Source organism: Mesorhizobium sp. WSM4837 (assembly GCF_055811435.1).
This window is the reverse complement of record NZ_JBVVQE010000037.1, coordinates 1-55,645: the sequence shown is the minus strand read 5'-3', so window position 1 is coordinate 55,645 and position 55,645 is coordinate 1. Positions and strand designations below refer to the sequence as shown.

General features: G+C 62.3%; 58 protein-coding genes and 1 pseudogene (1 of these 59 cut by a window edge). 50 read left to right on the top strand and 9 right to left on the bottom strand.

All coding sequences use genetic code 11. The features are described from left to right. Both rpoB and rpoC read left to right on the top strand, forming a co-directional pair. Positions 1-1,187 carry the 3' end of a DNA-directed RNA polymerase subunit beta gene (gene rpoB / locus AC0L3D_RS21515; RefSeq protein ID WP_091591204.1) on the top strand. The gene continues 2,950 nt to the left of window position 1, outside the view, so the window shows 1,187 of its 4,137 coding nt (coding positions 2,951-4,137); its start codon lies beyond the left edge, outside the window; its stop codon occupies positions 1,185-1,187. 187 nt (positions 1,188-1,374) lie between these two features. Further along, positions 1,375-5,565, top strand: a pseudogene (gene rpoC, locus AC0L3D_RS21510) (DNA-directed RNA polymerase subunit beta'); the annotation flags it as partial. Positions 5,566-5,924: 359 nt separating this feature from the next. On the opposite strand, the gene AC0L3D_RS21505 reads toward rpoC, so the two are convergent. Next, entirely contained in the window at positions 5,925-6,860 is a 936-nt protein-coding gene (locus tag AC0L3D_RS21505; protein WP_473630344.1) for a Gfo/Idh/MocA family protein, read from the bottom strand. Positions 6,861-6,970: 110 nt separating this feature from the next. Then, positions 6,971-7,252: a hypothetical protein gene (locus tag AC0L3D_RS21500; protein ID WP_023798115.1), complete on the bottom strand. Its 282-nt coding sequence runs from the start codon at positions 7,250-7,252 to the stop codon at positions 6,971-6,973. A gap of 462 nt (positions 7,253-7,714) precedes the next feature. On the opposite strand from AC0L3D_RS21500, the gene rpsL reads away from it, so the two are divergent. From rpsL to AC0L3D_RS21310, 38 genes are all read left to right on the top strand, one after another. Continuing rightward, complete coding sequence (gene rpsL / locus AC0L3D_RS21495; protein ID WP_006333356.1) at positions 7,715-8,086, top strand: 30S ribosomal protein S12; 372 nt, start codon at positions 7,715-7,717, stop codon at positions 8,084-8,086. A 78-nt stretch (positions 8,087-8,164) separates the two neighbouring features. Further along, positions 8,165-8,635: a 30S ribosomal protein S7 gene (gene rpsG, locus AC0L3D_RS21490; RefSeq protein WP_008875664.1), complete on the top strand. Its 471-nt coding sequence runs from the start codon at positions 8,165-8,167 to the stop codon at positions 8,633-8,635. Positions 8,636-8,665: 30 nt separating this feature from the next. After that, a complete protein-coding gene (gene fusA, locus AC0L3D_RS21485) occupies positions 8,666-10,756 on the top strand; it encodes an elongation factor G (RefSeq protein ID WP_473645750.1) in 2,091 nt (696 codons plus the stop codon). A gap of 66 nt (positions 10,757-10,822) precedes the next feature. Further along, positions 10,823-11,998, top strand: coding sequence for an elongation factor Tu (gene tuf / locus AC0L3D_RS21480; RefSeq protein ID WP_091591201.1), 1,176 nt, complete (start codon positions 10,823-10,825; stop codon positions 11,996-11,998). Positions 11,999-12,061: 63 nt separating this feature from the next. Further along, a complete protein-coding gene (gene rpsJ, locus AC0L3D_RS21475) occupies positions 12,062-12,370 on the top strand; it encodes a 30S ribosomal protein S10 (RefSeq protein WP_006205468.1) in 309 nt (102 codons plus the stop codon). 141 nt (positions 12,371-12,511) lie between these two features. Next, the gene (gene rplC / locus AC0L3D_RS21470) at positions 12,512-13,258 is read left to right on the top strand and encodes a 50S ribosomal protein L3 (RefSeq protein ID WP_091591200.1); all 747 of its coding nucleotides are present in this window, start codon (positions 12,512-12,514) and stop codon (positions 13,256-13,258) included. Continuing rightward, entirely contained in the window at positions 13,258-13,878 is a 621-nt protein-coding gene (gene rplD / locus AC0L3D_RS21465; protein WP_027154042.1) for a 50S ribosomal protein L4, read from the top strand. The genes rplC and rplD overlap by 1 nt, the downstream gene beginning before the upstream one ends. Continuing rightward, the gene (locus AC0L3D_RS21460; protein ID WP_010909275.1) at positions 13,875-14,168 is read left to right on the top strand and encodes a 50S ribosomal protein L23; all 294 of its coding nucleotides are present in this window, start codon (positions 13,875-13,877) and stop codon (positions 14,166-14,168) included. Before rplD ends, AC0L3D_RS21460 begins: the two co-directional genes overlap by 4 nt. A gap of 23 nt (positions 14,169-14,191) precedes the next feature. Next, on the top strand, positions 14,192-15,025 hold the full coding sequence (rplB, locus tag AC0L3D_RS21455; RefSeq protein ID WP_027154041.1) for a 50S ribosomal protein L2: 834 nt from the start codon (positions 14,192-14,194) through the stop codon (positions 15,023-15,025). A 16-nt stretch (positions 15,026-15,041) separates the two neighbouring features. Beyond that, positions 15,042-15,320 (top strand): 30S ribosomal protein S19, encoded by a 279-nt coding sequence (gene rpsS / locus AC0L3D_RS21450; RefSeq protein WP_006205463.1) that lies wholly within the window; start codon positions 15,042-15,044, stop codon positions 15,318-15,320. Positions 15,321-15,322: 2 nt separating this feature from the next. Next, positions 15,323-15,712, top strand: coding sequence for a 50S ribosomal protein L22 (rplV, locus tag AC0L3D_RS21445; RefSeq protein ID WP_023799292.1), 390 nt, complete (start codon positions 15,323-15,325; stop codon positions 15,710-15,712). Next, a complete protein-coding gene (rpsC, locus tag AC0L3D_RS21440) occupies positions 15,712-16,437 on the top strand; it encodes a 30S ribosomal protein S3 (protein ID WP_091591196.1) in 726 nt (241 codons plus the stop codon). The genes rplV and rpsC overlap by 1 nt, the downstream gene beginning before the upstream one ends. A 27-nt stretch (positions 16,438-16,464) precedes the next feature. Further along, positions 16,465-16,878 (top strand): 50S ribosomal protein L16, encoded by a 414-nt coding sequence (gene rplP / locus AC0L3D_RS21435; RefSeq protein ID WP_023799290.1) that lies wholly within the window; start codon positions 16,465-16,467, stop codon positions 16,876-16,878. A gap of 12 nt (positions 16,879-16,890) precedes the next feature. Further along, positions 16,891-17,091, top strand: coding sequence for a 50S ribosomal protein L29 (gene rpmC, locus AC0L3D_RS21430; RefSeq protein ID WP_023799289.1), 201 nt, complete (start codon positions 16,891-16,893; stop codon positions 17,089-17,091). Positions 17,092-17,102: 11 nt separating this feature from the next. Beyond that, on the top strand, positions 17,103-17,342 hold the full coding sequence (gene rpsQ, locus AC0L3D_RS21425; protein WP_023799288.1) for a 30S ribosomal protein S17: 240 nt from the start codon (positions 17,103-17,105) through the stop codon (positions 17,340-17,342). A gap of 72 nt (positions 17,343-17,414) precedes the next feature. Continuing rightward, positions 17,415-17,783 (top strand): 50S ribosomal protein L14, encoded by a 369-nt coding sequence (gene rplN / locus AC0L3D_RS21420; protein ID WP_006205457.1) that lies wholly within the window; start codon positions 17,415-17,417, stop codon positions 17,781-17,783. 12 nt (positions 17,784-17,795) lie between these two features. After that, positions 17,796-18,110, top strand: coding sequence for a 50S ribosomal protein L24 (gene rplX, locus AC0L3D_RS21415; protein WP_013531428.1), 315 nt, complete (start codon positions 17,796-17,798; stop codon positions 18,108-18,110). Further along, positions 18,103-18,681 carry a 50S ribosomal protein L5 gene (rplE, locus tag AC0L3D_RS21410; protein ID WP_023799287.1) on the top strand — a complete coding sequence of 193 codons (579 nt, stop codon included), beginning with the start codon at positions 18,103-18,105 and terminating at the stop codon, positions 18,679-18,681. The genes rplX and rplE overlap by 8 nt, the downstream gene beginning before the upstream one ends. Before the next feature lie 27 nt (positions 18,682-18,708). Beyond that, positions 18,709-19,014 carry a 30S ribosomal protein S14 gene (rpsN, locus tag AC0L3D_RS21405; protein WP_023799286.1) on the top strand — a complete coding sequence of 102 codons (306 nt, stop codon included), beginning with the start codon at positions 18,709-18,711 and terminating at the stop codon, positions 19,012-19,014. A gap of 12 nt (positions 19,015-19,026) precedes the next feature. Further along, positions 19,027-19,425, top strand: a complete 399-nt coding sequence (gene rpsH, locus AC0L3D_RS21400) for a 30S ribosomal protein S8 (protein WP_006205453.1) — start codon at positions 19,027-19,029, stop codon at positions 19,423-19,425. 110 nt (positions 19,426-19,535) lie between these two features. After that, entirely contained in the window at positions 19,536-20,069 is a 534-nt protein-coding gene (rplF, locus tag AC0L3D_RS21395) for a 50S ribosomal protein L6 (RefSeq protein WP_023799285.1), read from the top strand. A gap of 192 nt (positions 20,070-20,261) precedes the next feature. Beyond that, complete coding sequence (rplR, locus tag AC0L3D_RS21390; protein WP_023799284.1) at positions 20,262-20,621, top strand: 50S ribosomal protein L18; 360 nt, start codon at positions 20,262-20,264, stop codon at positions 20,619-20,621. A 156-nt stretch (positions 20,622-20,777) separates the two neighbouring features. Next, on the top strand, positions 20,778-21,341 hold the full coding sequence (gene rpsE / locus AC0L3D_RS21385; protein ID WP_006333394.1) for a 30S ribosomal protein S5: 564 nt from the start codon (positions 20,778-20,780) through the stop codon (positions 21,339-21,341). 25 nt (positions 21,342-21,366) lie between these two features. Continuing rightward, positions 21,367-21,564 (top strand): 50S ribosomal protein L30, encoded by a 198-nt coding sequence (gene rpmD, locus AC0L3D_RS21380; protein ID WP_006205449.1) that lies wholly within the window; start codon positions 21,367-21,369, stop codon positions 21,562-21,564. A 22-nt stretch (positions 21,565-21,586) separates the two neighbouring features. Then, positions 21,587-22,060, top strand: a complete 474-nt coding sequence (gene rplO, locus AC0L3D_RS21375) for a 50S ribosomal protein L15 (RefSeq protein ID WP_027154037.1) — start codon at positions 21,587-21,589, stop codon at positions 22,058-22,060. 190 nt (positions 22,061-22,250) lie between these two features. Then, on the top strand, positions 22,251-23,591 hold the full coding sequence (secY, locus tag AC0L3D_RS21370; RefSeq protein WP_023799282.1) for a preprotein translocase subunit SecY: 1,341 nt from the start codon (positions 22,251-22,253) through the stop codon (positions 23,589-23,591). Beyond that, complete coding sequence (locus tag AC0L3D_RS21365) at positions 23,588-24,208, top strand: adenylate kinase (RefSeq protein WP_287176086.1); 621 nt, start codon at positions 23,588-23,590, stop codon at positions 24,206-24,208. Before secY ends, AC0L3D_RS21365 begins: the two co-directional genes overlap by 4 nt. Positions 24,209-24,399: 191 nt before the next feature. Continuing rightward, a complete protein-coding gene (gene rpsM, locus AC0L3D_RS21360; RefSeq protein ID WP_023799280.1) occupies positions 24,400-24,768 on the top strand; it encodes a 30S ribosomal protein S13 in 369 nt (122 codons plus the stop codon). Positions 24,769-24,899: 131 nt separating this feature from the next. After that, on the top strand, positions 24,900-25,289 hold the full coding sequence (rpsK, locus tag AC0L3D_RS21355) for a 30S ribosomal protein S11 (RefSeq protein WP_023799279.1): 390 nt from the start codon (positions 24,900-24,902) through the stop codon (positions 25,287-25,289). Positions 25,290-25,494: 205 nt separating this feature from the next. Then, positions 25,495-26,505, top strand: coding sequence for a DNA-directed RNA polymerase subunit alpha (locus AC0L3D_RS21350; RefSeq protein ID WP_023799278.1), 1,011 nt, complete (start codon positions 25,495-25,497; stop codon positions 26,503-26,505). 144 nt (positions 26,506-26,649) lie between these two features. Next, positions 26,650-27,081 (top strand): 50S ribosomal protein L17, encoded by a 432-nt coding sequence (rplQ, locus tag AC0L3D_RS21345; RefSeq protein WP_023799277.1) that lies wholly within the window; start codon positions 26,650-26,652, stop codon positions 27,079-27,081. Positions 27,082-27,276: 195 nt separating this feature from the next. Beyond that, on the top strand, positions 27,277-28,764 hold the full coding sequence (locus tag AC0L3D_RS21340; RefSeq protein WP_473629265.1) for a DegQ family serine endoprotease: 1,488 nt from the start codon (positions 27,277-27,279) through the stop codon (positions 28,762-28,764). Between the two features lie 51 nt (positions 28,765-28,815). Then, a complete protein-coding gene (locus AC0L3D_RS21335; protein ID WP_473629266.1) occupies positions 28,816-30,126 on the top strand; it encodes a replication-associated recombination protein A in 1,311 nt (436 codons plus the stop codon). Between the two features lie 67 nt (positions 30,127-30,193). Further along, on the top strand, positions 30,194-30,571 hold the full coding sequence (gene crcB, locus AC0L3D_RS21330; protein WP_029352249.1) for a fluoride efflux transporter CrcB: 378 nt from the start codon (positions 30,194-30,196) through the stop codon (positions 30,569-30,571). A 133-nt stretch (positions 30,572-30,704) separates the two neighbouring features. Next, on the top strand, positions 30,705-31,685 hold the full coding sequence (locus AC0L3D_RS21325; protein WP_091591186.1) for an RluA family pseudouridine synthase: 981 nt from the start codon (positions 30,705-30,707) through the stop codon (positions 31,683-31,685). Positions 31,686-31,696: 11 nt separating this feature from the next. After that, on the top strand, positions 31,697-32,611 hold the full coding sequence (locus AC0L3D_RS21320) for a DMT family transporter (protein WP_473629267.1): 915 nt from the start codon (positions 31,697-31,699) through the stop codon (positions 32,609-32,611). Positions 32,612-32,622: 11 nt separating this feature from the next. Continuing rightward, positions 32,623-33,414 (top strand): ATP12 family chaperone protein, encoded by a 792-nt coding sequence (locus AC0L3D_RS21315; RefSeq protein WP_473629268.1) that lies wholly within the window; start codon positions 32,623-32,625, stop codon positions 33,412-33,414. Positions 33,415-33,675: 261 nt separating this feature from the next. Continuing rightward, a complete protein-coding gene (locus tag AC0L3D_RS21310; protein WP_473629269.1) occupies positions 33,676-35,565 on the top strand; it encodes an MFS transporter in 1,890 nt (629 codons plus the stop codon). 92 nt (positions 35,566-35,657) lie between these two features. Here the strand turns inward: AC0L3D_RS21310 and AC0L3D_RS21305 are convergent, their stop codons facing one another. After that, the gene (locus AC0L3D_RS21305) at positions 35,658-35,852 is read right to left on the bottom strand and encodes a DUF2735 domain-containing protein (RefSeq protein ID WP_473629270.1); all 195 of its coding nucleotides are present in this window, start codon (positions 35,850-35,852) and stop codon (positions 35,658-35,660) included. Positions 35,853-36,169: 317 nt separating this feature from the next. Here AC0L3D_RS21305 and AC0L3D_RS21300 point away from each other — a divergent pair, with 317 nt between their 5' ends. Then, the gene (locus AC0L3D_RS21300; RefSeq protein WP_473629271.1) at positions 36,170-37,210 is read left to right on the top strand and encodes a glutamine synthetase beta-grasp domain-containing protein; all 1,041 of its coding nucleotides are present in this window, start codon (positions 36,170-36,172) and stop codon (positions 37,208-37,210) included. 168 nt (positions 37,211-37,378) lie between these two features. Here AC0L3D_RS21300 and glnA read toward each other — a convergent pair whose 3' ends face one another. Next, positions 37,379-38,788, bottom strand: coding sequence for a type I glutamate--ammonia ligase (gene glnA / locus AC0L3D_RS21295; RefSeq protein ID WP_023799265.1), 1,410 nt, complete (start codon positions 38,786-38,788; stop codon positions 37,379-37,381). Positions 38,789-38,842: 54 nt separating this feature from the next. Continuing rightward, the gene (locus tag AC0L3D_RS21290) at positions 38,843-39,181 is read right to left on the bottom strand and encodes a P-II family nitrogen regulator (RefSeq protein ID WP_006205430.1); all 339 of its coding nucleotides are present in this window, start codon (positions 39,179-39,181) and stop codon (positions 38,843-38,845) included. Between the two features lie 437 nt (positions 39,182-39,618). Between AC0L3D_RS21290 and AC0L3D_RS21285 the strand changes: the two genes are divergently transcribed. Next, positions 39,619-41,151, top strand: a complete 1,533-nt coding sequence (locus tag AC0L3D_RS21285; protein ID WP_473645748.1) for an NAD(P)H-hydrate dehydratase — start codon at positions 39,619-39,621, stop codon at positions 41,149-41,151. After that, positions 41,148-43,151, top strand: a complete 2,004-nt coding sequence (locus AC0L3D_RS21280; RefSeq protein ID WP_473629273.1) for a hypothetical protein — start codon at positions 41,148-41,150, stop codon at positions 43,149-43,151. Before AC0L3D_RS21285 ends, AC0L3D_RS21280 begins: the two co-directional genes overlap by 4 nt. Before the next feature lie 35 nt (positions 43,152-43,186). Here the strand turns inward: AC0L3D_RS21280 and AC0L3D_RS21275 are convergent, their stop codons facing one another. Continuing rightward, a complete protein-coding gene (locus AC0L3D_RS21275; protein ID WP_473629274.1) occupies positions 43,187-44,719 on the bottom strand; it encodes an acyl-CoA carboxylase subunit beta in 1,533 nt (510 codons plus the stop codon). Positions 44,720-45,466: 747 nt separating this feature from the next. Between AC0L3D_RS21275 and AC0L3D_RS21270 the strand changes: the two genes are divergently transcribed. Further along, positions 45,467-46,888, top strand: a complete 1,422-nt coding sequence (locus tag AC0L3D_RS21270) for a DEAD/DEAH box helicase (protein WP_091591164.1) — start codon at positions 45,467-45,469, stop codon at positions 46,886-46,888. 96 nt (positions 46,889-46,984) lie between these two features. Here the strand turns inward: AC0L3D_RS21270 and AC0L3D_RS21265 are convergent, their stop codons facing one another. Together AC0L3D_RS21265 and AC0L3D_RS21260 are read right to left on the bottom strand one after the other, a co-directional pair. Further along, positions 46,985-47,959: an alpha/beta hydrolase gene (locus tag AC0L3D_RS21265; protein ID WP_473629275.1), complete on the bottom strand. Its 975-nt coding sequence runs from the start codon at positions 47,957-47,959 to the stop codon at positions 46,985-46,987. Positions 47,960-48,055: 96 nt separating this feature from the next. Continuing rightward, on the bottom strand, positions 48,056-48,877 hold the full coding sequence (locus AC0L3D_RS21260; RefSeq protein WP_473645746.1) for an SDR family oxidoreductase: 822 nt from the start codon (positions 48,875-48,877) through the stop codon (positions 48,056-48,058). Between the two features lie 214 nt (positions 48,878-49,091). Here AC0L3D_RS21260 and AC0L3D_RS21255 point away from each other — a divergent pair, with 214 nt between their 5' ends. The 6 genes from AC0L3D_RS21255 to AC0L3D_RS21230 all read left to right on the top strand — a co-directional run bounded on the left by AC0L3D_RS21255 (position 49,092) and on the right by AC0L3D_RS21230 (position 53,802). Next, a complete protein-coding gene (locus tag AC0L3D_RS21255) occupies positions 49,092-50,126 on the top strand; it encodes a cysteine synthase A (RefSeq protein WP_287067797.1) in 1,035 nt (344 codons plus the stop codon). Then, positions 50,126-50,866 (top strand): alanyl-tRNA editing protein, encoded by a 741-nt coding sequence (locus tag AC0L3D_RS21250; protein WP_473645744.1) that lies wholly within the window; start codon positions 50,126-50,128, stop codon positions 50,864-50,866. The genes AC0L3D_RS21255 and AC0L3D_RS21250 overlap by 1 nt, the downstream gene beginning before the upstream one ends. Positions 50,867-50,917: 51 nt before the next feature. Further along, on the top strand, positions 50,918-51,769 hold the full coding sequence (gene sseA, locus AC0L3D_RS21245; RefSeq protein ID WP_473629278.1) for a 3-mercaptopyruvate sulfurtransferase: 852 nt from the start codon (positions 50,918-50,920) through the stop codon (positions 51,767-51,769). 5 nt (positions 51,770-51,774) lie between these two features. Next, positions 51,775-52,338 carry a GNAT family N-acetyltransferase gene (locus AC0L3D_RS21240; RefSeq protein ID WP_473629279.1) on the top strand — a complete coding sequence of 188 codons (564 nt, stop codon included), beginning with the start codon at positions 51,775-51,777 and terminating at the stop codon, positions 52,336-52,338. A 112-nt stretch (positions 52,339-52,450) separates the two neighbouring features. Further along, the gene (gene dapB, locus AC0L3D_RS21235) at positions 52,451-53,257 is read left to right on the top strand and encodes a 4-hydroxy-tetrahydrodipicolinate reductase (RefSeq protein WP_473629280.1); all 807 of its coding nucleotides are present in this window, start codon (positions 52,451-52,453) and stop codon (positions 53,255-53,257) included. A 77-nt stretch (positions 53,258-53,334) separates the two neighbouring features. Further along, positions 53,335-53,802: a DUF1203 domain-containing protein gene (locus tag AC0L3D_RS21230; RefSeq protein ID WP_473629281.1), complete on the top strand. Its 468-nt coding sequence runs from the start codon at positions 53,335-53,337 to the stop codon at positions 53,800-53,802. Between the two features lie 229 nt (positions 53,803-54,031). On the opposite strand, the gene AC0L3D_RS21225 is transcribed toward AC0L3D_RS21230, so the two are convergent. Then, positions 54,032-55,333 carry an outer membrane protein gene (locus tag AC0L3D_RS21225; protein ID WP_473629282.1) on the bottom strand — a complete coding sequence of 434 codons (1,302 nt, stop codon included), beginning with the start codon at positions 55,331-55,333 and terminating at the stop codon, positions 54,032-54,034. Positions 55,334-55,645 lie beyond the last annotated feature (312 nt).

The window sequence follows — 55,645 nt, the reverse complement described above, 5'->3', positions numbered from 1 at the left end:
TGTCCGACGTTCTCGTCGGCAAGGATGCGATTGCCGGGCCGAAGGGTTTCAAGAAGGGCTCGAAGCTGTCGAAGGATACGCTCGACGAGTATCCGCGTTCGCAGTGGTGGCAGTTTGCGGTGGAGAACGAAAAGCTCCAGAGCGAACTGGAAGCCCTGCGCGGCCAGTACGACGATTCCAAGAAGGCGCTCGAACAGCGCTTCATGGACAAGGTCGAGAAGGTGCAGCGCGGCGACGAGATGCCTCCCGGCGTCATGAAGATGGTCAAGGTCTTCGTGGCCGTGAAGCGCAAGATGCAGCCCGGCGACAAGATGGCCGGCCGGCACGGCAACAAGGGTGTCGTGTCGCGGATCGTTCCGGTCGAGGACATGCCGTTCCTCGAGGACGGCACGCATGCCGATATCGTGCTCAACCCGCTGGGTGTGCCGAGCCGCATGAATGTCGGCCAGATCCTGGAGACGCATCTGGGCTGGGCTTGCGCCGGAATGGGCAGGAAGATCGGCGAGCTGATCGACGCGTACAAGACAGGCGGCGACATCAAGCCGCTGCGCAAGACGCTCGAGAGCTTCATGCCGGCCAACGACCGCAACGAGCCGGTCCGCGACTATGACGACGAGAGCGTCGTTCGCCTCAGCGAGCAGATGCGCCGCGGCGTCTCTATCGCGACACCGGTGTTCGACGGCGCGCACGAGGCCGACATCAACATCATGCTGGAGCAGGCGGGCCTGCACACCAGCGGTCAGTCGCAGCTCTATGACGGACGCACCGGCGAGCCGTTCGATCGCAAAGTGACGATGGGCTACATATATATGCTCAAGCTTCACCATCTTGTGGACGACAAGATCCACGCGCGTTCGATCGGGCCGTACTCGCTCGTTACCCAGCAGCCACTGGGCGGCAAGGCGCAGTTCGGTGGCCAGCGCTTCGGCGAGATGGAGGTCTGGGCGCTCGAGGCGTACGGCGCCGCCTACACGCTGCAGGAGATGCTGACGGTGAAGTCGGACGACGTCGCCGGCCGCACCAAGGTCTACGAGGCGATCGTCAGAGGCGACGACACCTTCGAGGCCGGCATCCCCGAGAGCTTCAACGTTCTCGTCAAGGAAATGCGGTCTCTGGGCCTCAATGTCGAGCTGGAGAACACCAAGCTCGACGACAATCCGATCCGGCTGCCCGACGCGGCCGAATAAGCAAGACGTCCGGTCGCGGTTCCCCGCGGCCGGACGCCGAGCATGATCCCGAAAAGTGGTTACCGGTTTTCGGCCAAGATCATGCTCAAACAAGAAAGTTTCTTCGGCCGATGGCCGATCAAGTCGGCGGGCGTTTGGCCCGCGCTAGATGCAAGGGGTTTTCGATGACCCCGAAAAGGAGAACGGCATGAACCAAGAGGTCATGAATCTCTTCAATCCCCAGGCGCCTGCACAGGTGTTCGATTCCATCCGGATTTCGCTCGCCAGCCCTGAGAAGATTCTGTCCTGGTCGTTCGGCGAGATCAAGAAGCCGGAGACCATCAACTACCGCACCTTCAAGCCGGAGCGCGACGGCCTGTTCTGCGCGCGTATTTTCGGTCCGATCAAGGACTACGAATGCCTGTGCGGCAAGTACAAGCGCATGAAGTACAAGGGCGTCATCTGCGAGAAGTGCGGCGTCGAAGTCACGCTGTCGCGCGTCCGTCGCGAGCGCATGGGCCATATCGAGCTGGCCGCGCCGGTCGCCCATATCTGGTTCCTGAAGTCGCTGCCGTCGCGTATCGGCACGCTGCTCGACATGACGCTGAAGGACATCGAGCGCGTTCTCTATTTCGAGAACTACATCGTCACCGAGCCCGGCCTGACCGCGCTGAAGGAGCACCAGCTTCTCAGCGAGGAAGAGTACATGATGGCCGTCGACGAATATGGCGAGGATTCGTTCACCGCCATGATCGGCGCCGAGGCCATCCACGACCTTCTGGCCGGCATGGACCTGGAGAAGATCGCCGGCGACCTGCGTTCGGAGCTGGCTTCGACCACGTCCGAGCTCAAGCAGAAGAAGTATCTGAAGCGGCTCAAGGTCGTCGAGAACTTCATGGAGTCCGGCAACCGTCCGGAATGGATGATCATGAAGGTGGTGCCGGTGATCCCGCCGGACCTGCGCCCGCTGGTTCCCTTGGACGGCGGCCGCTTCGCCACGTCCGATCTCAACGATCTCTATCGCCGCGTCATCAACCGCAACAACCGCCTGAAGCGGCTGATCGAGCTGCGCGCGCCCGGCATCATCGTGCGCAATGAAAAGCGCATGCTGCAGGAAGCCGTCGACGCGCTGTTCGACAACGGCCGTCGCGGCCGCGTCATCACCGGCGCCAACAAGCGTCCGCTGAAGTCGCTGTCCGACATGCTGAAGGGCAAGCAGGGCCGGTTCCGCCAGAACCTGCTCGGCAAGCGCGTCGACTATTCCGGCCGCTCGGTCATCGTGACCGGTCCGGAGCTCAAGCTGCACCAGTGCGGCCTGCCGAAGAAGATGGCGCTCGAACTGTTCAAGCCCTTCATCTATGCCCGTCTCGACGCCAAGGGTTATTCCTCGACCGTCAAGCAGGCGAAGAAGCTGGTCGAGAAGGAGCGTCCGGAAGTCTGGGATATCCTCGACGAGGTCATCCGCGAGCATCCGGTGCTGTTGAACCGTGCGCCGACGCTGCACCGCCTCGGCATCCAGGCATTCGAGCCGATCCTGATCGAAGGCAAGGCGATCCAGCTTCACCCGCTGGTCTGCACGGCCTTCAACGCTGACTTCGACGGCGACCAGATGGCGGTTCACGTGCCGCTGTCGCTGGAAGCACAGCTTGAAGCCCGCGTGCTGATGATGTCGACCAACAACATCCTGCACCCGGCTTCCGGCGCGCCGATCATCGTGCCGTCGCAGGACATGGTTCTGGGTCTCTACTATCTGTCGATCGTCAACCAGAACGAGCCGGGCGAGGGCATGGTGTTTGCCGACATGGGCGAACTGCAGCACGCGCTCGAGTCCAAGGCGGTGACGCTGCACTCCAAGATCAAGGGCCGCTTCCGCACGGTCGATGCGGACGGCAAGGTCGCGTCGAAGATCTACGACACCACGCCCGGCCGCATGATCATCGGCGAGCTTCTGCCGAAGAACGTCAACGTGCCGTACGAGACCGCCAACCAGGAGATGACCAAGAAGAACATCTCCAAGATGATCGACACCGTCTACCGCCATTGCGGTCAGAAGGAGACGGTCATTTTCTGCGATCGCATCATGGCCCTCGGCTTCAGCCACGCCTGCCGCGCCGGCATTTCGTTCGGCAAGGACGACATGCTGATCCCGGATGCCAAGATCAAGCTGGTTTCCGACACCGAGGCCTTGGCCAAGGAATACGAGCAGCAGTACAATGACGGCCTGATCACCCAGGGCGAGAAGTACAACAAGGTCGTCGACGCTTGGGCCAAGTGCTCGGAAAAGGTCGCCGACGAGATGATGGCTCGCATCAAGGCGGTCGAGTTCGAGGACAATGGCCGTCAAAAGCCGATGAACTCGATCTACATGATGTCGCACTCCGGTGCGCGCGGCTCGCCCACCCAGATGCGCCAGCTTGCCGGTATGCGCGGCCTGATGGCCAAGCCGAGCGGCGAGATCATCGAAACGCCGATCATCTCGAACTTCAAGGAAGGCCTGACCGTGCTCGAGTACTTCAACTCGACCCACGGCGCCCGCAAGGGTCTGGCCGACACCGCCTTGAAGACGGCGAACTCGGGTTACCTCACCCGTCGTCTGGTCGACGTGGCGCAGGACTGCATCGTCAACTCCGTCGACTGCGGCACCGACAAGGGCCTCACCATGCAGCCGATCGTCGATGCCGGCCAGGTCGTCGCTTCCGTCGGCCAGCGGGTTCTCGGCCGCACGGCGCTCGACGACATCACGCATCCGGTCACCGGTGAGGTTCTGGTCAAGGCCGGAACGCTGATGGACGAACGCGACGTCGAGCAGATCGAAAAGGCCGGCGTCCAGTCGGTCCGCATCCGCTCGGCGCTGACCTGCGACGTCAGGGTCGGTGTCTGCGCGGTCTGCTACGGACGCGATCTGGCCCGCGGCACCCCGGTCAACCAGGGCGAAGCTGTCGGCGTCATCGCGGCGCAGTCGATCGGCGAGCCGGGCACCCAGCTCACCATGCGTACCTTCCACATGGGCGGTACGGCGCAGGTGGTGGACTCGTCGTTCCTTGAAGCCTCGTATGAGGGCAAGGTCGAGATCCGCAACCGCAACGTGGTGCGCAACTCCGACGGCCAGCAGATGGTCATGGGCCGCAACATGGCCGTGCTGATCCTCGACGAGGCCGGCAAGGAGCGCGCCACGCACCGCCTCACCTATGGTTCGCGCATCTTCGTGGACGATGGCGACAAGGTGAAGCGCGGCCAGCGCATCGCCGAGTGGGATCCCTACACCCGCCCGGTCCTCACCGAAATCGAGGGCAAGGTGGCGTTCGAGGATCTGGTCGACGGCATTTCCGTCCAGGAAACGGCCGACGAATCGACCGGCATCACCAAGCGCGAGGTCATCGACTGGCGTTCGACGCCACGCGGCAACGACCTCAAGCCGGCGATCGTCGTCCAGGACGCCAAGGGCAAGGTCGGCAAACTGTCGAAGGGCGGCGACGCTCGTTTCCTGCTCTCGGTCGAGGCCATTCTTTCGGTCGAGCCGGGTGCACAGGTTCGCCCCGGCGACGTGCTGGCGCGTATCCCGATGGAAAGCGCCAAGACCAAGGACATCACTGGCGGTCTGCCGCGTGTTGCCGAATTGTTCGAGGCACGCCGTCCGAAGGATCACGCCATCATCGCCGAGATCGATGGCACGATCCGCTTCGGCCGCGACTACAAGAACAAGCGCCGCATCATCATCGAGCCACATGACTCGACGCTTGAGCCGGTCGAATACCTGATCCCGAAGGGCAAGCCGTTCCATCTCCAGGACGGCGACGTCATCGAGAAGGGCGACTACATCCTCGACGGCAATCCGGCGCCGCACGACATCCTGGCGATCAAGGGCGTGGAGGCGCTTGCCTCCTACCTCGTCAACGAGATCCAGGAGGTCTACCGTCTGCAGGGCGTGTCGATCAACGACAAGCACATCGAGGTGATCGTTCGCCAGATGCTGCAGAAGGTCGAGATCACCGCGCAGGGCGATTCGACCTACATTCCGGGCGACCACGTCGACGTGATCGAGCTGGAAGAGGTCAACGAGCGCCTGGTCGAAGACGGCAAGAAGCCGGCCGAAGGCCAGCCGGTGCTGTTGGGCATCACCAAGGCCTCGCTGCAGACGCCGTCCTTCATCTCGGCCGCCTCCTTCCAGGAGACGACCAGGGTGCTGACCGAAGCGGCGGTTGCCGGCAAGACCGACATGCTGCAGGGGCTGAAGGAAAACGTCATCGTCGGCCGTCTGATCCCGGCCGGCACCGGCGGCACGATGAGCCAGATCCGGCGCATCGCCACCTCGCGCGACGAACTGATCATCGACGAGCGCCGCAAGGCGTCGGGCGTCGAGGTCGCCGATCCGATGCTGACCGACATGGCTTCCGCCGCGCAGTACGCGCGGCGGGTACAGATCTCAGGCAACAAAGCCGTCGGGGCAACCCGGCGGCTTTTTTGCATGTTGAGTTGGCGACGGACTGGAGGAGGCGTCGTCGAGTGTTGCGACTTGTTTCGATCGTCCGGCGCCGCCCCTCATTGCCCTGCCGGGCATTTCTCCCCGTAAACGGGGAGAAAGAAGCTGGCCGCAACCTTGGCGCTCTTTCTGCGACGGTGGAGATTGGCGAAATCTTTGATGACGGCGTCCTTCTCCCCGTTCACGGGGAGAAGATGGCGGCAGCCAGATGAGGGGCGGCGCGGCGATTGCAGAATGTCAGGACCGGAGCGAAGGCCACTCCTTGCAGCGCCGCGGCGTCAATCGAAAAACGCTTCCACCACATTGCGCTTGCCGAGCATAAAAGCGTCCGCGACATGCTGCAACGGAGCGAGATCGACATCGGAAACGCCGGCGCGCACGATCTCGGCGAAGCGCTTGTAGAGCATCGGATATTCGGCTTCCGGCTCGTCGTGAACGACGCGGCCGTCGACCGCGAGTTTTGCGCCGCCGCCAGAAAGCACCATCGCGCCCTTGTCGGTCTCGGCCAGAATGTCCCAGCTTTGCGGGCCGGTCTGGCGCCAGTCGAGTTCCATCGCCACCGGCAAGCCGTTCGAGGTGCGGAAGGCGATGTGCGCGGCGATCGGGGCGGCGCGGTTTTCGGGAAAATCGAGGATTGCCGAGGTGATGAACATCGCCGGCAGTATGTGGGTCGCGATCGACAGCGCGTTGATGCCGGGATCGAACACGCCGAAACCGCCCGGCGCCCAGATCCAGTCCTGGTTGGGGTGCCAGCGGCGCACGTCCTCCTTCCAGTTGATGGCAGCCGACCTGATCGTGGTCGAGCCTAAAAATGCACGTGCGGCTTCCACCGCCGGCGCATAGCGCGAATGCCAGCTGGCGAACAGCGAGACGCCATTTGCCGCCGCCAGCGCTTTCAGGTCTTCGACCTCGCTGACCGTGGCGCCGGGTGGCTTTTCCAGAAAAACATGCTTCTTCGCCGCCAGCGCCGTCCGCGCGGCGTCGTAGCGGAACTGCGGCGGCATGCAGAGCGATACGGCCTCGAGTTCCGGCACCGCGTCGAGCATCGTCTCGATATCAGGAAAATTCGCGATGCCGTCCACCTTGCCGTGCCGGCTGGCGGCGGCGGTGAGCAGGTAGTCGCGATCCTTGGCCAGGGCCGGCAGGTGCTGGTCGCGAACAATCTTTCCCACGCCGACGATGCCGAGCTTGATGGGACCGCTATTCAGGGACATGGGAACTCCGCAGGTTGATATTGCGCTTGGTTCTTAGCAGAGAACCGATGCCGGGCAAGCAGTGCCAGACCGCGACGGCCCCAAACCGCGACGGCCAGGGACATGGCTGGTCACAGCGGCACGTCGAAGGTCACGATCGACACTTCGCCTTCGAGCGCGCCCTGATAGGCCGACAAATGCGGCTCTTCGTCGGGCACGCCGTCGAGGTCGCCGATCTGGTCGAGCTCAGCCTCGGCGTAGCCTTCGGCCGCGAGTGATTCGAGCGCCCGGCGCACCGCCGAATCGTCGTCGGGCGCGACCAGCATGAGGTGGACGCCTTCCGGCTTGCCGCCCTTTCTTTTCCACGCCCGGCCGGTGATGATGGTGACCGGGCGCTCATCATTGTCGTTCACGGGCCGATTCCTCCGGGCGAGGGGATTTGCGCTGTTCATGTCGCTTTTTCGCATGAAGCGTGGCTATGCAACAGCCGACGGCCGGTCACTTTCTTCCTTGCTCTTGCAAAATGGCGAAAGAAAATTACATGCGCTTTTCGCATGGCTGCCAAGCCTCGGTTTCAGCGTAATATTTGGTGCTCCGGGGTTGACGGGCAACAGGCTTGCGAGTAGAAGCCGCCCAGTCAGAACCGATGTGAGGCTCTCCCTTCCGAAGCGACACGCTTTGGAGTTTGCCTCAAACAGGGTTCGTTTTACGAGCGAAAAGACATTTCCGGCGTGCATGAAGCGGTTTCCGCTTCCTCTGCCATTTGTTCGGGCAAGACCGCGAGGCGCGGTTTGTGGCCCGACTTTGCGTATGGAAATGACGCTTTGAGCGGCCCTGACCGGGCGAGACACGGAATTGAGAGACAAGAGGGTTTAATGCCTACCGTCAACCAGCTGATCCGCAAGCCGCGCATTGCGCCGGTGAAGCGCAACAAGGTCCCGGCCATGCAGCAGAACCCGCAGAAGCGGGGCGTCTGCACGCGCGTCTATACAACGACGCCGAAGAAGCCGAACTCGGCGCTGCGCAAGGTGGCCAAGATCCGCCTTACCAATGGTTTTGAAGTGATCGGCTACATCCCCGGCGAAGGCCACAACCTTCAGGAACACTCGGTGGTGATGATCCGCGGCGGCCGCGTCAAGGATCTTCCGGGCGTCCGCTACCATATCATCCGCGGCGTGCTCGACACGCAGGGTGTGAAGAACCGCAAGCAGCGCCGTTCGAAATACGGCGCCAAGCGTCCGAAGTGACCGAAGCGTAGCCACCCGGACGGCCCCAGGCGACGATCCGGGATCCAGGCCACCACGCAGAATTGAGGCAGAGAAAAAATGTCCCGTCGTCACAGTGCAGAAAAGCGTGAGATCAACCCGGACCCGAAGTTCGGCGATCTGATCGTCACCAAATTCATGAACGCCGTCATGTATGACGGCAAGAAGTCGGTTGCCGAGACCATCGTCTACGGCGCGCTCGACCAGGTCCAGTCCAAGACCAAGCAGGAGCCGGTCACCGTCTTCCATCAGGCGCTCGACAATGTCGCGCCGCATGTGGAAGTGCGTTCGCGCCGCGTCGGCGGCGCCACCTACCAGGTTCCGGTCGACGTGCGCCCCGAGCGCCGTCAGGCGCTGGCCATCCGCTGGTTGATCGCCGCCGCCCGCAACCGCAACGAGACCACGATGGTCGACCGCCTCTCCGGCGAGCTGATGGACGCGGCCAACAACCGCGGCACCGCCGTCAAGAAGCGTGAAGACACCCACAAGATGGCAGAAGCCAACCGCGCCTTCGCGCACTACCGCTGGTAAAGCGCGAACGAGACTGAAGAGGCACCTCCCATGGCCCGTGAATATAAAATCGAAGACTACCGCAATTTCGGTATCATGGCGCATATCGACGCCGGCAAGACGACGACCACCGAGCGCGTCCTCTACTACACGGGCAAGTCGCACAAGATCGGCGAAGTCCATGACGGCGCTGCGACCATGGACTGGATGGAGCAGGAGCAGGAACGCGGCATCACCATCACGTCCGCCGCGACCACGACCTTCTGGAAGGCTCGTGACGGCAAGATGCACCGCTTCAACATCATCGACACTCCCGGCCACGTCGATTTCACCATCGAGGTCGAGCGTTCGCTGCGCGTACTCGACGGCGCCATTGCGCTGCTCGACGCCAACGCCGGTGTCGAGCCGCAGACGGAGACCGTCTGGCGCCAGGCCGACAAGTACCGCGTGCCGCGCATGATCTTCTGCAACAAGATGGACAAGATCGGCGCGGATTTCTATCGCTCGGTCGAAATGATCGGCTCGCGCCTCGGTGCGCAGGCTGTCGTCATGCAGCTGCCGATCGGCGCCGAGACCGAGTTCAAGGGTGTCGTCGATCTCGTCGAGATGAACGCGCTGGTCTGGCGCGACGAGACGCTGGGCGCCGCCTGGGACGTCGTCGAGATCCCGGACGACCTCAAGGCTCGCGCCGAAGAATATCGCGAGAAGATGATCGAGGCCGCCGTCGAAATGGACGAGGCGGCGCTCGAGAATTACCTCGAAGGCAAGATGCCCAGCAATGACGAGATTCGCGCTCTGATCCGCAAGGGCACCATCGCGGTGAAGTTCTACCCGATGTTCTGCGGCTCGGCCTTCAAGAACAAGGGCGTGCAGCCGCTGCTCGACGCAGTCGTCGAATATCTGCCGTCGCCGGCCGACGTTCCGGCCATCAAGGGCGTCGATGCCAAGACCGACGCCGAGATCGAGCGTCACGCCGACGACAGCGAGCCGCTGTCGATGCTCGCCTTCAAGATCATGAACGACCCGTTCGTCGGCTCGCTCACCTTTGCCCGCATCTATTCGGGCAAGCTCACCAAGGGCATCTCGGTCGACAATACGGTGAAGGGCAAGAAGGAGCGCATCGGCCGCATGCTGCAGATGCATGCGAATTCGCGCGCTGACGTCGAAGAGGCTTTCGCCGGCGACATCGTCGCTTTGGCCGGCCTCAAGGACACGACGACTGGCGACACGCTCTGCGATCCGCTGCATCCGGTCATCCTCGAGCGCATGGAATTCCCCGATCCGGTCATCCAGATCGCGATTGAGCCGAAGACCAAGAACGACCAGGAAAAGATGGGCCTTGCGCTGCATCGCCTGGCCGCCGAGGACCCGTCCTTCCGCGTCAAGACCGACGAGGAAAGCGGCCAGACGATCATCTCCGGCATGGGCGAACTCCACCTCGACATCATCGTCGATCGCATGCGTCGCGAGTTCAAGGTCGAGGCCAATGTCGGCGCGCCGCAGGTGGCCTATCGCGAGACGATCACCCGCAGGCACGAGCAGGACTACACCCACAAGAAGCAGACCGGCGGCACCGGCCAGTTCGCCCGTGTCAAGATCCTGTTCGAGCCGAATCCGGAAAGCAGCGAATTCCTGTTCGAATCCAAGATCGTCGGCGGCGCTGTGCCGAAGGAATACATCCCCGGTGTCGAAAAGGGCATCAACAGCGTCATGACCTCCGGCCCGTTCGCCGGCTTCCCGATGATCGGCGTCAAGGCGACGTTGATCGACGGCGCCTACCATGATGTCGACTCCTCGGTGCTCGCCTTCGAAATCGCCGGCCGTGCCTGCTTCCGTGAAGCGGCGCCCAAGCTTGGCGTGCAGCTGCTCGAGCCGATCATGAAGGTCGAAGTGGTGACGCCGGAAGATTATGTCGGCAGCGTCATCGGTGATCTGAACGGCCGTCGCGGCCAGATTCAGGGCCAGGAATCGCGCGGCGTGGCGGTTGTTGTCAACGCCATGGTGCCGCTCGCCAACATGTTCAAATACGTCGACAATTTGCGCTCGATGAGCCAGGGCCGCGCGGCCTACACGATGCAGTTCGATCACTACGAGCCGGTCCCCACCGCGGTCGCTCAGGAAGTCCAGAAGAAATACGCGTAACCCCAACGGGTTGCAGCGCTAACTTAATTCAAAGCCCGCACGGGCGAGCAGGAATGGAGAGATCACATGGCAAAAGGTAAATTCGAGCGTACAAAGCCTCATGTGAACATCGGCACGATTGGCCATGTCGATCATGGCAAGACGTCGCTGACGGCGGCGATCACCAAGTATTTTGGCGAATACAAGCGCTACGACCAGATCGATGCGGCGCCCGAGGAGAAGGCGCGCGGCATCACCATCTCGACGGCGCATGTCGAATACGAGACGGCCAACCGCCACTACGCCCATGTCGACTGCCCCGGCCACGCCGACTATGTCAAGAACATGATCACCGGTGCCGCGCAGATGGACGGCGCGATCCTGGTCGTGTCGGCCGCCGACGGCCCGATGCCGCAGACCCGCGAGCACATCCTGCTGGCCCGTCAGGTCGGCGTGCCGTCGATCGTGGTGTTCTTGAACAAGGTCGACCAGGTCGACGACGCCGAGCTGCTCGAGCTGGTCGAGCTCGAGGTGCGCGAGCTGTTGACCAAGAACGAGTTCCCCGGCGACGACATTCCGATCGTCAAGGGTTCGGCACTTGCGGCTTTGGAAGATTCCGACAAGAAGATCGGCGAGGATTCGATCCGCGAATTGATGGCTGCGGTCGACGACTACATCCCGACGCCGGTTCGCCCGCTCGACAAGCCGTTCCTGATGCCGATCGAGGACGTGTTCTCGATCTCTGGTCGTGGCACGGTGGTGACCGGCCGCGTCGAGCGCGGCGTGGTCAAGGTCGGCGAGGAGCTTGAGATCGTCGGCATCCGTCCGACCACCAAGACGACCTGCACCGGCGTCGAGATGTTCCGCAAGCTGCTCGACCAGGGCCAGGCCGGCGACAACATCGGCGCGCTGCTGCGCGGTGTCGACCGTGAAGGTGTCGAGCGCGGCCAGGTTCTGGCCAAGCCGGGCACGGTCAAGCCGCACAAGAAGTTCGTCGCCGAAGCCTACATCCTGACCAAGGACGAGGGTGGCCGTCACACGCCGTTCTTCACCAACTACCGTCCGCAGTTCTACTTCCGCACGACCGACGTGACCGGCATCGTGTCGCTGCCGGAAGGCACCGAGATGGTGATGCCGGGCGACAACATCACCGTCGATGTCGAGCTGATCGTGCCGATCGCCATGGAAGAGAAGCTGCGCTTCGCCATCCGTGAAGGCGGCCGCACCGTCGGTGCCGGCATCGTCGTCACCATCAAAGAGTAATTTGGACTTAAACCGATCTGTCGCGGGCGCTGCCCGCGCCGCGCCAGAACAAGGAAGTGACGCATGAACGGACAGAATATCCGCATCCGCCTGAAGGCGTTTGATCACCGGGTGCTTGACGCCTCGACGCGGGAAATCGTGTCGACGGCCAAGCGTACCGGCGCCAACGTCCGCGGCCCCATTCCGCTGCCGACGCGGATCGAAAAGTTCACGGTCAACCGGTCGCCTCACGTCGACAAGAAGAGCCGCGAGCAGTTCGAGATGCGCACGCACAAGCGTCTGCTCGACATCGTCGATCCGACCCCGCAGACGGTCGACGCTTTGATGAAGCTCGATCTTGCCGCCGGTGTCGACGTCGAGATCAAGCTCTAAGGAACCAGAGCGGCGGGGCGACCCGGAACTCTGAAGGAACAAGAGGCGTGGAGGGGCGACAAGCCCCGACAGGGAACTCTGAAGGAACAAGAGGCGTGGAGGGGCGACAGCCCCGACAGGGAACTCTAAAGGAATGAACCGATGCGTTCAGGTGTGATTGCAAAGAAGGTGGGAATGACCCGCATCTACAACGATGCCGGGGAACATGTTCCCGTCACCGTTCTCCAGATGGAGAACTGCCAGGTCGTGGCGCAGCGCACGCAGGAGAAGAACGGCTATACCGCCGTCCAGCTCGGCGTTGGCCTTGCCAAGGTGAAGAACACGTCGAAGGCGATGCGCGGCCATTTCGCGACCGCTTCCGTCGAGCCGAAGGCCAAGGTTGCCGAGTTCCGCGTCTCCGCCGACAACATGATCGATGTCGGCGCCGAGATCACCGTCGATCATTTCGTCGTCGGCCAGAAGGTCGATGTGACGGGAACCACGATCGGCAAGGGTTTCCAGGGCGTCATCAAGCGGCACCACATGGGCGGCGGCCGCGCGACCCACGGCAACTCGGTCTCGCACCGTACGCACGGCTCGACCGGCCAGCGCCAGGACCCGGGCAAGGTGTTCAAGGGCAAGCATATGGCCGGCCACATGGGTGACACCCGCGTCACCACGCAGAATGTCGAGGTCGTCTCGACCGATGCCGATCGCGGTCTGATCCTGATCCGCGGCGCGGTTCCCGGTTCGAAGGGCGCCTGGATCCTGGTCCGTGACGCAGCCAAGGTTGCGCTGCCGGCCAATGCGCCGAAGCCCGCCGCAATCCGCGCCATTGCAACCAATGATGGCGCCAAGAACGATGCCCCGGCCACAGTAGATGCCCCGGCCACAGAGGGAGCGGAATAATGGACCTCAAGATCACAACGCTTGGCGGCAAGGACGCCGGCAAGGTGAAACTCTCCGAGGAGATTTTCGGCCTTGATCCGCGCGAGGACATCCTGCAGCGCGTCGTGCGCTGGCAGCTTGCCAAGAAGCAGCAGGGCACGCACAAGACCAAGGGTCGCGCCGAGATCGCCCGCACCGGCGCCAAGATGTACAAGCAGAAGGGGACGGGCCGCGCCCGTCACCATTCGGCACGCGCTCCGCAGTTCCGCGGCGGCGGCAAGGCCCACGGCCCGGTCGTCCGCAGCCACGAGCACGATTTGCCGAAGAAGGTGCGTGCGCTGGGCCTCAAGCATGCTCTCTCGGCCAAGGCCAAGAGCGCCTCGCTCATCATCATCGATGAGCTGATGCTGACCGAGGCCAAGACCAAGGCGCTGATCGCGAATTTCGCGACGCTGGGCCTGTCCAACGCCCTGCTGATCGGCGGTGCCGAGCTCGACAAGAATTTCAAGCTGGCGGCGACGAACATCCCGAACATCGACGTGCTGCCCATCCAGGGCATCAACGTCTACGACATTCTGCGCCGCGGCACGCTGGTCCTTTCGAAGGCCGCCGTCGAGGCTCTCGAGGAGCGCTTCAAATGACCGACCTTCGTCACTACGACGTGATCGTCTCGCCGGCGATCACCGAAAAGTCGACCATGGCTTCCGAGCAGAACCAGGTCGTCTTCAACGTCGCCAAGAAGGCGTCGAAGCCGGAAATCAAGGCTGCCGTCGAAGCGCTGTTCGGCGTCAAGGTGATGGCCGTGAACACGCTTGTCCGCAAGGGCAAGATCAAGCGCTTCCGCGGCACGATCGGCCGCCAGAGCGACGTCAAGAAGGCGATTGTGACGCTGGCCGACGGCCAGTCGATCGACGTCGCGACGGGTCTCTGAGCAAGACCGCGAGGACAACAGACATGGCACTGAAAAAATTCAACCCGATAACGCCGAGCACCCGCCAGCTGGTCATCGTCGACCGCTCGGGCCTCTACAAGGGCAAGCCCGTCAAGGGCCTGACCCAGGGCCTGACCAAATCGGGCGGCCGCAACAATTACGGCCGCATCACGGCCCGCTTCATCGGCGGCGGTCACAAGCGTACGTACCGCATCATCGACTTCAAGCGCCGCAAGTTCGACATTGTCGGCACGGTCGAGCGTATCGAATACGATCCGAACCGCAGCGCCTTCATCGCGCTGATCAAGTATGACGATGGCGAGCTGTCCTACATCATCGCTCCGCAGCGCCTTGCTGCCGGCGACAAGATCGTGGCCGGCGAAGCGGTCGACGTGAAGCCGGGCAATGCGATGCCGCTGGCCTCGATGCCGGTCGGCACGATCGTCCACAACATCGAGCTGAAGCCGGGCAAGGGCGCCCAGGTTGCCCGTTCGGCTGGCGGTTATGCCCAGCTCGTCGGCCGTGACCAGGGCATGGCGATCCTGCGCCTCAACTCCGGCGAGCAGCGTGTCGTCCACGGCTCGTGCATGGCCACTGTCGGCGCCGTGTCCAACCCGGACCACGGCAACATCAATGACGGCAAGGCAGGCCGCACGGTGTGGCGGGGAAAACGTCCGCACAACCGCGGCGTGACCATGAACCCGGTCGACCATCCGCACGGCGGCGGCGAAGGCCGCACCTCGGGTGGCCGCCATCCGGTTTCGCCTTGGGGCAAGCCGACCAAGGGCAAGAAGACGCGGTCCAATAAGGCGACCGACAAGTTCATCCTGCGCTCGCGCCATCAGCGCAAGAGCTAAGAAGAGGTAACGCCAAGTGACTCGTTCGATTTGGAAAGGCCCCTTCATCGACGGCTACCTTCTCAAGAAGGTGGACAAGGTTCGTGAAGGTGGTCGCAATGAGGTGATCAAGATGTGGAGCCGTCGCTCCACCATCCTGCCGCAGTTCGTCGGCTTCACCTTCGGTGTCTACAACGGCCAGAAGCACGTTCCCGTTTCGGTGAACGAGGACATGGTCGGCCACAAGTTCGGTGAATTCGCTCCGACCCGGACCTATTACGGTCACGGCGCGGATAAGAAGGCGAAGAGGAAATAATCATGGGCAAGGCCAAAGCTCCGCGCAGGCTTGCTGACAACGAAGCGCGCGCCGTGTTGCGCACGATCCGTATCAGCCCGCAGAAGCTGAACCTGGTTGCCGCGCTGATCCGCGGCAAGAAGGTCGCGACAGCGCTCTCCGATCTCGAATTCTCGGCCAAGCGGATTTCCGGCACGGTCAAGAAGACGCTGGAATCGGCGATCGCCAACGCGGAAAACAACCACGACCTCGACGTCGATGCGCTGATCGTGGCGGAAGCCTATGTCGGCAAGTCGATCGTCATGAAGCGGTTCCATGCCCGTGGCCGTGGCCGCGCCAGCCGTATCGAGAAGCCGTTCTCGCACCTCACGATCGTCGTTCGTGAAGTCGAAGAAAAAGTGGAGGCCGCATAATGGGCCAGAAAATCAATCCGATCGGTCTGCGTCTCGGCATCAACCGCACCTGGGATTCGCGCTGGTTCGCCAACACCGGCGAGTACGGCAAGCTGCTGCACGAGGACATCAAGATCCGCAACTATCTTGAGAAGGAACTCAAGCAGGCTGCGATTTCGAAGGTCGTGATCGAGCGTCCGCACAAGAAGTGCCGCGTCACCATCCATGCGGCGCGTCCGGGCCTGATCATCGGCAAGAAGGGCGCCGACATCGAGAAGCTTCGCAGGAAGCTGATGGAGATGACGAAGTCCGAGACGCATTTGAACATCGTCGAAGTGCGTAAGCCCGAGATCGACGCGACGTTGGTCGCCCAGTCGATCGCCCAGCAGCTCGAGCGCCGTATCGCGTTCCGCCGCGCCATGAAGCGCGCCGTGCAGTCGGCGATGCGCCTTGGTGCCGAAGGCATCCGCATCAACTGCGCCGGCCGTCTCGGCGGCGCCGAGATCGCGCGCATGGAATGGTATCGCGAAGGTCGCGTGCCGCTGCATACGCTGCGCGCCGATGTCGACTACGGCACGGCCGAAGCACACACCGCCTACGGCATCTGCGGTGTCAAGGTCTGGGTGTTCAAGGGCGAAATCCTCGAGCACGACCCGATGGCTTCGGAGCGGCGCGCCACCGAGGGCGATCATGCGCATGGCGGTGGTGGTGAGCGCGAACGCGGTCGCCGTCGCGAAAACGCCTGAGACAGTTGAGAATTTGGAGTTAGAACGATGCTGCAGCCAAAGCGCACAAAGTTCCGCAAGCAGTTCAAGGGTCGTATCCATGGTGCCGCCAAGGGTGGCACCAATCTGGATTTCGGCGGTTTCGGGCTGAAGGCGCTTGAGCCGAACCGCGTCACCGCGCGTGAGATCGAGGCGGCCCGCCGCGCGATTACCCGCGAGATGAAGCGCGCCGGCCGCGTCTGGATCCGTATCTTCCCGGACGTGCCGGTGACGTCGAAGCCGACCGAAGTCCGCATGGGCAAGGGTAAGGGCGCGGTCGATTATTGGGCGGCGCGCGTCAAGCCTGGTCGCATCATGTTCGAGATCGACGGCGTCAATGAGGAAACCGCCCGTGAGGCGCTGCGTCTCGGCGCGGCCAAGCTCTCGGTCAGGACGCGCTTCGTACAGCGCATCGCAGAATAGGACGGGCTGATCATGAAAGCCGAAGACATCCGGACCAAGACCCAGGACCAGCTGACCGACGAATTGGCCAGCCTGAAGAAGGAGCAGTTCAACCTGCGCTTCCAGAAGGCCACCGGCCAGCTCGAGAAGACCGCGCGCGTGAGGCAGGTCCGCAAGGACATTGCGCGTATCAAGACCATCGCTGCGGAAAAATCCGCGGCTAAGAAGGCTTAAGGACGAAAACCATGCCAAAGCGCATTCTGCAGGGCACCGTCGTCAGCGACAAAAACGAGAAGACGGTTGTCGTCAAGGTCGAACGGCGCTTCACGCATCCCGTGATGAAGAAGACCGTGCGCATGACCAAGAAGTACAAGGCGCACGACGAGAACAACGCCCACAAGGTCGGCGATCAGGTGTTCATCCAGGAATCGAAGCCGATTTCCAAGGACAAGCGCTGGACCGTCGTGTCTTCGGACCAGGCGTAAAACAACGAATTTTGGACAGACCGGGGAGGGGCTTTGCGCCCGTCCCGCTAGAAGAGAAGAAGGCGGCCAGTCATGATTCAGATGCAAACAAACCTCGACGTCGCGGATAATTCCGGCGCCCGTCGTGTCATGTGCATCAAGGTGCTGGGCGGCTCGAAGCGGAAATACGCTTCCGTGGGCGACATCATCGTGGTGTCGATCAAGGAAGCCATCCCGCGCGGCCGCGTCAAGAAGGGCGATGTGATGAAGGCGGTCGTGGTTCGCACGGCCAAGGACATCCGCCGCCCGGACGGCAGCGTGATCCGTTTCGACAAGAACGCGGCCGTTCTCGTCGACAACAAGAAAGAGCCGATCGGCACGCGTATCTTCGGACCGGTTCCGCGCGAACTCCGCGCCAAGAACCACATGAAGATCATCTCGCTCGCGCCTGAAGTGCTGTAAGGAGCCGGACCAATGCAGAAGATTAGAAAAGGCGACAAGGTCGTCGTGCTGGCCGGCAAGGACAAGGGCCGTTCGGGCGAAGTCCTCTCGGTACAGCCGAAGGAAGACACCGCGCTGGTGCGCGGCGTCAACATGATCCGTCGTCACCAGAAGCAGTCCCAGTCCCAAGAGGGCGGGATCATCACCAAGGAAGCGCCGATCCAGCTGTCGAACATCGCGCTGGCCGACCCCAAGGATGGCAAGCCGACCCGTGTCGGCTTTATCTTCCAGAAGGACGGCAAGAAGGTGCGCGTCGCCAAGCGCTCGGGAGAAGTCATCAATGGCTAAGGCTCAAACCAAGCAGGCGACTGCCCAGAACACGCCGCGCCTCAAGCAGGTCTACAACGAGACCATCCGCAAGGCGCTGCAGGAGCAGTTCGGCTACGAGAACGAGATGCAGGTTCCGCGCATCGACAAGATCGTGCTGAACATGGGCGTCGGCGAGGCGACCGGCGACTCGAAGAAGCCTTCGATCGCAGCGGAAGATCTGGCGCTGATCGCCGGCCAGAAGGCCGTCGTCACCCATGCGCGCAACTCGATCGCCGGCTTCAAGGTCCGCGAAAAGATGCCGATCGGCGCCAAGGTCACGCTGCGCAAGGAACGCATGTACGAGTTCCTCGACCGCCTCGTGAACATCGCGCTGCCGCGCGTCCGCGACTTCCGCGGGCTCAATCCGAAGAGCTTCGATGGCCGTGGCAACTATGCCATGGGCATCAAGGAACACATCGTGTTCCCGGAGATCAACTACGACAAGGTTGATCAGATCTGGGGCATGGACGTCATCGTTTGTACGACTGCGAAGACGGACGACGAAGCCAGGGCATTGCTCAAGGCCTTCAACTTCCCCTTCCGCCAGTAACGGCAGCGAGAAAAGGAAAAATCTGAAATGGCAAAGACCAGCTCAGTCGAGAAGAACAACAGGCGCCGCAAGCTTGTGGACCAGTACGCTGCCAAGCGTAAGGTCCTCAAGGCGATCATCATGGATCAGTCCAAGCCGATGGAAGAGCGCTTCCGCGCTCAGCTGAAGCTTGCGGCACTGCCGCGCAACTCGGCCAAGATCCGCATCCGCAACCGCTGCGAAGTCACCGGGCGTCCGCGTGCCTATTATCGCAAGCTCAAAGTATCGCGCATCGCGCTTCGTGATCTCGGCAATAACGGCCAGATCCCGGGCCTGGTCAAGTCGAGCTGGTAAGGAGGACATAACATGTCATTGAGCGATCCTCTCGGCGATATGCTGACCCGCATCCGCAACGCCTATGGCCGCAAGAAGTCGAGCGTTTCGACGCCGGCCTCGCGCCTGCGCACCCGCGTCCTCGACGTGCTGAAGGCGGAAGGCTATATCCGCGACTACAGCCAGACCGACTTCGACAACGGCAAGTCCGAAATCGAGATCGAGCTGAAGTATTTCGACGGTGCGCCGGTGGTGCGCGAAATCGCCCGCGTCTCGAAGCCGGGCCGTCGCGTTTACGTTTCGGCGAAGTCGATCCCGCACGTCGCCAACGGCCTCGGCATCGCCATCCTTTCGACGCCGAAGGGCGTGATGGCCGACCACGAAGCGCGTGAACAGAATGTCGGCGGGGAAATCCTCTGCCAGATCTTCTGATCTGGAGCGCGATCCCGAACCGAACCACGCAGTGAACGTGGAACCCGGATTCGGACAAGATCACGCTCGAAACAGAGACCTGAAACAAGAGAAGTGACGAGGACAACAAAATGTCTCGTATTGGAAAGAAACCCGTTTCGCTGCCGCAGGGCGTGACCGCGACCGTCGACGGCCAGACCGTCACGGCGAAGGGCCCCAAGGGTGAGCTGAAGTTCGTGGTCAACGACGAAGTGCTGGTCAAGATGGAAGGCAGCGAGATCGCTGTCCAGCCACGCGACCAGACCAAGACCGCCCGTTCCAAATGGGGCATGTCGCGCACGCAGATCGTCAACATCCTGCAGGGCGTCAAGGACGGTTTCGAAAAGAAGCTCGAGATCACCGGCGTTGGCTATCGCGCCGCCATGCAGGGCAAGAACCTGCAGCTGGCGCTCGGCTTCAGCCATGACGTCGTCTACGAAACGCCGCAGGACATCACCATCACCGTGCCGAAGCCGACGGAAATCACCGTGACCGGCATCGACAAGCAGAAGGTCGGTCAGGTCGCTGCCGAGATCCGCGAATATCGCGGTCCTGAGCCGTACAAGGGCAAGGGCGTTCGTTACGCTGGCGAGAAGATCGTCCGCAAGGAAGGCAAGAAGAAGTAATTTCGTCAATGGTGGATGGTGAATGGTAAAATGGCAGTAGGATGGGCAGGAGCCGGACGGCACCTGGTTTCTACCTTTCACCATTTTTCCATTCACCATTCACTGCAAATCAACGCCGCGGGGAGCGGTCGCGGGAGGCTTGTCCTACCGCACAGGGTTGCCCCCGTTTTTTGAAGGCAAGGAACTGATATCATGGGCTCGAAAGACTCCACCCAACGCCGCGCTCAGCGCGTCCGCCGCCAGATCAAGAAGGTCGCTGGCGAGCGTCCGCGTCTGTCGGTCCACCGCACGTCGAAGAACATCTACGTCCAGGTCATCGACGACGCCAAGGGCCACACCATCGCTGCCGCCTCGACGCTGGAGAAGGACCTCAAGGGTTCGCTCAAGACCGGTGCCGACACTGCCGCCGCTGTGGCAATCGGCAAGCTGATTGCCGAGCGCGCTTCGAAGGCCGGCGTCAAGGAAGTCGTCTTCGACCGCGGACCGTACATCTATCACGGCCGCGTCAAGGCGCTGGCCGAGGCCGCCCGTGAAGGTGGCTTGAGCTTCTAAAGCATGATCCTGAACCGGAGGTCAGCGCAGCAATAAGTTGCAGACTTTTCGGATAAGATCATGCGAAGGGAAAAATGATTTTCGCTCCCGGCAACCCACAGAGGGAACCGGATATCATCTTCAACCGTGCTTCCGGAAAAAAACAAGGAACAGGATATGGCACAGGAACGTAGGGATGGCGGCCGCGGCCGTGATCGCGAAGAGCGCGACGACGGCATGGTGGACAAGCTCGTCCACATCAACCGCGTCGCCAAGGTCGTCAAGGGCGGCCGGCGCTTCGGCTTTGCAGCACTCGTCGTCGTTGGCGACCAGAAGGGCCGCGTCGGCTTCGGTCATGGCAAGGCGCGCGAAGTGCCGGAGGCGATCCGCAAGGCGACCGAATCGGCCAAGCGCGACATGATCTTCGTGCCGCTGCGCTCGGGCCGTACGCTGCATCACGACGTCGAAGGACGCTGGGGCGCCGGACGCGTTCTGCTGCGCGCTGCCAAGCAGGGTACCGGCATCATCGCCGGCGGCCCGATGCGCGCCGTCTTCGAGACGCTCGGCATGCATGACGTGGTCGCCAAGTCGATGGGTTCGTCGAACCCCTACAACATGGTTCGCGCCACCTTCGACGCGCTGAAGAGCCAGATGCATCCCAAGGATGTGGCTGCCGCGCGCGGCATCAAGTATTCGACCCTTCAGGCCCGCCGCGGCACCGCCGTTGCGGCCGAAGAATAGTCGACGCTGACCAGGGATATTGACCATGGCCAAGAAAGCAACCAAGACCATCACCGTCGAGCAGATCGGTTCGCCGATCCGCCGGCCGAAGGAGCAGCGCGCGACGCTGGTCGGCCTCGGCCTCAACAAGATGCACAAGCAGCGCACGCTGGAGGACACCCCCTCCGTGCGCGGCATGATCGCTGCCGTCCAGCATCTCGTCCGCGTCGTGGACGAGGGCTGAACCAGAGCGCAGGAGAACTCAGATGAAACTCAACGATCTGCGTGACAAGGACGGCGCGACGCATTCCAGGAAGCGTCTCGGCCGCGGCATCGGCTCCGGCTCGGGCAAGACCGCCGGTCGCGGCGTCAAGGGCCAGAAGGCGCGCTCCGGCGTCGCCGTCAACGGCTTCGAGGGTGGCCAGATGCCGCTCTACCGGCGCTTGCCGAAGCGTGGCTTCAACAACATCTTCGCCAAGAGCTTTGCCGTCGTGTCGCTGGCCCGCATCCAGGCTGCGCTCGATGCCAAGAAGCTCGACGCCAAGACGACCGTGACCGCCGAAGCGCTGGTCGCGGCCGGCGTCATCCGCCGCGTCAAGGACGGCGTGCGCATCCTCTCCGACGGCGAGATCAAGTCGAAGCTTGCCTTCGACGTGGCCGGCGCCTCCAAGGCTGCCATCGAGAAGATCGAAAAGGCCGGCGGTTCGGTGAAGCTGCCGGAAAAGGCAGCAGCCGAGTAACGGCGAGTTGAAGCGCGATCGGCAGAGCGGGACACGTTTCGCTTTTGATTGCGCTTTGATCCGATCAATATGGCGGCCGCGTCAACGCGGCCGCTTGCATGTTTGCAGTCCGGAGCTTATCTCGTGAGCTTCGGTGACACGCGCCGCCTGAGTTGCGGGCCATCGAGCGTGACCAAGCGGAGAATCAGGCATGGCTTCGGCTGCTGAACAACTAGCCTCGAATCTGAATTTCTCGGCCTTCGCCAAGGCGGAGGATCTGAAGAAGCGCATCTGGTTCACCGTTGGCGCGCTGCTCGTCTACCGCCTCGGCACCTATATCCCGCTGCCCGGCATCAATCCCGACGCTTTCGCCCAGGCCTTCTCGTCGCAGAGCAAGGGCGTGCTTGGCATGTTCAACATGTTCGCCGGTGGCGCCGTCGAGCGCATGGCGATCTTTGCCCTCGGCATCATGCCCTATATCTCCGCTTCCATCATCATGCAGCTGATGACCTCCGTCATCCCGTCACTGGAGTCGCTGAAGAAGGAAGGCGAGCAGGGCCGCAAGGTCATCAACCAGTATACCCGCTACGGCACCGTGCTTTTGGCGCTGGTCCAGGCCTACGGCATTGCGGTCGGCCTGGAAGGCGGCAGCGGCATCGTCAGCGATCCCGGCATGTTCTTCCGCATCTCGACCGTCATCACGCTGGTCGGCGGCACCATGTTCCTGATGTGGCTCGGCGAGCAGATCACCGCCCGCGGCATCGGCAACGGCATTTCGCTGATCATCTTTGCCGGCATCGTCGCTGGCCTGCCGCAAGCCATCTCCGGTACGCTGGAACTTGGCCGTACCGGCGCGCTGTCGACCGGCCTGATCCTGGCGATCATCGTTCTTGCCGTCGTCGTCATCGCGCTGATCGTGTTCTTCGAGCGCGCCCAGCGGCGCTTGCTGATCCAGTATCCCAAGCGCCAGGTCGGCAACCGCATGTTCCAGGGCGACACCTCGCACCTGCCGCTCAAGCTCAACACGGCCGGCGTCATTCCGCCGATCTTCGCCTCTTCGCTGCTGTTGCTGCCGGCGACGGTCGCCGGCTTCTCGCAGACGACCAACATGCCAGCCTGGGCCAGCACCGTCCTGGCGGCACTTGGTCATGGCCAGCCGCTCTACATGGCGTTTTATGCGGCGATGATCGTGTTTTTCGCCTTCTTCTATACGGCGATCGTCTTCAACCCGAAGGACACCGCCGACCAGCTCAAGAAGCATTCGGGTTTCATTCCGGGCTACCGTCCGGGCGAGCGCACCGCCGATTACATCGATTATGTCCTTACCCGCATAACTGTCGTCGGCGCCATCTATCTGGTGCTGGTGTGTCTGCTGCCCGAGTTCCTGATTTCAGCGACTGGCGTACCATTCTACCTCGGTGGCACATCGCTTCTGATCGTGGTCAGTGTAACGCTCGACACGGTGGCGCAAATTCAGGGTCACCTGATCGCGCACCAGTATGAGGGCCTGATCAAGAAGTCGAAGTTGCGCGGGGGGAAGAAAGCCAGATGAGGTTGATATTGCTTGGGCCGCCAGGGGCGGGCAAGGGGACACAAGCACAAAGACTGGTAGAAAAATACGGCATTCCCCAACTCTCGACGGGCGATATGCTGCGCGCTGCTGTCCAGGCCGGCACCGAAGTCGGCAAAAGGGCCAAGGCGGTGATGGACGCTGGCGAACTGGTTTCCGACGCCATTGTCAACGCTATCGTCGCCGAGCGTATCGATCAGGCCGATTGCGCAAGGGGATTCATCCTTGACGGATATCCGCGAACCCTGGTGCAAGCGGACGCGGTTGAATCGATGCTCTCGGCTCGCCGCCTCACTCTCGACGCCGTCATCGAACTTGTCGTCGACGACAAGGCGCTGGTTGGCCGAATCGGCAAGCGCGCCGAAGAGGCCAAGGCCGCGGGTCTGCCGGTACGGAAGGACGACAATCCGGCGGTGTTCGAAGAGCGCCTGAAGGAGTACTACAAGAAGACGTCGCCGCTGATCGGCTATTACTATGCCAAGGGCAAGCTGAGAGGTGTCGACGGCATGGCCGACATCGATGCGGTGACGCGGCAGATCGAAGCGGTGCTCACGGCTGCGACCCCAGCGGCGGCGCAACGGTCTGCGAACGGAAAATAAACGATTGCGCTTGACTGGAGCGGTTCGCTGGGGTATGGCGGCCCGTCTTCCTATCAGGCATGAGGCTTGCTTGCCCGCAAGGGCAAGGCAGCCGCTTTGAACTGGAAACTCCCGCATGGGCCGGCCTCCACCGGACGCGGGGCAACTTTGACAGCGCCGGCTTGTCCGGCCCACATGGAGAAGAGAAGAACATGGCTCGTATAGCCGGCGTCAACATTCCGACCAACAAGCGCGTCGTCATTGCGCTTCAGTACATTCACGGCATTGGCAAGAGCTTCGCCCAGGAGATCGTTGACAAGGTCGGCATCCCGGCCGAGCGCCGCGTCAACCAGCTGACCGACGCGGAAGTGCTGCAGATCCGCGAGACGATCGACCGTGACTACCAGGTCGAGGGCGATCTGCGCCGCGAAGTGTCGATGAACATCAAGCGGCTCATGGACCTCGGCTGCTATCGCGGCCTGCGTCATCGCCGCTCGCTGCCGGTTCGCGGCCAGCGCACGCATACCAATGCGCGCACCCGCAAGGGTCCGGCCAAGTCGATCGCCGGCAAGAAGAAGTAATTTAGGGCAGTACGGGAGTAGGGCAGTAAGGCAATAGGATCGGCAGACATACTGCCGTACTCCCCTACTGCCTTCTCCCTGGTGGAGCCGCTGGCATTACGGCGGTGTAGAGATCAACTGAAAGGACCATCATGGCCAAGGAAGCCACACGTGTTCGCCGTCGCGAACGCAAGAATATCTCGTCGGGCGTTGCCCACGTCAACTCGACCTTCAACAACACGATGATCACCATCACCGACGCGCAGGGCAATTCGATTGCCTGGTCGTCGGCGGGAGCCCAGGGCTTCAAGGGATCTCGCAAGTCGACCCCGTTCGCTGCCCAGATGGCTGCCGAGGACGTTGCCAAGAAGGCCCAGGAACACGGCATGCGCATGCTTGAGGTCGAGGTCTGCGGACCGGGCTCGGGTCGTGAATCGGCGCTGCGCGCATTGCAGGCAGCCGGCTTCACCATCACCTCGATCCGTGATGTGACGCCGATCCCGCACAATGGCTGCCGCCCGCGCAAGAAGCGCCGCGTCTAAGATTGTCGCCCAAGCATTGCCTCGGGCCTGAACCGAGAGCGCAGCGGTTTGGGGCAACGACAGGCGTAAGAACAGAGACCTGAAGCGCTACGCGCTTTAGGGAAAAAATTACCGAACGCCGCGCGAACGCCAGGAGCGTTCCTCCACGGCATTCCAGGTCGCCCGCCACGATTGGATGGTGGCGGGTCAACGGAAGGAAAGCATCATGATCCAGAAAAATTGGCAGGAACTGATCAAGCCGAACAAGATCGAGTTCTCTTCGAAGAAGAAGACGCTGACCACGCTGGTCGCCGAGCCGCTCGAGCGCGGCTTTGGCCTGACCCTCGGCAACGCGCTGCGTCGCGTGCTTCTGTCTTCGCTGCGTGGCGCGGCGGTGACCGCCGTGCAGATCGACGGCGTTCTGCATGAATTCTCGTCCATCGCCGGCGTGCGCGAGGACGTGACCGATATCGTCTTGAATATCAAGGAAATCGCCATCCGCATGGAAGGCGACGGCCCCAAGCGCATGGTCGTGCGCAAGCAGGGACCGGGCGCTGTTCTGGCCGGCGACATCCAGACGGTCGGCGACGTCGAGATCCTCAATCCCGACCACGTCATCTGCACGCTGGACGAGGGCGCAGAAATCCGCATGGAGTTCACCGTCGATACCGGCAAGGGCTACGTTCCGGCCGACCGCAATCGCGCCGAAGACGCGCCGATCGGCCTCATCCCGGTCGACAGCCTCTACTCGCCGGTCAAGAAGGTCTCCTACAAGGTCGAGAACACCCGCGAGGGCCAGGTTCTCGACTACGACAAGCTGACCATGACGATCGACACCGACGGTTCGATCTCGGGCGAGGACGCGGTGGCTTTCGCCGCCCGCATCCTGCAGGACCAGCTTGGCCTGTTCGTCAATTTCGACGAGCCGCAGAAGGAAGTCGCCGCCGAGCAGGTGACCGAGCTTGCCTTCAACCCGGCGCTGCTCAAGAAGGTCGACGAACTCGAGCTTTCGGTGCGTTCGGCCAACTGCCTGAAGAACGACAACATCGTCTATATCGGCGACTTGATCCAGAAGACCGAAGCCGAGATGCTGCGCACCCCGAACTTCGGCCGCAAGTCGCTGAACGAGATCAAGGAAGTCCTGGCGGCGATGGGCCTGCACCTCGGCATGGAAGTGCCGGATTGGCCGCCGGAAAACATCGAAGACCTCGCCAAGCGTTACGAAGATCAATACTGACCGGTGAATTGAGAATGGTGAAATGGTGAATGGTCGTCGGTCGGCGACTTCGGAGAGGTAGAGCCCTTCCATTCACCATTCACTATTGACCATTCACAAAACGAAACAGCCGGGCCAACCGCCCACAACACCAGGAGAAGAGCCATGCGCCACGGATTTAAAGGCCGCCGGTTCGCCCGCAGCATAAGCCACCGCAAGTCGATGTTTGCCAATCTTGCCGTGTCGCTCATCGAGCATGAGCAGATCCTCACCACCTTGCCGAAGGCGAAGGATCTGCGTCCGATCGTCGAGAAGCTGGTGACGCTCGGCAAGCGCGGCGACCTGCATGCCCGCCGCCAGGTGATTGCCCAGATCGGCAATGAAGGCGTCGTCAAGCGCCTGTTCGACACGATCGCGCCGCGCTACGCCACCCGCAACGGCGGCTATCTGCGCATCATGAAGGCGGGCTTCCGCCACGGCGACAATGCCGCCATGGCGGTCATCGAGTTCGTCGATCGCGACACCTCGGCCAAGGGCGCCGGCGACCGTGCCCGCATCGAGGCAGAAGGCACCGACGAGGAAGCCGCAGCCGCATAAGCTTCGGTTTTCCCTCAAAGAGTTCAAAAGGGCCTGCGGGCCCTTTTGTGCATTCTGGCAGCGGTAGGGAGCATTGCGGGGACTGTCTTGACTTAAGCCCATGTCTTTTCCTCGAGAATAATTCGATTACATCGACTTAGCCTTTCATTTTGCACAATCGTCGGGACAATGGCGCCCGACCCCGGAGGATTCGGAATGCGCGTAAAACGGCTGTCCCTTGTTCTGCTCTGCGCCTTGATGGCGGCGGCAGTCGCGCCGGCCGCCAGGCAGGCGCTGGCTCAGGACACCAAGGCCAATCCCGGTCTGTCCGACGTGCTGACCGACATGTTGCGCGGCGCCGAAGGCGAAAATGCCACCTCCGGTCCAGACAAGCGCGTGCCGTTCGGCCGCGAGGAGATGCAACTGTCGTTTGCGCCGCTGGTCAAGCAGACGGCGCCGGCCGTGGTCAATGTCTATGCCTCGCAAACGGCCAGGCTGAGGTCGCCCTTCGACGGCGATCCGTTCTTCGAAGAGTTCTTCGGCCGTTCGCAGCCGCGTGCGCAGTCTTCGCTCGGCTCCGGCGTGCTGGTCGACCCGACAGGCATAGTGGTCACCAATTTCCACGTCATCAAGGACGCCGACCAGGTCAAGGTCGCCACCGCGGACGGGCGTGAATTCGACAGCAAGGTGCTGCTCAAGGACGAGACGCTTGACCTCGCCGTGCTCAAGATCTCCGCCGACAAGCCATTTCCGGTCGTCGCCATCGGCGATTCCGACGCTCTCGAGGTCGGCGACCTGTTGTTGGCCATCGGCAACCCCTTCGGTGTCGGCCAGACCACCACCAGCGGCATCGTTTCGGCACTTGCCCGCAGCCACATCGGCGTTTCCGATTCCAGTTTCTTCATCCAGACCGACGCTGCGATCAATCCCGGCAATTCCGGCGGTGCGCTGATCAACATGGGTGGCCAATTGGTCGGCATCAACACGGCGATCTACAGCCGCAGCGGTGGCTCGATCGGCATCGGCTTTGCTATTCCCTCCAATATGGTTCGCGCGTTTGCCGATGCGGCCAAGGCCGGGCGCGACTTCTTCGAGCGGCCCTATATCGGCGCCGAATTCGAGCGCGTGACGCCGCAAATCGCCGAATCGCTCGGTCTCGAGACGCCGACCGGGGCACTGGTTTCGTCCATCGACGAAGCCGGGCCGGCGGCCAAGGCGGGGCTCAAGGCCGGTGACGTCGTGCTGTCGCTCAATGGCACGCCGGTCGAGAGCATCGAGGCGCTGGATTACCGGATGGCGACGCTGTCGATCGGCACCAATGCCAGCTTCGCCGTTCTGAGCAAAGGCCAGCAAGCGGCGATGGACATCGCGCTGGAGCGTGCGCCGGAAGGTGCGAAACTCGCGGAAGTGACGCTGCGCGGTCGCAGCCCGTTCTCCGGTGCCAAGGTTGCGGAACTGTCGCCGCGGCTCGCCCAGCGGCTCGGCATTCGCACGGACGTCAAGGGTGTTACGGTGATCGACATCAATCGCGGTTCGCCCGCAGCCGGTTTCGGCTTCCAGCCGGGCGACATCGTTCGCGAGGTCAACGGCTTGACCATCGATACCGCGGCGACTCTGGAGCAGGCAGCCATGCAGGAGACGCGCTGGTGGCGCTTTACCGTCGAGCGCGGCGGGCAGATACTGCGCCAGGTGTTGCGTTACTGAGCCCGAGCGTCGATCCTTCGGACGAGATCGCGCTCCAACGAAAAGACGTGCATGGCCGATCTGTTCAGTGTCGATGAACCGGAAAAGGCGCCGCCCGGCAGGCCGCTGGCCGACCGGCTGCGCCCGCAGAACCTCAGCGAGGTCGTCGGCCAGGAGCATCTGACCGGACCCGACGGCGCGCTGACGCGGCTGATCGGCTCCGGCTCGCTCGGCTCGATGATCTTCTGGGGGCCGCCCGGGACGGGCAAGACCACGGTCGCGCGGCTGCTTGCCGGCGAAACCAGCCTTGCGTTCCAACAGATATCGGCGGTGTTTTCCGGAGTCGCCGACCTGAAGAAAGTGTTCGAGGCGGCGAGGCTGCGCCGCACCAACGGCCGTCAGACGCTGCTCTTCGTCGACGAGATCCATCGCTTCAACCGCGCCCAGCAGGACAGTTTTCTGCCTGTCATGGAAGACGGCACCGTCGTGTTGGTTGGCGCCACCACCGAAAACCCCTCATTCGAACTGAATGCCGCGCTTCTATCCCGCGCCCGCGTGCTGGTCTTCCATTCGCTCGGTGAGGACAGCATCGCAAAACTGCTGGCCCGTGCCGAGGAGACCGAGGGCAGGGCGCTGCCGCTCGACGACGAGGCGAGGGCGATGCTCGTCCGCATGAGCGATGGCGATGGTCGTGCGGCGCTGACGCTGGCAGAAGAGGTCTGGCGCGCCGCCAAGTCAGGCGAGGTGTTCGGCGCCGAGGGCCTGCAGCGCATCGTCCAGCGCCGCGCGCCGATCTACGACAAGGGCCAGGACGGCCATTACAATCTGATCTCGGCGTTGCACAAATCGGTGCGCGGCTCCGACCCCGACGCCGCCCTCTATTATCTCGCCCGCATGTTCGACGCCGGCGAGGATCCGCTCTATCTCGGCCGCCGCCTGGTGCGCATGGCGATGGAGGATATCGGGCTGGCAGACCCGCAGGCGCTGGTCGTCGCCAATGCCGCCAAGGATGCCTACGACTATCTGGGCTCGCCAGAGGGCGAACTCGCCTTCGCCGAGGCCACGGTCTATCTCGCCAGCGCGCCCAAATCCAACGCCGTCTACACCGCCTTCAAGGCCGCCACACAGGCGGCTAAGGAGTTCGGCTCATTGCTGCCGCCCAAACACATCCTCAACGCGCCGACCAAGCTAATGAAGGAAGAAGATTACGGCGCCGGCTACCGTTACGACCATGACGAGCCGGACGCTTTTTCCGGACAGGATTATTTTCCGGAAAAGATGGGCCGCCATAAATTCTATGATCCGCCGGAGCGCGGTTTCGAGCGTGATATCAGGAAGCGGCTCGACTATTGGGCGAAGCTGCGCGGCGAGCGGAAAAAGTAGGCTCGCGCTACTTTCCCGCTCAGGGGCAGGGATTGACCGAGCCACCCTGTAAGGGCAGTAAACGGCGATGATCAATCTCCTCCTCGTTGCCGCGGGCGGCGCTATTGGTGCCGGGCTCCGGCACGTCGCCAACTTCGTCGCATTGCGTCTTGTCGGCCCGAGTTTTCCCTGGGGCACGATGGCGATCAACATTGTCGGCTCCTTTGCCATGGGCCTGTTCATCACGACCCTGGCGCGGCGCTACGGCGGATCGAACGAGCTTCGGCTGTTCGTCGCCACCGGCATCCTCGGCGGCTTCACCACGTTCTCCGCCTTTTCGCTCGATTTCGCGACGCTGTGGGAGCGCGGCGCGACGCTGCCGGCGTTCGGATACGCCCTTGCCAGCCTCATTGGCGCGATCATTGCCCTGTTTCTGGGTCTTTGGCTCGCAAGAAGCCTGCCTTAATGCTATTGCCCCCGCTTGCAGCGCCGCGTGCCCCTCAGGGCGCGCCAAGGACGCTGCAGCTTTTTGATTTGCGCATGACCCTTTCCGAAGAGCGATTTCAGGTCATGCGCTGGAAACGGGTAAAAACGAGACAATGGCAGGCGTAGAACAGATCACGGTGGAGGCCGGCGAGGCGGGCATGCGGCTCGACCGCTGGTTCAAGACCCATTTTCCGGGCCTTGGCTTCGGCCATCTGCAAAAGTTGCTGCGCTCCGGCCAGATCCGCGTCGATGGCGGCAGGGTTAAGGCCGATACCCGCGTCGAGCCGGGCCAGACGGTTCGCATCCCACCGCTCGAAGTGGACAAGAAGGGCGAGAGCCCGCTCACCGGTCACTCGATCCGCAACCAGGGCGACGCCGACGTTCTGGCCAAGATGCTGATCCATGAAGATCCGAAAGTGTTTGTCTTCAACAAGCCGGCCGGCCTCGCCGTCCAGGGTGGCTCAGGCGTCACCCGCAATGTCGACGACATGCTGGAAGCCTGGCGCAGCCAGAAGGGCGAGAAACCGCGTCTGGTGCACCGGCTCGACCGCGACACGTCAGGCGTGCTGGTCGTCGCCCGCACCAGGCTCGCCGCCATGAAGCTTGCCGAGGCGTTCCGGGCGCGTGAGACCAAGAAGACCTATTGGGCGCTGGTCAAGGGCGTGCCGCCGAAGCGCGAGGACAAGATCTCGACTTGGCTGATCAAGGAACCGACGCCCGACGGCGACCGCGTGCGCGTCGCCAAGCATGGCGAAAAGGGCGCCGACCACGCGGTGTCTTATTACCGGATCGTCGAGCAGGCGGCGCAGACCCTGTCCTGGCTGGAGATGGAGCCTTATACCGGCCGCACCCACCAGCTTCGCGTCCATGCCGCTCACATCGGCTGCCCGATCATCGGCGATCCCAAATATTTCGAGGCCGACACCAATTGGGATTTTCCCGGCGGCATGCAGAACCGCTTGCATCTGCACGCGCGCCGCATCGTCATCCCGCATCCCGACAAGGGTTTTATCGACGTCACCGCACCGATGCCGCCGCATATGCGCCAGAGCTGGAACCTGATCGGCTTCGACGACGCCAGCGCGGAGGACTAGGTCCAGTGGGCATGGCCACCGATACGCTCGACCGCCGCGACAGGGTCGACATGGCCGCCGCCGCCATCATGGTCGGACTGACCTTTTCCTGGGGGCTGAACTACGTCGCCGCCAAGATCTCCTATGCCGGCTACGATCCCGTTTTCCTGTCGATCGCGCGGTCGGTCATCGGCGGGCTGTGCGTTCTCGTCTGGTGCCGCTGGCGCGGCATTGCGCTTTTTACCCGCGACGGAACCCTTGTCGCCGGCATTCTGGCAGGCGCGCTTTTTGGTCTCGAGTTCCTGTTTCTCTATGTCGGGCTCGAACAGACGACCGTCGCGCGCAACACCTTGCTGGTCAACACCATGCCGTTCTGGGTGCTGGTCGGCGGGCATTTCCTGCTGAACGAACGCATCACCGCGCGCCGGCTCGTCGGCCTTCTGCTCGCTTTCGCCGGCCTGGTCGCGGTGTTCTCCGACCAGTTGAGCGCCGGTAACGGTGCGACCCTGATTGGTGATCTGCTCAGTCTCGGCGCCGGCATTTTGTGGGCCTTGACCTACATCGTCATCAAGCGGACGAAATTGGCGGAAACGAGCGCCGAGAAGTTGCTGCTCTACCAACTGGCCGGCGCTGCGATGGTCGGCGCCTTGGTGCTGCCATTCGCCGGGCCGCCCGTCCGCGACTTCGCCGCTTTGCCGACCTTGGCCTTGCTTTTCCAGGCGGTCTACATCGTCGCCTTCACCTATGTGCTCTGGTTCTGGCTGCTGCGGCGCTATCCGGCATCGGGCCTGTCGAGCTTCACCTTTCTTTCGCCGGTGTTCGGCGTTCTGTGCGGCGCCATCTTCTTGAACGAGCCGCTGACCATCCGTATTTTCCTGGCACTCGGCCTCATCGCAGCCGGTCTGATCATTGTGAATCGGCCGGCCCGAAAACAGATCCCCGGATGAAAGGCTCCGGCATGCGCGATATTCTCAACGACCTCGAAGCGGGAAAGCAGCTTTCCGATCCGGATCCGGTACGCCGTGCCCAGATCCAGATGAAGACGCATCTGCCGAAACGCTTCTACCAAACCGTCTCGGTCGCACCGGCCGAAGCTGGTTTTGCGGTTCATCTCGATGGCAAGCCGGTCCGCACGCCGGGCAAAGCGCTTCTGATCCTGCCGACCGAAAAAGCCGCCGCTCTGGTCGCCGGCGAGTTCGCTGCGCAAGGCGAGACGATCGACCCGATGACGATGCCGGTCATGCGTCTGGTCAACACGGCCATCGACGGCGTTGCCAGCGACCCGCAGGCGGTTTTGGAAGACATCCTGCGCTTTGCCTCGTCAGACCTGCTCTGCTATCGCGCCGGCGCCCCCCAACGGCTCGTCGATCGGCAGAACGAATATTGGGATCCCGTCATCGATTGGGCGCGGAGCGCGCTCGGCGCCCGGTTTCACCTCGCCGAAGGGGTGATCCATGTCGAGCAGCCGCGCGAGAGCATCGCGGTGCTCGGCGTTCATCTTGCCCAGCGTGCCGACGCGCTCCGGCTTGCCGCCATCCACGTCATGACGTCGCTGACGGGATCGGCACTGCTGGCGCTGGCCGTCGATTTCGGCGAGATCGACGGCGAGGCAGCCTGGGCCGCCGGCCATGTCGACGAGGACTGGCAGGCCGAGCACTGGGGCCATGACGCGGAAGCCGTCGCCCGCCGTGCCCACCGCAAGCGCGACATGATGGCCGCCGTCGGTCTCCTCGAGGCGCTCAAGGGCTGACGGCAATCGCCCCCCCTCAATTCGTTTCGTCTTGCCCATCAGAGCGACGCGCGTCCAGTCGGGCGCACTATGCATCGTGCTTTCCGAACATCGATTCCGATGTTCGGGCCGATGCATTGGACCAAAGTCATAATCCCAAAGACGGGCTGCCTCTGGGCGGCGCTTTCTGTCACTTCTCGCGGCGATGGCTGCCCGAGTTCGTGTCCAGAGGCGACACCGCGCAGCATCAAGCACAGCGAGATGTCACGGGAGGACGAATTCATGGCAATGGCAGCGACCGCCGGCAGAGCAAGCCGCGGAATGACGCGGGAAGAGAAGAAGGTCATCTTCGCTTCCTCGCTCGGCACCGTTTTCGAATGGTACGATTTCTATCTCTACGGCGCATTGGCGGCGGCGATCGGCTCGACATTCTTCAACTCGTATCCGGAAGCGACGCGCAACATCTTTACGCTGCTGGTTTTCGCCGCTGGCTTCCTCGTGCGCCCGTTCGGCGCGCTGGTGTTTGGCCGCATCGGTGATCTCGTAGGTCGCAAATACACCTTTCTCGTCACCATCATGATCATGGGCCTGTCGACTTTCCTGGTCGGCCTGCTGCCTGGTTCGGCAAGCTGGGGCATTGCAGCACCCATTATCCTGATTGCGCTGCGCATGCTGCAGGGCCTGGCGCTCGGCGGTGAATATGGCGGTGCGGCGACCTATGTGGCCGAGCATGCGCCAGACGACCGCCGCGGCTTCTACACATCGTGGATCCAGACGACGGCGACACTTGGCCTGTTCCTGTCGCTGGTCGTCATCCTTATCGTGCAAAATTCGCTGAGCAAGGAGGATTTCGAGGCCTGGGGCTGGCGCGTTCCATTCCTGCTCTCAGCCATTCTGCTCGGCATATCGGTCTGGATTCGCCTGTCGCTTGCTGAATCGCCGACCTTCCAGCGCATGAAGGATGAGGGCAAGGGCTCCAAGGCGCCGCTTACAGAAGCCTTCGGACAGTGGAAGAATGCCAAGATCGCCATTTTGGCGCTTTTCGGCCTTACTGCCGGCCAGGCCGTGGTTTGGTACAACGGCCAATTCTACGCGCTGTTTTTCCTGCAGAACGTGCTCAAGGTCGACGGCCAGTCGGTCAACATCATGATCGCCATCGCGCTGGCGCTCGGCACGATCTTCTTCGTCGTGTTCGGCTGGCTCTCCGACAAGATCGGCCGCAAGCCGATCATCATGGCTGGCCTGGCGCTGGCGATCGTCACCACCTTCCCGCTGTTCAAGGCGCTGACCTGGGCAGCCAACCCGGCGCTCGCCACCGCGCAGCAAAACACCCGTGCCACGATCACCGCTGCGCCTGGCGACTGCAAGTTCCAGTTCAATCCGACCGGAACGCGCAAGCCTCTGACGTCGTGCGATATTGCGACGGATTTCCTTGCCAAGAGCTCGGTGCCCTATGACATCGTCACCACGGCGGCGCCGGGGACCGCGGCCAGTGTCAAGATCGGCACCGCAACGGTGGCGTCCTATGACGCCGTGGCAGCCGCAGACAAGGCAACTTCAAGCGATGCCGCGTTCAAGAAGGCAATCAACATTGCCTTGCGGGACGGCGGCTATCCGTTGAAGCGTGGTGCGGCCAAGGTCGCAGACCAGAAGCTTGAAGCCTTCGTCGCGGCCAATCCGGAGCTGAAGCTCGACGCCGCCGCAATCCGCGCCGGCGACAAGACGACGGTTGCGGCCGACAAGGCGATCAAGGACAAGCTGCTGACGGCCGTTGAGGCCGCGGCGGGAGCGCCCGAGATCACGGTCTACAGCGTCCCGGCGGCAGGCGCCTTTGCGATGTTTGCCGACCCTGAACAGGTCAGCTGGGCAAAGGTCATCGGCGTCCTGTTCATCCTGGTCATTTACGTGACCATGGTCTACGGACCGATCGCCGCGATCCTGGTCGAAATGTTCCCGACCCGCATCCGCTATACCGGCATGTCGTTGCCCTATCACATCGGCAATGGCTGGTTCGGCGGCCTGCTGCCGGCGACGGTGTTCGCGCTCAGCGCCTACAGCGGCGATATCTATTACGGCCTCTGGTATCCGGTGGTGATCGCGGCGATGTCGCTGATCATCGGTACGATCTTTGTTAGGGATACGCTGGGAACGGACTTGCACGCCAAGACCTGATCCTCGCCTGACAGCAAAAATGAAAAGCCCGGCGCGAGTGATCGCGCCGGGCTTTGCTTTGCAATTCGTCAAAAGCGATGCGGAGGAATGGTTTAGCTCTTCCGGTCCTGTTTTTCTTCCTCGATGGCCGCTTCGTGATACCAGCCGTTTCCGAAATCCGTACGGTTGCGCAATGAAGCAAGTTCTGCCGCGAACTTAGCCTTTCCGCTTAAATTTGAGGCAGAAGCGCGCGCTGCCACCGGGAACATCAGGATTTTGGCCGACTGACGGGTAGGAGTGATTTCCATTGTCGGTCTCCCTTCTTCTGCAGAGCCTTGCCGATTCAATCTTTCCCGAAGATAGGGTCTGCAATCCGGTTAGGCAATATGATTATAAAAAGATCAGTATCTGCCTGTTATTTATGCAGAACATGCTTGTGATTGATCCGGACGCATTGCGATTACGCGGCAGCGGATTTGTCGGGATGCGGCGTCAGTTTTGTCGCATCCTTGGCCGGTGAAAATGGCACACGAATTGCTTTCTGATAATCCGGCAGGTCGGCTGCAGGGTGGCTGGCATGCCGGCGCCGTCCAAGGTTCGGTGATCAAAGCAACGAGAGGCTAGAATGACGAAATACAAGCTCGAGTACATTTGGCTCGATGGATACACCCCGGTTCCCAACCTTCGTGGAAAGACGCAGATCAAGGAATATGCCGAATTCCCGACGCTCGACCAGCTTCCGTTGTGGGGCTTCGACGGTTCCTCGACCATGCAGGCCGAAGGCCACTCGTCCGACTGCGTGCTGAAGCCGGTCGCCATCTATCCCGACCCCGCGCGCAGCAATGGCGTGCTCGTCATGTGCGAAGTCATGATGCCGGACGGCGTGACGCCGCATGCATCCAACAAGCGCGCCACCATCCTCGACGACGAGGGCGCCTGGTTCGGCTTCGAGCAGGAGTATTTCTTCTACAAGGATGGCCGCCCGCTCGGCTTCCCCGAGAGCGGCTACCCCGCGCCGCAAGGCCCGTACTACACCGGCGTCGGCTACAGCAACGTCGGCAGCGTCGCCAGGCAGATCGTCGAGGAGCATCTCAACCTCTGCCTTGCCGCCGGCATCAACCATGAAGGCATCAACGCCGAGGTGGCCAAGGGCCAATGGGAGTTCCAAATCTTCGGCAAGGGCTCGAAAAAGGCCGCCGACCAGATGTGGATGGCCCGCTACCTGATGCAGCGCCTCACCGAGAAATACGGCATCGATATCGAATACCACTGCAAGCCGCTCGGCGACACCGACTGGAATGGTTCCGGCATGCACGCCAACTTCTCGACCGCTTATATGCGCGAAGTCGGCGGCAAGGACTATTTCGAGGCGCTGATGGCCGCCTTCGACAAGAACCTGATGGATCACATCGCCGTCTACGGGCCGGACAACGACAAGCGTCTGACCGGCAAGCATGAGACCGCGCCATGGAACAGGTTCAGCTATGGCATCGCCGACCGCGGCGCCTCGATCCGCGTGCCGCATTCCTTCATCAACAATGGCTACAAGGGCTATCTCGAGGATCGCCGCCCGAACTCGCAGGGCGACCCCTACCAGATCGCTTCGCAGATCCTGAAGACGATCGCCTCCGTCCCGACCAGCGCCGAGGTTTCGGCTGCCGCTTGAGCACGCGTCACGGCGCGGAACTGAGTGTCTGCGCCGTGACTGCTCTCCGTCGCGTCGGCCTTTTGTCAGGGCGACAACACCAACTGCTGGATTGAGTGTTCGCCATCCCAAACAAAAACCCCGCCGGATCGCTCCGGCGGGGTTTTGTTTGTCGCTTAGCTCGTCCGCTCAGACCGAGTAATACATGTCATACTCGACCGGGTGCGGGGTCATTTCGAAGCGCATCACTTCGGCCATCTTGAGCTCGATGTAGCTGTCGATCTGGTCGTCGTCGAAGACGCCGCCGGCCTTCAGGAAGCCGCGGTCCTTGTCGAGGCTCTGCAGCGCTTCGCGCAGCGAACCACAGACGGTCGGGATCTTCTTCAGTTCCTTAGGCGGCAGGTCGTAGAGATCCTTGTCCATCGGCTGTCCCGGGTGGATCTTGTTCTTGATGCCGTCGAGCCCGGCCATCAACATGGCGGCAAAGGCGAGGTAGGGGTTGGCGCCCGGATCGGGGAAGCGGACCTCGACGCGCTTGGACTTCGGCGACGAGCCGAATGGAATGCGGCAGGAGGCAGAGCGGTTGCGGGCCGAATAGGCGAGCAGCACCGGCGCTTCATAGCCCGGCACCAGGCGCTTGTAGGAGTTGGTTAGCGGGTTGGTGAAGGCATTGATGGCCTTGGCATGCTTGATGATGCCGCCGATGTAGAACAGGCAGCTCTCCGAGAGGCCGGCATATTCATTGCCGGCGAAGGTCGGCTTGCCGCCCTTCCAGATCGACTGGTGGACGTGCATGCCCGAGCCGTTGTCGCCGAAGACCGGCTTCGGCATGAAGGTGGCCGTCTTGCCGTAGGCGTTGGCGACCTGGTGCACGACATACTTGTAGATCAGCATCTTGTCGGCGTTGCGGACCAGCGTGTCGAACTTGATGCCGAGCTCGTGCTGGGCAGCGGCCACTTCGTGGTGGTGCTTTTCGACACGCACGCCCATTTCGGCGAGCACGGTCAGCATTTCGGAGCGCATGTCCTGCGCCGAGTCGATCGGCGGCACCGGGAAATAGCCGCCCTTGATGCGCGGGCGGTGGCCCAGATTGCCGGTCTCGTAGTCAGTGTCGTCGTTGGACGGCAATTCGGTGGAGTCGAGCTTGAAGCCGGTGTTGTACGGATCGGCCTTGTACTTGACGTCGTCGAACACGAAGAACTCGGCTTCCGGGCCGACGAAGATCTGATCGCCGATGCCTTCCGCCTTCATATAGGCTTCAGCTTTCTTGGCGGTGCCGCGCGGGTCGCGGTTGTAGGATTCTCCGGAGATCGGATCGAGGATATCGCACAGGATGACCATGGTAGACTGCGCGAAGAACGGGTCCATATGCACCGTCTCGGTGTCGGGCATCAGCACCATGTCGGACTCGTTGATCGCCTTCCAGCCGGCGATGGAGGACCCGTCGAACATAACGCCGTCGGCAAACATGTCTTCCTCGACCTCAACGACATCCATCGTCACGTGCTGCAGCTTGCCCTTCGGATCTGTGAAGCGCAGGTCAACGAATTTCACGTCGTTGTCCTTGATCTGCTTCATGATGTCTTTGGCTGTCGTCATGTCATGTTTCCCTGTCTGATGACGTTTCGAGGAGATGATCTGAAATCAGAATCCTCAGACCGCGTCCATCCCTGTTTCGCCGGTGCGGATGCGCACGACTTCCTCGATGTTGGAGACGAAGATCTTGCCGTCGCCGATGCGGCCGGTCTGGGCCGCCTTGCGAATGGCTTCGATCGCGCCTTCGACCGCGTCGTCGCCGAGCACGACCTCGATCTTCACCTTGGGCAGAAAATCCACGACATATTCAGCGCCGCGATAGAGTTCAGTATGGCCCTTCTGCCGGCCAAAACCCTTGGCCTCCGTTACGGTGATGCCCTGCAGCCCGGCCTCCTGAAGCGCTTCCTTCACTTCGTCTAACTTGAACGGCTTGATGATCGCTTCGATCTTTTTCATGTAAAAAGTGGCCTCCACTGTCAAAAAAGACGGGTTGTGAGCCCCGCTTGCGCCTCTTTCAAGCACGAACTGTGCCAATTTGAGGGGATTCGAAGCGGTATCACGCGATTTCGATGCCATGCCGCGTTGAGGGCTAAATTCGCGTCATTCGCTGCATTGGCTGCGTCATGGATACTGGGAACCTACACATTGTCGACGCTACCGTCCGCACAATAATTGGGCAGATAGAGCATTTCGCGGGCAATTGTGCTTCGAGGACGCCATTGTCCCTAACGATGTGCTTACAGATCGTGCCATTTCATCGCCGTTTGCTTCGAACCGAAAACTGGACAATGTTTGACCACAGGGATCGGGGTTTGACCACAGGGATCGGGGTTTGACCACAAGGATAGGGGTTTGACCACAGGATCGGCTTGAGCCAATGCGGATCGGCATCCATGAGCAATGAAATTCTGTCTCCGGCCGAAATGGCTGAGGCCGACCGGCTGACGATTTCCGCCGGACCATTCGACGGCATTGTCCTGATGCGCAATGCAGGTGGCGCAGTCGCTGCGGTGGTGCTCGCCCATTTTCCGGCTGCCAGGCGCGTCCACGTGCTGTGCGGGCCTGGCAACAATGGCGGCGATGGCTATGTCGTCGCCCGCATTCTAAGGGACAGCGCCGTCGACGTGTTGCTGTGGGCATCCGGCTCGCCCAAAGCCGGCAGCGACGCGGCGCTCGCCGCGTCGGAATGCCGGGTCAGTCCACGGCCGCTGTCGGAATTTGCTGCCGATAAAGGTTCGATCCTGGTCGATGCACTTTATGGGGCGGGGCTGTCCAAGCCGCTGTCCGGTGATGCCGCCAGGGCGGTCGAGGTCGCGACAGAACTGAACCTGCCTGTCGTCGCGGTCGATCTGCCCTCAGGCGTGTCAGGCGACAGTGGCCAGATTCTCGGCCAGGCATTCCGCGCCCAATTCACGGTAACATTCGCGCGAAAAAAGCCCGGCCATCTGCTGTTGCCGGGGCGCGGGATGTGCGGCGAGCTGGTGCTTGCCGACATCGGCATTAGCGACGATATCGTTGCGCAGCTTGAACCGCTCACCTTCGAGAACATCCCGCCGCTTTGGCTCGAAAATTTCCCGATCCCAGCCGTCGACGCGCATAAATACAGGCGCGGCCATGTCGGCGTCTTTTCCGGCGGGCCATCGGCGACGGGTGCCGCACGGCTATCGGCGCTTGCCGCGGCCAGAAGCGGGGCAGGGGCGGTGACCGTGCTGTCGCCGGCGAACGCCGTGCAGGTGAATGCCGCGCATCTGACTTCGATCATGCTGAAAAAGGCCGACAGCATCGCGGACGTGCAGGAATTCATCGACGGCCGCCGGCCATCGGCGTTCGTCCTCGGACCCGGATTTGGCGTCGGCGAAAAAACACGCGATTTTGCCCTCGGCGTGCTGGCCGCCGGAGACCGGCAAGACGGCAAGGTCGACGGGCTGGTGCTCGATGCCGATGGCATCACCGCGTTTCGCGATAAGCCCGACGTTCTGTTCGTCGCCGCCCGTCGCCCGAACGCGCCAGCATTGGTGCTGACGCCGCATGAGGGCGAATTCGCCAGGCTGTTTGCGGACATCGCCGGAGACAAGACCCTGTCCAAGCTGGCCAAGGCGCGCACTGCCGCCGCGCGCGCCGGCGCCATCGTCGTCTACAAGGGCGCGGACACGGTGATCGCGGCGCCCGATGGCAGGGCGGCGATCAACGGCAACGGCGCGCCATGGCTGGCCACCGCCGGTTCGGGCGACGTGCTGTCGGGCATCATCGCCGGCCTCCTGGCACAAGGCATGCCGGCTTTCGAAGCCGCCTGCGCGGCGGCCTGGATTCATGCTGAGGCCGGCAGCCGTTTCGGACCTGGGCTGATCGCTGAAGACTTGCCGCTGGCGCTGGTGCCGGTGCTGCGCGAGCTTGCCGAAAATCGCAACAGGATGACCGCTGAATGAACCGTCGGCTCGCCCTGATCGCCGTGATTCTCGCCAATTTTTTCTTGGCCAGCCTGGCGCGCGCCGAAGGTCCGGTGATGATCGTCGACGATCCGGCCGTGCTGGCCGCTCTCGACACCAGGGGTTTTGATTTCGCCGGCATTTTCGATATCGACGGCAAGGGCGACCTGAAGACGCTCTACGACAGGGCGCCGGCCTATCATCGGATCATCGAAACGATTGCCGGCGATGTCGCCGCGCTGCGCGCCGAGATGAAGGCTGGCGGGCGGTCGCTCTACGAAGTCACCGACGGCAATGTCGGCCGCATCATCGACATGCGCTGGCTGAAGACCGACGCCGCGCGCTTTCGGCTGGTCGGTGTCGTCAACCGGCTCGATCGGCGTGATTTCGCCGAAATAGGAGGCGATGGGGGCTGCGGCGAGGTCCGTTTCATCTACCGCCTTGCCTACAGCTTCAAGAAAAACGGCAAGGTTCTGGCCTCACGCTTGCCGTTCAATTTCAATGCCATCTATAGCGCCGCGCCGGACGCCGATGGCGGCTGCGTCGGCGTTGCCGGACGCTGGACGCCGCAGCTCGACGAGACCGTCGATATCGGCTGGCTCATCGGCGGGCCGCTTGAAAGGGCCGGGCTGAGCTTCAAGCAGCTCGAGCTCAACGCACAAATGGTGCGCTTTCCCTCCGGCCAGGAGACCGAATTCGGCGGCCAGGCTGCCTACCTCATGCGGATTTTTGGCGTCGATGGAAAGACGGTCAGCGAAAAGCCGCTGGAAAACACGCCCGACCTAGCGCGGCTTGCCGACGACGCCGCGCTGAAAGCAAAACTTGCCGACTATATCAGCGCCAATCTCGCGGCGGTCGATCTCGGCGTCTACGAAATCCCGGATGAATTCCTGGCCAAGAAAGTCGTCTCGTGGTCGACTTTCGGCAGCGCAAGGCAGGCCAATCACCCGTTCACGCCGCTGTTCCAGCCCTCGGATTTTTCCGGGCTGGACTATTCCGCGCTGAAGCTGCTGCGCACGCCGGAAGCGCTGGTCGAGCGGCTCGACAATGGCGCCTGCCAGGGTTGTCATCAGGCTGGTTCGACCGCCGGTTTCCATTTCATCGGCCTCGACGACAAGACGACATCGCCGCTGAACCGCATCGAGGTCGGCATCTCGCCGCATCTTCATGCCGAGATGCCGCGGCGCGAAGCCTGGCTGCGTGCGACCGCCGACGGCAAGGAGCCGAACCGCCTCCGCCCGCTGTCCTTCGCGCCGCCGGCCGCATGGAAAGACGCCCGCGAGGTCGCTTACGCACCGGCCGAGATGGCGATGCCGTGTTTGATGCCGGAGGATGCGGCCCGCTTCGGCACGACCTGGCAATGCGGCGGCGGCACCGTCTGCACGGCGCTGGCGACGGCATCGGGGGTGCGGACGAAACTGGCGCAATGCCTGCTGCCCAAGGACAGCGAAAAGATGTTTTCCGGCCATCCATGCCTGACCGGCTCGATCGCCAGCAACGGCACGCAGCCTTTCAATGACCGCTACAGCATTACCGGCCAGTTCGCCGCCTTCGCCACCGACATGTCGCGCACCGCCTACACCTGCCGGCCGCCGAAGATCGGTGTGCCGGCCGGCATCGCCTATCGCGGATGCCATGACAAGGACCGTGCCTTTGCCGGCTTCAAGCCGGGCAAGCCGATGCCGAACGAGATCTGCGGGCTGGTCGGCGGTAAAAAATTCGACATCTGCGTGGCGACCAATAATTTCGACCAGTGCTTGGGCGGCGCCGTCAATCGCGGCAACCGGCCGGCTTGCTCGGCCGATCATTTCTGCCGCGAAGATTACATGTGCCAATCGCTGCCGCCCGACACGCCTGGTATCGGCAAGGTGAAAGGTGTCGGCTTCTGCTCGCCGACCTATTTTATCTTCCAGATGCGCATCGACAATCATGCCACGCCGTGGTCGGGCGCCGTCCGCGCGACGATGGGCGCAGGGTTCGGCGCCGCGGAAGCGGAGTGAGCTTTTGCTGTGGTCGCTTTCGCGACATCAGCGCCTCACAACGGAATGTTGTCGTGCTTCTTCCAGGGGTTTTGCATGTCCTTGTTGCGCAGCATGCGCAGCGCACGCGCAATGCGGCGGCGGGTCGAATGCGGCATGATCACCTCGTCGACATAGCCGCGCTCGGCGGCGACGAAGGGCGACAGGAAGCGATCCTCGTAAGCCTTTGTATGTGCTGCGATCTTCTCAGCATCGCCGATGTCCTTGCGATAGATGATCTCGACCGCGCCCCTGGCGCCCATCACTGCGATTTGAGCCGTCGGCCAGGCATAGTTCATGTCGCCGCGCAGATGCTTCGACGCCATCACGTCATAAGCGCCGCCATAGGCTTTTCGTGTGATGACGGTGATCTTCGGGACGGTCGCTTCGGCATAGGCGAACAAGAGCTTGGCGCCGTGCTTGATCAGCCCGCCATATTCCTGCGCGGTGCCGGGCAGGAACCCTGGAACGTCGACGAAGGTGACGATCGGAATCGAAAAACAGTCGCAGAAGCGTACGAACCGCGCCGCTTTGCGGCTGGCGTCCGAATCGAGCACGCCGGCCAGCACCATCGGCTGGTTGGCGACGAAGCCGACCGTGCGCCCTTCGACGCGCCCGAAGCCGGTTACGATGTTTTTTGCAAAATCCTGCTGGATCTCGAAGAAGTCACCCTCATCGGCAACTTTAAGGATCAACTCCTTGATGTCGTAAGGTTTATTGGCGTTATCGGGGATCAGTCGGTCGAGCGACAGATCGTCATCGGTGACCGACTGATAACATTCGATCTCGGGGATTTCAGCCGTGTTGGAGGCAGGCAGCAGATCGACCAGCCGGCGCATCTGCAGCAGCGCCTCGACGTCATTGTCGTAAGCGCCATCGGCGATCGACGACTTCGTCGTGTGGACCAAGGCGCCGCCGAGGCTCTCGGCGGTTACCGTCTCGTTGGTGACGGTCTTCACCACGTCCGGCCCGGTGACGAACATATAGGAGGTGCCGCGCACCATGAAGATGAAGTCGGTCATCGCCGGCGAATAGACGTCGCCGCCGGCGCAAGGGCCCATGATCACTGAAATCTGCGGGATGACGCCGGAGGCGAGCACATTGCGCTGGAATATCTCGGCATAGCCGCCAAGTGCTGCCACGCCTTCCTGGATGCGGGCGCCGCCGGCGTCGTAGAGGCCGATGATCGGCGCGCGGTTGCGCAGCGCCATCTCCTGCACCTTGACCACCTTTTCGGCGTGGGCCTCGGACAGCGAGCCGCCGAACACGGTAAAGTCCTTGGCAAAGACATAGACCGGCCGGCCATTGACGGTGCCCCAACCGGTGACGACGCCGTCGCCGGCGATCTTGGTCTTCTCCATGCCGAAATCGGTCGAGCGATGCTCGACATACATGTCGAACTCCTCGAACGAGCCTTCGTCGAGAAAGACGTCGATGCGTTCGCGCGCGGTGAGTTTGCCCTTCTTGTGCTGAGCGTCGATACGGGACTTGCCGCCGCCCATGCGCGCCATGGCGCGGCGGCGCTCGAGTTCCTTCAGCACGTCCTTCATCGCTCGGTCCCCAAATAGAAGCTGATTTGTGGTAATCATCGCGGTAAGCGAGCGCAAGCGCCGCTTTTCGGCCTGCTTTGTTTTCGCAACGCTGGCGTGCTTTCGCCGCCGATCTCGATACGCTGGCGGGCATAGCTGGCCGTCTGTTAGGTGCGGCTTACCAACCGCTCTCGCTTTCCATGCTCCCCCGTTTCGCTCGCTGGGGCAGCGCCCGCCGCAAACGGGCCGATGTCAGTGCAAACGTTTGAGATTAGCCGAAGCATTCCTCCACTTCGTCATCCTAGCTAGGATGGCGAAGGCGTGGATAGAATTTGGCCAATCGCCTGCGTATCGGATGAAAGACATTCAAATAGAGTTCTGTTCGTCCAGCATGGGGCGAGGGAATGGCCGGGAGAAGTTTGAGCAGACCTTCACGGCTGCTCGTCGTGGCTGTTTTTGCTGCGCTGCAACATGACGGCCCTTGCATTTCGCGGCGAACTGGGCCATATGCGGCGGCATAGGCGCTTGGGCCGGGACCTATCCGGCCTTCTCGACGAATGAGACTGGTTGCGTCTGTTTTCCCTCTTTCCGGCATATCGGCAAGGCGGCGAAAAAGCCCCGTGGCATGATGCCTGCGGGCACGACAGCGCAGCCGTGCGGACGATAACGTCCGCCCGCCTTGTCGTTTCATGACAGTTTTTCGACGGCAGGTTGCGCCCTGCCGCCATCGATGTTTGCGGCCAGGAGCCGCGTGAAAGAAGAAATATTTTGAACAACGAAAACACTTTGACCGGTAACGACAATCTGACCGGTAAGAACACTGGCGAGCTTTCGGGTTTCGCAGCACTTGGAATTACGGGCGCGCTGCTCAAGGCCACCCATGGCGCAGGCTTCACCGATCCGAAGCCGATCCAGGCCCAGGCGATCCCGCCGCAGCTGGAAGGCCGTGACATTTTCGGCATCGCCCAGACCGGTTCGGGCAAGACCGCGGCGTTCGCGCTGCCGATCCTTTCGAAGATCATCGCGCTCGGCACCAAGCGCCGGCCGAAGACCGCTCGTGCGCTGATCCTGGCGCCGACGCGTGAGCTCGCCGTGCAGATCGAAGAGATGATCAAGCTGCTCGCCAAGGGCGCGCATGTCTCGACAGCACTCGTGCTTGGCGGCGTCTCGCGCTTCAGCCAGGTGAAGAAGATCGCTCCCGGCGTCGACATCTTGATCGCCACGCCCGGCCGGCTGACCGATCTGGTGCGTGAGGGCGACCTCGTGCTTGCCGACACCAAATGGCTGGTGCTCGACGAGGGCGACCGCATGCTCGACATGGGCTTCATCAACGACGTCAAGCGCATCGCCAGGGCGACCGCGCCGGACCGTCAGACGGTGCTGTTCTCGGCGACCATGCCGGCCGAAATCGCCGAACTGGCGAAAGGCCTGCTGAAGAACCCGATCCGCGTCGAAGTGGCGCCTCACAGCACTGCGGCGGCCGAGATCGTACAGGGCGTCGTCTTTGCCCGCACCAAGCAAAAGCGCCAGGTTCTGGCGACGATGCTCGCCGACGAGGCGATGAAGTCGGTCATCATCTTTTCGCGCACCAAGCATGGCGCCGACAGGGTGACCAAGGATCTCGAGCGCGATGGCTTCAAGGCCGCCGTCATCCACGGCAACAAGTCGCAGAACGCCCGCCAGAAGGCGCTGAACGATTTCCGCGAGGGTTCGGTGCGCATTCTTGTGGCGACCGATATCGCGGCGCGCGGCATCGACGTGCCCGGCATCAGCCATGTGGTGAATTTCGACCTGCCGGACGAGGCGGAGAGCTATGTCCACCGCATCGGCCGCACCGGCCGTAACGGCATGGACGGCATCGCCATCACGCTTTGCGACCCGTCCGAGAACAGCAAGCTGCGTCAGGTCGAGCGCATCATCCGCACCAAGCTGCCAATCGTTGCCGACCATCTCGGAAGTCCCGACCCGCAGCGCAATCCTGCCGAAAAGAACGAGCGCAGCTTCGAGCCGGCCAACGACCGTAATGGTCGTCGCGACGGCAGGCGGCCGGGCGGCCACAACAACGGCAACAAGCGCTTCGGCGACAAGCCGGCCTTTGCCGGCGAACGCAAGCCGGAGGGCGCCAAGGCGTTCAAGGGCAACAACAAGCGTCGTTTCGGCGGCAAGCGGCCAGCAGCGCGGGCTGCGTAATCGGATAGCGCATCCGGCCCGCGCCTGTCGGGTCGGCTGCTCACAATTGAAAAAGGCGATCGGAGCGATGCTTCGGTCGCCTTTTTCGCCTGAGATCTACTTCACCACCGCCTGTACCCACACAATAATGCGCTGCGCGAGGAAAGCTGTGGTTGCTGGCGACAACGCGTCTCCGGCGATGACATGATTGTCCCGATCTCCGGTATCGTCGACCGGCACCAGTTCGTGCGCCGCGCCCCAGCGCCCGGCGATGTCGCGGGTGCGGTCCGGCCGCACGATCCTGTCCGAATCGGAAAAGATGAAGAGGGCAGGGATGGTCGCCTTCTCCACCGGCGCGCCATAGGCCAACTCGGTCAGCGCCACCATCGGCAGGGTCGCCGCGATCGGATAGCGCCAGGTCCAGAATTTCTCGTGCAGCGCATTGCGTGGCACGAAGCTGCGCTCCTTGCCGGCGACCAGCTCGGCGATCTCTCGGCCCCACGGCATGGTCAGAAGTTCGGCGCCGGAAGCCTTGACGCCGAAATTCGGCGAGATGAACGCTATTGCCGCCACCCCGTCGGATGCGCCAGGCTGCGTCGCAGCCCAGGCTGCCAGCGAGCCGCCGGTCGAGGTGGCGATGACGATCACCTTGTCGCCGATCGCTCGGCCGATGGCGAGCGCTTCCTCATAGTCGTTGATCCAGGCGTTGACGCTGCCGTCGGCCATTGCGGCACCGCCCTGTCCGTGGCCGGTGAGACGGGTGTAGTAAAGATTGGCGTCGAGCTGGTCGGCCACCTCGTCGGGAAGCGGCCGAACCTCGCCCTTCGACGCCGAAAAGCCGTGGATATAGACGATCGACAGCGGCGTCCTGGCGTGAACCATCGGATTGGCCCAGATGATTTCCTTTTCCAGCCCGTCGTGGATATCAGGTACGGCCGCCTCCTTGCGTGCCAGATAGGCTTGCGGGTCATCGCCGATCACGGAAGGATCGAAGCGGATCGTGGTATCGGCTTGGACGCGCGGGCCGAAGACGTAGGCAAGGACGAGAATGACGGCGAGACCCGATACCGCAAGCACGATCCGTCGCCCCATCGCAGACTCCATGCAATAAATCTCAACCTATGGCCACGATGGCAAACAGGCAACGACGTCCCGCCGGCGGCGGGATCGCCAACTTTGATGACCGGTCTATTCGCTCGGCGCCTTGCGGTCGAAATTAAGCGGACGCGCCTTCCAGCGGGTCGCGGTGCTGATGACCCATCGGCAGAACGGTCTCGGCAGGATTCTGAGCAGCTTCAGGCCCCAGCTCAAGCGCCACGGGAACGTGACTTCGAAGCCGCCGGACTTGATGCCGCGCGCCATGCGGCGCGAGGCGCGATTGACCGGCATCAGCCCGGGCATCGGCAGCAAATTCTTTTCGGTCAGCGGGGTGTCGACGAAGCCCGGGTTTATCACCTGGATGCGGACGTTCATCTTGTCGAAATCGTACTTCAGCGACTCGGCGAGGATATTGATCGCCGCCTTGGTGCCGCCATACGCGGCCGTGGTCGGCCAGCCGAAATAGGCGGTGACCGAACCGACCAGGACGATATGGCCGCGCGCGCGGACGCGCATGCGCTCGATGACCGGCACCAGGCCGTTCATGATGCCGAAATAATTGACATCGAAGGACTGGCGAAATCCACGGACAGTGAGGTCTTCGCCGGCGGTCGCAATATAGCTCCCGGCATTGAACACGGCCAAGACGATCGGGCCGAGATCCTTCTCGATCGCCGCGACTGTCCTTGCCATGCGTTCTTCGTCGGTGACGTCGCAAGGATAGGCCGTGACGTGGCCCGGCATCTGCGCCGTCTCGACAACAAGCGTGTCGATCGGATCGTCGTCGAGCGCCGTCACCGCGACGACATAGCCTTGCGCCGCAAGGTCCTTGGCCAGTGAACGGCCGATGCCGCTGCTGCCGCCGGTAATCCAGGCGACGCCGTGCTTCGGGTCGGCCCGATAGAGTGTCATGCTATGCCCTGCGACTTTTTCTTGGCCTGTGCTCTAGCGGTGAAGAAATCGGATGAAAAGAGCGCTTTTCAATGGTGAGCTTCAATGATTGGCGCAACGCAACATCTGTTTTAGGAAATTGCAGCCCGAAAATGCCGCTGGACCAGGCAAATTCTTGCCTTGAAACCCAAGCTTCGGGTTTCTAGGGTTCGGCCGCAAGCATAAAGGAATCTCCATGCCCCGTTCTGTGATCGAAGCGATCGGCAATACGCCTCTGATCCGCCTCAACAAAGCCTCGGAAGAAACCGGCTGCGAGATCCTGGGCAAGGCCGAATTCATGAATCCGGGCCAGTCGGTCAAGGACCGTGCCGCGCTGTTCATCATCCGCGACGCCGAGCAGCGCGGACTTTTGAGGCCGGGCGGGGTGATTGTCGAGGGGACGGCCGGCAACACCGGCATCGGATTGACGCTGGTCGCCAAGGCGCTTGGCTACCGCACCGTAATCGTCATCCCGGAGACGCAAAGCCAGGAGAAGAAGGACACGATCAGATTGCTCGGCGCCGAGCTGATCGAGGTGCCTGCCGTTCCCTACAAGAACCCCAACAATTATGTGAAACTGTCGGGCCGTCTGGCCGAGCAGATGGCCCGGTCCGAGCCGAACGGCGCGATCTGGGCCAATCAGTTCGACAACGTCGCCAACCGTGATGGCCATACCCGCACCACGGCGGAAGAAATCTGGGCCCAGACCGGCGGCAAGGTCGACGGTTTCGTCTCGGCGGTCGGCTCCGGCGGAACACTGGCCGGCGTCGCCTTCGGGCTCAAGGCCAGGAGCAAGGACGTCAAGATCGCGCTCGCCGATCCGCTCGGTGCGGCGCTCTATAGCTTCTACACCAGCGGCGAGCTGAAATCCGAAGGCAGTTCGATCACCGAAGGCATCGGGCAGGGGCGGGTCACCGCCAATCTGGAAGGGTTCACGCCGGATTTCTCCTTTCAGATCCCGGATGAGGACGCGCTGCCGATCGTCTTCGACCTGATCCAGGAGGAAGGCCTGTGCGTCGGCGGCTCGACCGGCATCAACATTGCCGGCGCGATCCGGCTGGCACGTGAGATGGGTCCCGGCCACACCATCGTGACCGTGCTTTGCGACTACGGTACGCGCTATCAGTCGAAATTGTTCAACCCGGAATTCCTGCGTCAAAAGCAGCTGCCGGTGCCGGGCTGGATGGAACAGCCGAGCACAATCTCGGTGCCGTTCGAAAAGGTTGCGTGATGGCTTACAGGACGGATGCCCTGTTTCGCGACCCCTATCTCAGTACGGCTGATGCCGTGGTTGTCGCCGTCAACGACCGTGGCGGCATCATTCTGGACCGGACGATCTTCTATGCCACGTCGGGCGGGCAGCCTGGCGATACGGGCACCCTCGAACGCGCCGACGGCAGCCTGATCGCTGTTGCCGCCACCATCACCGGTGAGACCAAGGATGACATCATCCATGTGCCGCCGCCTGAGCAGGCGGTGCCTGAGGTCGGCGAGCCGGTAAAGCTTGCCCTCAATTGGGAGAGGCGGCATCTGCTGATGCGCATGCACACAGCCTGCCACTTGCTTACCGTCGTCTGCCCGTTCCCGATCACCGGTGCCTCAGTTTCCGAGGACGACAGCCGTATCGATTTCGATATTCCGGATGCCGGCTTCACCAGGGAAGACGTGACGGCCCGGCTGATGGAATTGGTGCGGGCCGACCACCCGGTCTTTGTCAGGCTGATCACCGACGAGGAGTTGGCGGCCAATCCGGGACTGGTGAAATCGAAGAATGTTCGGCCGCCGGTCGGCACGGGCAAGATCCGCTTGGTCTGCATTGGCGAGAACGCCTCGATCGACAGCCAGCCTTGCGGCGGCACTCATGTGAAGAGCACTGGAGAAGTCGGCGAGATACATATCGGCAAGATCGAGAAGAAGGGTCGCGAGAACCGGCGCTTCCGAATACGCTTTGGACCAATGCCGCCGGCCTGATAAACAGCCGGCCTGATAAACAGATTGTCGAAGGCGGGCAGGAGAAGAACAATGGCCGAAGACAGCCCTTTCACCGTCGATGCTGACTGGTTGCAGAAGCGCCTCGGCGAGCCTGGCCTGACCATCGTCGACGCGTCCTGGTATTTGCCGGCGCAGAAACGCGACGCGCGCGCCGAATATGACGCAGCTCACATTCCGGGCGCCCGTTTCCTGGATCACGATGCGATCTCGGATCCTGATTCCCCACTGCCGCACACACTGCCGTCGCCGCAGCATTTCGCCAAATATGTCGGCGCCATGGGCATTTCGGCCGACGACACCATCGTTGTCTATGACGGCCCGGGCTTCTTCTCGGCGCCGCGCGCCTGGTGGATGTTCCGTGTCATGGGGATGTTCCAGGTCTACATATTGGACGGCGGCTTCGATCGCTGGAAAGCGGAGGGACGGCCGGTGACGGCGGAGCCGACGAAGATCGCCCCTTGCGTGTTCCATGCCGACTTCGATGCCGCTCGGGTCGCCAGCCTGGCCGACATGCGCCGGATCGTCGAGACCGGAGAAAGCCAGATCGCCGACGCGCGTTCGCCTGGCCGGTTTGCCGGTACCGAGCCGGAGCCTCGCGCCGGCGTCCGCTCGGGCCATATGCCCGGCGCCCGCAATGCGCCGTTTTCGGCGCTTGCCGAGGATGGCGAGCTGCTGTCGAAAGACCGGTTGCGCAAGGTGATCGAGGACGCCGGCATCGACCTGTCAAAGCCGGTCGTCACCTCTTGCGGCTCAGGCGTTACGGCGGCGGCGATCACGCTGGCGCTCGAGACGCTAGGCCACACCGATAACAGGCTCTACGACGGTTCATGGACCGAATGGGGTGGGCTTGGCGATACGCCCGTCGTGACGGGCAAGGACTGACTGTGATGGAAAACGGCGCGCTTGAAGACATCGAGGTCACGGTGACGTTTCTCGAAATGCATGCGCCGCCGGCCTATTCGCCGCCGCTGCCGTACAACCGCCAGATCGCATTGCTGAAAACCAAGGACATTCCGCTGCATTTCTACCGCTATTTGATGGATCGGGTGGGCCGCAAATGGCACTGGGTCAATGTGCTGAGGCTGAGCGACGAGGAGCTTTCTGCCGGGATCCACCGCGAGGACCGCGATATCAGGGTGCTGTATCTCGACGGATCGCCGGCCGGCTTTTTCGACCTGAAGCCGCATCTGCCGGGAGAAGTGGAACTTGCCTATTTCGGCATGATGGAGCACGCCACCGGCCAGGGCATCGGCCGCTGGTTCCTGAGTGCGGCGATCGACGCCGCCTGGTCGCACGGACCAAGGCGGGTGACGGTGCAGACCTGCACACTCGACCATCCGGCGGCATTGCCGCTCTACCAGAAGCTCGGCTTTGAACCGGTCGCGCAAAAGAAGGAGATGGTGCATCCAATGACCTTCGCCGAACGTGCGGCCAGCGTCATGCGGCCATGATTTTCTCCGCAGACTGAATTTCATCGATGATTCAGCTCGGAGACAAACTGTTGGAGCGTTCGCCACGCATCCAAGGGAACGCGTGGCGCTCGAAATGGCGATGGGAGGATCAATGACGATTCGGGTGGTGATGGCCGGTGCGACCGGCTGGGTCGGCAAGGCACTGGTTCCGGCGATCGGGGCGCAAGGCGACATGGCGCTGGCCGCGGCCGTGTCACGCAGCGGCGCTGGGCAGGATTCAGGCCTGCTGCTCGGCCTGTCGGCAAACGGCATCATCGTTGCCGCCTCGCTGGCCGAGGCAATGGAGGTGCCCTCGGACGTGCTGGTCGACTACACCAAACCGCATGTCGTGAAGGACCATGCGCTGCTGGCCATCGAAAACGGACGGCACGTGGTGATCGGCACCTCGGGGCTGGGTGCGGCCGAGTTCGGCGAGATCGATGCTGCAGCCCGCGCCAATCGTGTCGGCGTCATTGCCGCCGGCAATTTTTCGATCACCGCCACACTGATGAAGCGGTTTGCCCTGATGGCGGCGAAATACGTGCCGGATGTCGAGGTCATCGACTATGCCAGCGCCAGGAAACCCGACGCGCCGTCCGGCACGGCGCGCGAGCTTGCCGAAGCGCTGGCCGATGTCCGCAAGGCTTCGACCGCGCGGCCGGTCTCGGAGGTCTCCGGTGTGCCGGGAACGCGCGGTGCGGCGGTTGGCACGGGTGAGGGGGTGCAGGTGCATGCGCTTCGCCTGCCTTCCTACATCCTGTCCTGCGAAGCGCTGTTCGGCCTGCCCGACGAGCGGCTGACCATCCGCCACGACGCCGGCTCGTCCGCTGCCCCTTATGTGGCCGGGACGCTGCTCGCCATCCGGCGGGTACAGGAGATCACAGGGCTGGTGCGCGGTCTCGACGCGCTGATGGACTGATCCAGATTGGCAGGAATCGGGTGGGAAGCGCTGGCGCAGCGACGTAATTTCCGGTCGACGACATCGGAGATTTCACCATGGCCATCCAGTTCAAGGCCTTACCCACGGAAGGCGTCAGAGCTTTGCAGCGCGGCGGGCCGGACGCCTATGGCCTGATCCCAGAGCGGAAAATATCCGACGGTGACGGCGTGCCTTGCCGCCACTGCCTGAAGAACGTCGCCGCTGGAGAAGCGTACCTTGTCCTGGCTTATCGGCCATTCCCGCAATTGCAGCCTTATGCCGAGACGGGTCCGATCTTCCTGCATGCCGAGCCTTGCGAGCGCGCTGCCGAGGCCGAGGCGCTTCCCGAAATTCTCGAAGGCAGCGACTACATCGTGCGCGGTTACGGCAGCGACGATCGCATCGTCTACGGCAGCGGCGGCGTCATCCCGACGGGCGCTATCGCGGCGCGGGCCGAGAGTTTGTTCGAGCGCGACGATATCGCCTATGTGCATGTTCGCTCGGCACGCAACAACTGCTATCAGTGCCGGATCGAGCGCGCGTGACCGGATCGGTCGCAGCTGTCGTGCGCCTGTCGCAATGTCGCGTTATGGAATGATTGTCGATCGATTTGCCGACCGCGGATGAACCGGCGGGAGATCTCGATATCAGAGGAAGCGGGGCTTTGGCTCCGCTTTTTTGCTGCCTGCATTGTCCCGCTCATTTCGTCACCCGAAAGAAAAAGCCCGCCGGAATGACCGACGGGCTTTGACTGTTGTCTGGACGGCTCGAAAATTAGTTGAACTTGTACTTCGCACCAATGCGAACGGTGTGGAACGAAGGCGTGGAGGTGAGAGTGTCGTCCGGCAGCCCAAGTTCCGACGAGAAATCCTTCTCGGAGAACTGCGAGTAGCGGTACTCGAGGCCGACGGTCACGTTGCTGGACATGGCCGTTTCCAGACCACCACCCACCGAGAAGCCGCTGGAGTCCCAATCGAGGATGTCGCCGATGGGCGAGGACGCATTCAGATCGAAATGCTGCCAGCTGTAACCGCCGAGCACATAGGCAAGTGTCGATTCGTTGACTTTCATGCCGACGCGGGCAAGCACATCGAAGCCGTAATCGGTATCCAGATTGATCGATCCGCCTGGAACTTCCAGCTCGGAAGTCATGCCGGAGTAGCGGGCATCCACCATGACACCTGCGACCCAGCTGCCGAAATCATGGTCATAGCCGACGTTCAATTCGCCGAACACACCTTCGCCGCCGAGCCCGTTGAACTCGAGCCCGCCAAGCGGCGGAACCTCGATCTGATGCACCGATGCACCCGCGCCGGCGGCGCCGCCGACGTAGAAGCCGGTCCAGTTGTAGGCAGGCGCTTCAAAAGAGGCGACGCCGCCATTCTGGGCGCCAAAGCGATAGTTGGCCCCGACCTGGAACGTATGCCGCGACGTGTCGATATTGAGGGCGCCATCCGGCAAACCGAACTCGGAAAGCAGATCATCATTGGTACCGAAGCGGGTATAGCGATACTCAGTCTTGATGGTCCAGTTGCTGTTGATGGCCGTTTCAACGCCGGCTCCGACGAAGTAACCGCTCTGGTCCCAATCCAGGTCAATACCAGCGTTGGTGTCGAGTTCGTATTTCTGCCAGGAATAGCCGCCGAGCACATAGCCCAGCGTGTTCGGCGTGAACAGGTAACCGGCCCGCAGACCAGCGTCGAAACCGTAAGTCTCGCGGACCGAAGCCTCTAGTCCAGCTACGTCGAGCGTGGTTTCAATGTTGCCAATATGGGCGTCCAGGAGTCCGCCGATCAGGAAGCGCGGCGACACCATATAGTCGTAGCCAACGGTCAACTCACCGTATACGCCTTCACCACCAATGCCGTTCAACGAGAAGCCGGGAAGGAAATCGCTGCTGAGCTCGTGGACATTGGCGCCGGCGCCGACGCCAAAGCCAACATAGATGCCACTCCAGTTGAAGGCCGACGTCTCGACGACCGGCACAAGCGCGTCGGCGGCATGAGAAGCCGAACCAAGCGCCAGAACGGAAACTGCGCCAAGAAGAAGAGATTTTGCGAATCGTTTGCTGGTCATTGCCCCTGCCTTTTGAAAAACCCGTCAGCCGTCTAGCACCTGCCCACGCCGGCGGATGTAACAAAAAAGCCACAGGAATGACACATTGCAAGCAAAACGGGTAAAGCCGGTCTGCTGAACGCAAACCGTGAAATTTTCTTGTGGAAAAAAAGAGCCGCCGGGGGCGTCGGCGGCTCTTTCGGGAGAGAATCAGCGGCGGGTTCAGGCGGCGAGAACGGCCTTCGGCTCGACCAACTCATAGCCGAGTGATTCGGCCACCGCGCGGTTGGTGATCTTGCCCTTGTGGACATTGAGGCCGTTGCGCAAATGATG

Excerpts from the sequence above, each read along its gene's own strand:
- AC0L3D_RS21275 (WP_473629274.1), bottom strand. The coding sequence starts at position 44,719 with ATGAAGGACGTGCTGAAGGAACTCGAGCGCCGCCGCGCCATGGCGCGC.
- rpmC (WP_023799289.1), top strand. The coding sequence starts at position 16,891 with ATGAAAGCCGAAGACATCCGGACCAAGACCCAGGACCAGCTGACCGAC.
- sseA (WP_473629278.1), top strand. The coding sequence starts at position 50,918 with ATGGCCGAAGACAGCCCTTTCACCGTCGATGCTGACTGGTTGCAGAAG.
- glnA (WP_023799265.1), bottom strand. The coding sequence starts at position 38,788 with ATGACGACAGCCAAAGACATCATGAAGCAGATCAAGGACAACGACGTG.
- rplX (WP_013531428.1), top strand. The coding sequence starts at position 17,796 with ATGCAGAAGATTAGAAAAGGCGACAAGGTCGTCGTGCTGGCCGGCAAG.
- fusA (WP_473645750.1), top strand. The coding sequence starts at position 8,666 with ATGGCCCGTGAATATAAAATCGAAGACTACCGCAATTTCGGTATCATG.
- AC0L3D_RS21320 (WP_473629267.1), top strand. The coding sequence starts at position 31,697 with ATGGCCACCGATACGCTCGACCGCCGCGACAGGGTCGACATGGCCGCC.
- dapB (WP_473629280.1), top strand. The coding sequence starts at position 52,451 with ATGACGATTCGGGTGGTGATGGCCGGTGCGACCGGCTGGGTCGGCAAG.
- AC0L3D_RS21325 (WP_091591186.1), top strand. The coding sequence starts at position 30,705 with ATGGCAGGCGTAGAACAGATCACGGTGGAGGCCGGCGAGGCGGGCATG.
- AC0L3D_RS21505 (WP_473630344.1), bottom strand. The coding sequence starts at position 6,860 with ATGTCCCTGAATAGCGGTCCCATCAAGCTCGGCATCGTCGGCGTGGGA.
- AC0L3D_RS21335 (WP_473629266.1), top strand. The coding sequence starts at position 28,816 with ATGGCCGATCTGTTCAGTGTCGATGAACCGGAAAAGGCGCCGCCCGGC.
- AC0L3D_RS21315 (WP_473629268.1), top strand. The coding sequence starts at position 32,623 with ATGCGCGATATTCTCAACGACCTCGAAGCGGGAAAGCAGCTTTCCGAT.
- rpsJ (WP_006205468.1), top strand. The coding sequence starts at position 12,062 with ATGAACGGACAGAATATCCGCATCCGCCTGAAGGCGTTTGATCACCGG.
- rpsG (WP_008875664.1), top strand. The coding sequence starts at position 8,165 with ATGTCCCGTCGTCACAGTGCAGAAAAGCGTGAGATCAACCCGGACCCG.
- AC0L3D_RS21350 (WP_023799278.1), top strand. The coding sequence starts at position 25,495 with ATGATCCAGAAAAATTGGCAGGAACTGATCAAGCCGAACAAGATCGAG.
- rpsL (WP_006333356.1), top strand. The coding sequence starts at position 7,715 with ATGCCTACCGTCAACCAGCTGATCCGCAAGCCGCGCATTGCGCCGGTG.
- rpsN (WP_023799286.1), top strand. The coding sequence starts at position 18,709 with ATGGCAAAGACCAGCTCAGTCGAGAAGAACAACAGGCGCCGCAAGCTT.
- AC0L3D_RS21340 (WP_473629265.1), top strand. The coding sequence starts at position 27,277 with ATGCGCGTAAAACGGCTGTCCCTTGTTCTGCTCTGCGCCTTGATGGCG.
- rplR (WP_023799284.1), top strand. The coding sequence starts at position 20,262 with ATGGGCTCGAAAGACTCCACCCAACGCCGCGCTCAGCGCGTCCGCCGC.
- AC0L3D_RS21365 (WP_287176086.1), top strand. The coding sequence starts at position 23,588 with ATGAGGTTGATATTGCTTGGGCCGCCAGGGGCGGGCAAGGGGACACAA.
- crcB (WP_029352249.1), top strand. The coding sequence starts at position 30,194 with ATGATCAATCTCCTCCTCGTTGCCGCGGGCGGCGCTATTGGTGCCGGG.
- rplN (WP_006205457.1), top strand. The coding sequence starts at position 17,415 with ATGATTCAGATGCAAACAAACCTCGACGTCGCGGATAATTCCGGCGCC.
- AC0L3D_RS21230 (WP_473629281.1), top strand. The coding sequence starts at position 53,335 with ATGGCCATCCAGTTCAAGGCCTTACCCACGGAAGGCGTCAGAGCTTTG.
- rpsQ (WP_023799288.1), top strand. The coding sequence starts at position 17,103 with ATGCCAAAGCGCATTCTGCAGGGCACCGTCGTCAGCGACAAAAACGAG.
- tuf (WP_091591201.1), top strand. The coding sequence starts at position 10,823 with ATGGCAAAAGGTAAATTCGAGCGTACAAAGCCTCATGTGAACATCGGC.
- AC0L3D_RS21305 (WP_473629270.1), bottom strand. The coding sequence starts at position 35,852 with ATGGAAATCACTCCTACCCGTCAGTCGGCCAAAATCCTGATGTTCCCG.
- rpsM (WP_023799280.1), top strand. The coding sequence starts at position 24,400 with ATGGCTCGTATAGCCGGCGTCAACATTCCGACCAACAAGCGCGTCGTC.
- rpmD (WP_006205449.1), top strand. The coding sequence starts at position 21,367 with ATGGCCAAGAAAGCAACCAAGACCATCACCGTCGAGCAGATCGGTTCG.
- rpsE (WP_006333394.1), top strand. The coding sequence starts at position 20,778 with ATGGCACAGGAACGTAGGGATGGCGGCCGCGGCCGTGATCGCGAAGAG.
- AC0L3D_RS21460 (WP_010909275.1), top strand. The coding sequence starts at position 13,875 with ATGACCGACCTTCGTCACTACGACGTGATCGTCTCGCCGGCGATCACC.
- AC0L3D_RS21240 (WP_473629279.1), top strand. The coding sequence starts at position 51,775 with ATGGAAAACGGCGCGCTTGAAGACATCGAGGTCACGGTGACGTTTCTC.
- rplB (WP_027154041.1), top strand. The coding sequence starts at position 14,192 with ATGGCACTGAAAAAATTCAACCCGATAACGCCGAGCACCCGCCAGCTG.
- rplC (WP_091591200.1), top strand. The coding sequence starts at position 12,512 with ATGCGTTCAGGTGTGATTGCAAAGAAGGTGGGAATGACCCGCATCTAC.
- rplE (WP_023799287.1), top strand. The coding sequence starts at position 18,103 with ATGGCTAAGGCTCAAACCAAGCAGGCGACTGCCCAGAACACGCCGCGC.
- AC0L3D_RS21265 (WP_473629275.1), bottom strand. The coding sequence starts at position 47,959 with ATGGGGCGACGGATCGTGCTTGCGGTATCGGGTCTCGCCGTCATTCTC.
- secY (WP_023799282.1), top strand. The coding sequence starts at position 22,251 with ATGGCTTCGGCTGCTGAACAACTAGCCTCGAATCTGAATTTCTCGGCC.
- rpsC (WP_091591196.1), top strand. The coding sequence starts at position 15,712 with ATGGGCCAGAAAATCAATCCGATCGGTCTGCGTCTCGGCATCAACCGC.
- AC0L3D_RS21250 (WP_473645744.1), top strand. The coding sequence starts at position 50,126 with ATGGCTTACAGGACGGATGCCCTGTTTCGCGACCCCTATCTCAGTACG.
- AC0L3D_RS21260 (WP_473645746.1), bottom strand. The coding sequence starts at position 48,877 with ATGACACTCTATCGGGCCGACCCGAAGCACGGCGTCGCCTGGATTACC.
- AC0L3D_RS21300 (WP_473629271.1), top strand. The coding sequence starts at position 36,170 with ATGACGAAATACAAGCTCGAGTACATTTGGCTCGATGGATACACCCCG.
- rplV (WP_023799292.1), top strand. The coding sequence starts at position 15,323 with ATGGGCAAGGCCAAAGCTCCGCGCAGGCTTGCTGACAACGAAGCGCGC.
- AC0L3D_RS21255 (WP_287067797.1), top strand. The coding sequence starts at position 49,092 with ATGCCCCGTTCTGTGATCGAAGCGATCGGCAATACGCCTCTGATCCGC.
- AC0L3D_RS21225 (WP_473629282.1), bottom strand. The coding sequence starts at position 55,333 with ATGACCAGCAAACGATTCGCAAAATCTCTTCTTCTTGGCGCAGTTTCC.
- rpsK (WP_023799279.1), top strand. The coding sequence starts at position 24,900 with ATGGCCAAGGAAGCCACACGTGTTCGCCGTCGCGAACGCAAGAATATC.
- AC0L3D_RS21290 (WP_006205430.1), bottom strand. The coding sequence starts at position 39,181 with ATGAAAAAGATCGAAGCGATCATCAAGCCGTTCAAGTTAGACGAAGTG.
- rplF (WP_023799285.1), top strand. The coding sequence starts at position 19,536 with ATGTCTCGTATTGGAAAGAAACCCGTTTCGCTGCCGCAGGGCGTGACC.
- rplQ (WP_023799277.1), top strand. The coding sequence starts at position 26,650 with ATGCGCCACGGATTTAAAGGCCGCCGGTTCGCCCGCAGCATAAGCCAC.
- AC0L3D_RS21310 (WP_473629269.1), top strand. The coding sequence starts at position 33,676 with ATGGCAATGGCAGCGACCGCCGGCAGAGCAAGCCGCGGAATGACGCGG.
- rpsH (WP_006205453.1), top strand. The coding sequence starts at position 19,027 with ATGTCATTGAGCGATCCTCTCGGCGATATGCTGACCCGCATCCGCAAC.
- AC0L3D_RS21280 (WP_473629273.1), top strand. The coding sequence starts at position 41,148 with ATGAACCGTCGGCTCGCCCTGATCGCCGTGATTCTCGCCAATTTTTTC.
- rplP (WP_023799290.1), top strand. The coding sequence starts at position 16,465 with ATGCTGCAGCCAAAGCGCACAAAGTTCCGCAAGCAGTTCAAGGGTCGT.
- rplD (WP_027154042.1), top strand. The coding sequence starts at position 13,258 with ATGGACCTCAAGATCACAACGCTTGGCGGCAAGGACGCCGGCAAGGTG.
- AC0L3D_RS21285 (WP_473645748.1), top strand. The coding sequence starts at position 39,619 with ATGAGCAATGAAATTCTGTCTCCGGCCGAAATGGCTGAGGCCGACCGG.
- rplO (WP_027154037.1), top strand. The coding sequence starts at position 21,587 with ATGAAACTCAACGATCTGCGTGACAAGGACGGCGCGACGCATTCCAGG.